The 57,301-nt window shown below is 67.0% G+C and carries 51 protein-coding genes (1 of these 51 running past the window's edge); 27 read left to right on the forward strand and 24 right to left on the reverse strand.

Annotated elements, in window-relative coordinates:
* Positions 1 to 1,563 carry the 3' portion of an exo-alpha-sialidase gene (locus tag C563_RS0104895; RefSeq protein ID WP_018760921.1) on the forward strand. 1,392 nt of this gene lie to the left of the window's left edge, so 1,563 of the gene's 2,955 nt are visible here — the last part of the coding sequence; the start codon falls outside the window, past its left edge; it ends in the stop codon at positions 1,561 to 1,563.
* 80 nt (positions 1,564 to 1,643) lie between these two features.
* On the opposite strand, the gene C563_RS0104900 is transcribed toward C563_RS0104895, so the two are convergent.
* Positions 1,644 to 2,348 (reverse strand): ABC transporter ATP-binding protein, encoded by a 705-nt coding sequence (locus tag C563_RS0104900; protein ID WP_018760922.1) that lies wholly within the window; start codon positions 2,346 to 2,348, stop codon positions 1,644 to 1,646.
* 26 nt (positions 2,349 to 2,374) lie between these two features.
* Positions 2,375 to 3,478, reverse strand: coding sequence for an ABC transporter permease (locus C563_RS0104905; protein WP_018760923.1), 1,104 nt, complete (start codon positions 3,476 to 3,478; stop codon positions 2,375 to 2,377).
* A gap of 166 nt (positions 3,479 to 3,644) precedes the next feature.
* Here C563_RS0104905 and C563_RS0104910 point away from each other — a divergent pair, with 166 nt between their 5' ends.
* The 3 genes from C563_RS0104910 to C563_RS0104920 all read left to right on the forward strand — a co-directional run bounded on the left by C563_RS0104910 (position 3,645) and on the right by C563_RS0104920 (position 7,351).
* Positions 3,645 to 4,997, forward strand: a complete 1,353-nt coding sequence (locus C563_RS0104910; RefSeq protein WP_018760924.1) for a sensor histidine kinase — start codon at positions 3,645 to 3,647, stop codon at positions 4,995 to 4,997.
* Positions 4,990 to 5,649, forward strand: a complete 660-nt coding sequence (locus C563_RS0104915) for a response regulator transcription factor (protein WP_018760925.1) — start codon at positions 4,990 to 4,992, stop codon at positions 5,647 to 5,649. Before C563_RS0104910 ends, C563_RS0104915 begins: the two co-directional genes overlap by 8 nt.
* An 88-nt stretch (positions 5,650 to 5,737) precedes the next feature.
* Positions 5,738 to 7,351, forward strand: a complete 1,614-nt coding sequence (locus tag C563_RS0104920) for an AMP-binding protein (protein ID WP_018760926.1) — start codon at positions 5,738 to 5,740, stop codon at positions 7,349 to 7,351.
* A gap of 167 nt (positions 7,352 to 7,518) precedes the next feature.
* Here C563_RS0104920 and C563_RS0104925 read toward each other — a convergent pair whose 3' ends face one another.
* Both C563_RS0104925 and C563_RS0104930 read right to left on the reverse strand, forming a co-directional pair.
* A complete protein-coding gene (locus C563_RS0104925) occupies positions 7,519 to 7,821 on the reverse strand; it encodes an antibiotic biosynthesis monooxygenase family protein (RefSeq protein ID WP_018760927.1) in 303 nt (100 codons plus the stop codon).
* The gene (locus C563_RS0104930; protein ID WP_018760928.1) at positions 7,818 to 8,357 is read right to left on the reverse strand and encodes a GNAT family N-acetyltransferase; all 540 of its coding nucleotides are present in this window, start codon (positions 8,355 to 8,357) and stop codon (positions 7,818 to 7,820) included. Before C563_RS0104930 ends, C563_RS0104925 begins: the two co-directional genes overlap by 4 nt.
* Before the next feature lie 149 nt (positions 8,358 to 8,506).
* Between C563_RS0104930 and C563_RS0104935 the strand changes: the two genes are divergently transcribed.
* Positions 8,507 to 8,899, forward strand: coding sequence for a nuclear transport factor 2 family protein (locus C563_RS0104935; protein WP_018760929.1), 393 nt, complete (start codon positions 8,507 to 8,509; stop codon positions 8,897 to 8,899).
* A gap of 73 nt (positions 8,900 to 8,972) precedes the next feature.
* On the opposite strand, the gene katG is transcribed toward C563_RS0104935, so the two are convergent.
* Positions 8,973 to 11,267, reverse strand: coding sequence for a catalase/peroxidase HPI (gene katG / locus C563_RS0104940; protein WP_018760930.1), 2,295 nt, complete (start codon positions 11,265 to 11,267; stop codon positions 8,973 to 8,975).
* Between the two features lie 346 nt (positions 11,268 to 11,613).
* On the opposite strand from katG, the gene C563_RS0104945 reads away from it, so the two are divergent.
* The 5 genes from C563_RS0104945 (at position 11,614) to C563_RS0104970 (ending at position 19,351) form a co-directional block, all read left to right on the forward strand.
* A complete protein-coding gene (locus C563_RS0104945; protein WP_018760931.1) occupies positions 11,614 to 11,811 on the forward strand; it encodes a hypothetical protein in 198 nt (65 codons plus the stop codon).
* Between the two features lie 266 nt (positions 11,812 to 12,077).
* Positions 12,078 to 13,169, forward strand: coding sequence for an SDR family oxidoreductase (locus C563_RS0104950; protein WP_018760932.1), 1,092 nt, complete (start codon positions 12,078 to 12,080; stop codon positions 13,167 to 13,169).
* Positions 13,170 to 13,319: 150 nt separating this feature from the next.
* A complete protein-coding gene (locus tag C563_RS0104955; protein WP_018760933.1) occupies positions 13,320 to 15,068 on the forward strand; it encodes an ABC transporter ATP-binding protein in 1,749 nt (582 codons plus the stop codon).
* Entirely contained in the window at positions 15,065 to 17,122 is a 2,058-nt protein-coding gene (locus C563_RS0104960) for an ABC transporter ATP-binding protein (RefSeq protein WP_018760934.1), read from the forward strand. The genes C563_RS0104955 and C563_RS0104960 overlap by 4 nt, the downstream gene beginning before the upstream one ends.
* A gap of 147 nt (positions 17,123 to 17,269) precedes the next feature.
* Positions 17,270 to 19,351, forward strand: a complete 2,082-nt coding sequence (locus tag C563_RS0104970; protein ID WP_196803311.1) for a GNAT family N-acetyltransferase — start codon at positions 17,270 to 17,272, stop codon at positions 19,349 to 19,351.
* A gap of 600 nt (positions 19,352 to 19,951) precedes the next feature.
* Here the strand turns inward: C563_RS0104970 and C563_RS0104975 are convergent.
* From C563_RS0104975 to C563_RS0105000, 6 genes are all read right to left on the reverse strand, one after another.
* Complete coding sequence (locus tag C563_RS0104975; protein WP_018760937.1) at positions 19,952 to 21,328, reverse strand: DUF3100 domain-containing protein; 1,377 nt, start codon at positions 21,326 to 21,328, stop codon at positions 19,952 to 19,954.
* Positions 21,325 to 22,551 carry an amidohydrolase gene (locus C563_RS0104980; RefSeq protein ID WP_018760938.1) on the reverse strand — a complete coding sequence of 409 codons (1,227 nt, stop codon included), beginning with the start codon at positions 22,549 to 22,551 and terminating at the stop codon, positions 21,325 to 21,327. The genes C563_RS0104975 and C563_RS0104980 overlap by 4 nt, the downstream gene beginning before the upstream one ends.
* Before the next feature lie 7 nt (positions 22,552 to 22,558).
* Positions 22,559 to 24,106: an aldehyde dehydrogenase family protein gene (locus tag C563_RS0104985; protein ID WP_018760939.1), complete on the reverse strand. Its 1,548-nt coding sequence runs from the start codon at positions 24,104 to 24,106 to the stop codon at positions 22,559 to 22,561.
* 38 nt (positions 24,107 to 24,144) lie between these two features.
* Complete coding sequence (locus C563_RS0104990) at positions 24,145 to 25,056, reverse strand: NAD(P)-dependent oxidoreductase (protein WP_018760940.1); 912 nt, start codon at positions 25,054 to 25,056, stop codon at positions 24,145 to 24,147.
* A 61-nt stretch (positions 25,057 to 25,117) separates the two neighbouring features.
* The gene (locus tag C563_RS0104995) at positions 25,118 to 25,981 is read right to left on the reverse strand and encodes a MurR/RpiR family transcriptional regulator (protein WP_051083420.1); all 864 of its coding nucleotides are present in this window, start codon (positions 25,979 to 25,981) and stop codon (positions 25,118 to 25,120) included.
* 214 nt (positions 25,982 to 26,195) lie between these two features.
* Positions 26,196 to 26,654: a hypothetical protein gene (locus tag C563_RS0105000; RefSeq protein WP_018760942.1), complete on the reverse strand. Its 459-nt coding sequence runs from the start codon at positions 26,652 to 26,654 to the stop codon at positions 26,196 to 26,198.
* Between the two features lie 228 nt (positions 26,655 to 26,882).
* On the opposite strand from C563_RS0105000, the gene C563_RS0105005 reads away from it, so the two are divergent.
* Together C563_RS0105005 and C563_RS0105010 are read left to right on the forward strand one after the other, a co-directional pair.
* Entirely contained in the window at positions 26,883 to 28,520 is a 1,638-nt protein-coding gene (locus C563_RS0105005) for an HNH endonuclease signature motif containing protein (RefSeq protein ID WP_155845099.1), read from the forward strand.
* A gap of 349 nt (positions 28,521 to 28,869) precedes the next feature.
* Positions 28,870 to 29,910 carry a metallophosphoesterase gene (locus C563_RS0105010; RefSeq protein WP_018760944.1) on the forward strand — a complete coding sequence of 347 codons (1,041 nt, stop codon included), beginning with the start codon at positions 28,870 to 28,872 and terminating at the stop codon, positions 29,908 to 29,910.
* A 75-nt stretch (positions 29,911 to 29,985) separates the two neighbouring features.
* Here the strand turns inward: C563_RS0105010 and C563_RS0105015 are convergent, their stop codons facing one another.
* On the reverse strand, positions 29,986 to 30,459 hold the full coding sequence (locus C563_RS0105015) for a GNAT family N-acetyltransferase (RefSeq protein WP_018760945.1): 474 nt from the start codon (positions 30,457 to 30,459) through the stop codon (positions 29,986 to 29,988).
* A 189-nt stretch (positions 30,460 to 30,648) separates the two neighbouring features.
* Between C563_RS0105015 and C563_RS0105020 the strand changes: the two genes are divergently transcribed.
* On the forward strand, positions 30,649 to 31,626 hold the full coding sequence (locus C563_RS0105020) for a patatin-like phospholipase family protein (protein ID WP_018760946.1): 978 nt from the start codon (positions 30,649 to 30,651) through the stop codon (positions 31,624 to 31,626).
* A gap of 73 nt (positions 31,627 to 31,699) precedes the next feature.
* On the opposite strand, the gene C563_RS0105025 is transcribed toward C563_RS0105020, so the two are convergent.
* Positions 31,700 to 32,224 carry a flavodoxin domain-containing protein gene (locus C563_RS0105025; RefSeq protein WP_018760947.1) on the reverse strand — a complete coding sequence of 175 codons (525 nt, stop codon included), beginning with the start codon at positions 32,222 to 32,224 and terminating at the stop codon, positions 31,700 to 31,702.
* A 97-nt stretch (positions 32,225 to 32,321) separates the two neighbouring features.
* Between C563_RS0105025 and C563_RS22380 the strand changes: the two genes are divergently transcribed.
* Positions 32,322 to 32,666 (forward strand): hypothetical protein, encoded by a 345-nt coding sequence (locus C563_RS22380; RefSeq protein WP_155845100.1) that lies wholly within the window; start codon positions 32,322 to 32,324, stop codon positions 32,664 to 32,666.
* 57 nt (positions 32,667 to 32,723) lie between these two features.
* On the opposite strand, the gene C563_RS0105030 is transcribed toward C563_RS22380, so the two are convergent.
* Positions 32,724 to 33,083, reverse strand: a complete 360-nt coding sequence (locus C563_RS0105030; RefSeq protein WP_018760948.1) for a VOC family protein — start codon at positions 33,081 to 33,083, stop codon at positions 32,724 to 32,726.
* A 47-nt stretch (positions 33,084 to 33,130) separates the two neighbouring features.
* On the opposite strand from C563_RS0105030, the gene C563_RS0105035 reads away from it, so the two are divergent.
* On the forward strand, positions 33,131 to 33,436 hold the full coding sequence (locus C563_RS0105035) for a hypothetical protein (RefSeq protein WP_018760949.1): 306 nt from the start codon (positions 33,131 to 33,133) through the stop codon (positions 33,434 to 33,436).
* Here the strand turns inward: C563_RS0105035 and C563_RS0105040 are convergent.
* Positions 33,433 to 34,167, reverse strand: a complete 735-nt coding sequence (locus tag C563_RS0105040; protein ID WP_155845101.1) for an EAL domain-containing protein — start codon at positions 34,165 to 34,167, stop codon at positions 33,433 to 33,435. The two genes, C563_RS0105035 and C563_RS0105040, sit on opposite strands and share 4 nt — an antisense overlap.
* Before the next feature lie 176 nt (positions 34,168 to 34,343).
* On the opposite strand from C563_RS0105040, the gene C563_RS0105045 reads away from it, so the two are divergent.
* From C563_RS0105045 to C563_RS0105055, 3 genes are all read left to right on the forward strand, one after another.
* Entirely contained in the window at positions 34,344 to 34,658 is a 315-nt protein-coding gene (locus tag C563_RS0105045; protein ID WP_018760951.1) for an ArsR/SmtB family transcription factor, read from the forward strand.
* The gene (locus tag C563_RS0105050; RefSeq protein ID WP_018760952.1) at positions 34,655 to 35,062 is read left to right on the forward strand and encodes an SRPBCC family protein; all 408 of its coding nucleotides are present in this window, start codon (positions 34,655 to 34,657) and stop codon (positions 35,060 to 35,062) included. The genes C563_RS0105045 and C563_RS0105050 overlap by 4 nt, the downstream gene beginning before the upstream one ends.
* Positions 35,063 to 35,163: 101 nt before the next feature.
* Entirely contained in the window at positions 35,164 to 37,107 is a 1,944-nt protein-coding gene (locus C563_RS0105055; RefSeq protein ID WP_018760953.1) for an ATP-binding protein, read from the forward strand.
* A gap of 74 nt (positions 37,108 to 37,181) precedes the next feature.
* Here the strand turns inward: C563_RS0105055 and C563_RS0105060 are convergent, their stop codons facing one another.
* The 9 genes from C563_RS0105060 to C563_RS20885 form a co-directional block, all read right to left on the reverse strand.
* Positions 37,182 to 37,859 carry a response regulator gene (locus tag C563_RS0105060; RefSeq protein WP_018760954.1) on the reverse strand — a complete coding sequence of 226 codons (678 nt, stop codon included), beginning with the start codon at positions 37,857 to 37,859 and terminating at the stop codon, positions 37,182 to 37,184.
* The gene (locus tag C563_RS0105065) at positions 37,856 to 40,621 is read right to left on the reverse strand and encodes a DUF4118 domain-containing protein (RefSeq protein WP_018760955.1); all 2,766 of its coding nucleotides are present in this window, start codon (positions 40,619 to 40,621) and stop codon (positions 37,856 to 37,858) included. Before C563_RS0105065 ends, C563_RS0105060 begins: the two co-directional genes overlap by 4 nt.
* Positions 40,622 to 40,651: 30 nt before the next feature.
* Positions 40,652 to 41,263, reverse strand: a complete 612-nt coding sequence (kdpC, locus tag C563_RS0105070) for a K(+)-transporting ATPase subunit C (RefSeq protein WP_018760956.1) — start codon at positions 41,261 to 41,263, stop codon at positions 40,652 to 40,654.
* An 8-nt stretch (positions 41,264 to 41,271) separates the two neighbouring features.
* The gene (gene kdpB / locus C563_RS0105075) at positions 41,272 to 43,407 is read right to left on the reverse strand and encodes a potassium-transporting ATPase subunit KdpB (RefSeq protein WP_018760957.1); all 2,136 of its coding nucleotides are present in this window, start codon (positions 43,405 to 43,407) and stop codon (positions 41,272 to 41,274) included.
* On the reverse strand, positions 43,404 to 45,071 hold the full coding sequence (gene kdpA, locus C563_RS0105080; RefSeq protein ID WP_018760958.1) for a potassium-transporting ATPase subunit KdpA: 1,668 nt from the start codon (positions 45,069 to 45,071) through the stop codon (positions 43,404 to 43,406). The genes kdpB and kdpA overlap by 4 nt, the downstream gene beginning before the upstream one ends.
* A gap of 7 nt (positions 45,072 to 45,078) precedes the next feature.
* Complete coding sequence (locus C563_RS22065) at positions 45,079 to 45,177, reverse strand: potassium-transporting ATPase subunit F (RefSeq protein ID WP_018760959.1); 99 nt, start codon at positions 45,175 to 45,177, stop codon at positions 45,079 to 45,081.
* A 276-nt stretch (positions 45,178 to 45,453) separates the two neighbouring features.
* The gene (locus C563_RS22385; protein WP_155845102.1) at positions 45,454 to 45,615 is read right to left on the reverse strand and encodes a hypothetical protein; all 162 of its coding nucleotides are present in this window, start codon (positions 45,613 to 45,615) and stop codon (positions 45,454 to 45,456) included.
* Between the two features lie 107 nt (positions 45,616 to 45,722).
* Positions 45,723 to 47,543: a DUF5671 domain-containing protein gene (locus tag C563_RS0105095; protein ID WP_231369840.1), complete on the reverse strand. Its 1,821-nt coding sequence runs from the start codon at positions 47,541 to 47,543 to the stop codon at positions 45,723 to 45,725.
* Positions 47,480 to 47,944: a hypothetical protein gene (locus C563_RS20885; protein ID WP_018760962.1), complete on the reverse strand. Its 465-nt coding sequence runs from the start codon at positions 47,942 to 47,944 to the stop codon at positions 47,480 to 47,482. Before C563_RS20885 ends, C563_RS0105095 begins: the two co-directional genes overlap by 64 nt.
* 160 nt (positions 47,945 to 48,104) lie before the next feature.
* Here C563_RS20885 and C563_RS0105105 point away from each other — a divergent pair, with 160 nt between their 5' ends.
* From C563_RS0105105 to fdxA, 9 genes are all read left to right on the forward strand, one after another.
* Complete coding sequence (locus C563_RS0105105) at positions 48,105 to 48,710, forward strand: helix-turn-helix domain-containing protein (RefSeq protein ID WP_018760963.1); 606 nt, start codon at positions 48,105 to 48,107, stop codon at positions 48,708 to 48,710.
* 162 nt (positions 48,711 to 48,872) lie between these two features.
* The gene (locus C563_RS0105110) at positions 48,873 to 50,204 is read left to right on the forward strand and encodes an MFS transporter (RefSeq protein ID WP_018760964.1); all 1,332 of its coding nucleotides are present in this window, start codon (positions 48,873 to 48,875) and stop codon (positions 50,202 to 50,204) included.
* An 11-nt stretch (positions 50,205 to 50,215) separates the two neighbouring features.
* Positions 50,216 to 51,613 (forward strand): FAD-dependent oxidoreductase, encoded by a 1,398-nt coding sequence (locus tag C563_RS0105115; RefSeq protein ID WP_018760965.1) that lies wholly within the window; start codon positions 50,216 to 50,218, stop codon positions 51,611 to 51,613.
* Positions 51,614 to 51,615: 2 nt separating this feature from the next.
* Entirely contained in the window at positions 51,616 to 52,869 is a 1,254-nt protein-coding gene (locus C563_RS0105120; RefSeq protein ID WP_018760966.1) for a CoA transferase, read from the forward strand.
* Positions 52,866 to 53,699, forward strand: coding sequence for an enoyl-CoA hydratase-related protein (locus C563_RS0105125; RefSeq protein WP_018760967.1), 834 nt, complete (start codon positions 52,866 to 52,868; stop codon positions 53,697 to 53,699). The genes C563_RS0105120 and C563_RS0105125 overlap by 4 nt, the downstream gene beginning before the upstream one ends.
* 13 nt (positions 53,700 to 53,712) lie before the next feature.
* On the forward strand, positions 53,713 to 54,666 hold the full coding sequence (locus C563_RS0105130; RefSeq protein WP_231369841.1) for a dihydrodipicolinate synthase family protein: 954 nt from the start codon (positions 53,713 to 53,715) through the stop codon (positions 54,664 to 54,666).
* Positions 54,666 to 55,466 (forward strand): SDR family oxidoreductase, encoded by an 801-nt coding sequence (locus C563_RS0105135; protein WP_018760969.1) that lies wholly within the window; start codon positions 54,666 to 54,668, stop codon positions 55,464 to 55,466. Before C563_RS0105130 ends, C563_RS0105135 begins: the two co-directional genes overlap by 1 nt.
* A gap of 22 nt (positions 55,467 to 55,488) precedes the next feature.
* Positions 55,489 to 56,961, forward strand: a complete 1,473-nt coding sequence (locus C563_RS0105140; RefSeq protein WP_018760970.1) for an aldehyde dehydrogenase family protein — start codon at positions 55,489 to 55,491, stop codon at positions 56,959 to 56,961.
* Between the two features lie 4 nt (positions 56,962 to 56,965).
* Positions 56,966 to 57,286, forward strand: coding sequence for a ferredoxin (gene fdxA / locus C563_RS0105145; RefSeq protein WP_026264379.1), 321 nt, complete (start codon positions 56,966 to 56,968; stop codon positions 57,284 to 57,286).
* Positions 57,287 to 57,301: the final 15 nt, after the last annotated feature.

Genomic DNA, 57,301 nt, shown 5'->3' on the forward strand with positions numbered 1-57,301 from the left:
GGCTGGTCCGCCACCACGGTGCCCGTGCCCGACGTCGCCCCCGGCGCCTCGGTTGCCGTCAACGTCGCCCTGACTGCGGCGGCCACGGCCAGCGGGCCGCAGAACCTCAACGCAGCGCTAACGACGGCGGACGGCCGGGTCTCGCAGTCCACGTTCACCGCCACCGTGCCGGTGGCGCCGCAGGTGGCCCTCAGCATCACGGGAGCTGCACCCGCCCGGGACGTGGCGGCCAACCCCTACAAAGCCGGCGACGTGCTGGGGTACACCTTCACCGTCAAAAGCACGGCGAACGTGACGGCCAACTCGGTGCCGGTCTCGGGGAACTTCGATGCAGGTTTCCTGCCGCCGTCGGCGCCCAACTGCCGGTACAACAACCTGGCCGCCGGCGCCTCCTACAACTGCACCACTGCCAAGCACACGCTCACCGCGCAGGACATCGACCGCGGCTACTTCGTCCCCGAGGCAACTTTCAGCATCACGGCCAGCGCGACGCCGACGCTCACCAAGACCGTTGCCTTCAGCGGGGCCGCGGTGCCGCTGCGGGACGGGCTGGTGTCCGCCGGCATCGCAGGCAGCCGCAACGACGCCGGCCGCGACCTCGCCACCCAGCCGTACACGGCAGGCGAAGCGTTCCCGTACAAATTTGATGTGACCAACAGCAGTCCGCTGGTGGAAAAGGTGGTCCCCACCGCCGGCAACTTCAGCCCGTTCCTTCCCGAGGGGCCGGGCAACTGCCGTTACAGCGTCCTCCCCGCCGGACAGGGGTACACATGTGCCACGCCCCGCCACACCGTGACGGCCGCCGAAGCGGACCAGGGATTCTTTGTCCCGGACTCCACCTGGGAGGTCAGTGCCGCCGGCCAGACCACCCGGACCTACGCGGTGAACGGCGGCGAAACCGACGTGAAAGTCCGGGACGCCAGGCTTGACGGCACCGTTGCGGCCGAGTGGACGGACCGGGACGGCGACCGCTATGCCTCCGCAGGCGACGCCATCACGTACACCTACTCCTTGGGCAACGCCGGAAACGTCTCCCTGGACAATGTGGACGCCCCGGATGCCGGCATCGCGGCACCGCACCTGGCGGCGGGCGGCACCCTGGCGGCAACCCGGACGTACAGCCTGACCGCCGCGGACGTCGCGGCCGGGAAGCTTGGACCGGTCACGTTCGCTGCCACGGCAAGCAACGGTGCCAAAGGCGTGTCCGCCACGGTGACCGGCGGTGCCATCCAGTTGAATGTGCAGCCTGCCCAGCCGGACCTGGTTCCCGCGCTTGCGGTGCAGGACCTGGACGGACAGGTGGCACCGTTCGACCTCGGCACCGCGGACAAATACCGCAACGGCCAAAAAGTGGTCCTCGCGGGGCTCGACTACGGCCAGTGGTATTACGTGTACCTGAACAAGCGCAGCTACCGGATCGGCTGGATCTTCCCCACCACGGACAACACGGTGGAATTCATCCTGCCCGCCGGCGTGCAAAACGGCCGCGATGACGTGGTGGTGCTGGACAAGGACGGCAAGCAGGTCTCGTTCGACCGGCTCCAGGTGACCCCGAAAGGTTAGCCCGGCTGCCCAGCGGACAGCATCGATGAGGATGGCCCCGGCGGTGATCCCGCCGGGGCCATCCGGGGTGAGGCCCGTGTTCAGGCTCCCGCCAGCACAGGCGCGGTGAGCCTGCCGTCGCGCATGGTGGCCACCAGGTCCGTCAGCGGCACGAACTCGGTGTCGTGGGTGACCATCACAGTGGCAACCCCGAACTCGGTGGTCACCTGGCGCAGCAGCCCGATGATCGAGGCGCTGCGTTCGTGGTCCAGGGCGGCGGTTGGCTCGTCCACCAGCAGCAGTTTGGGATTGCCCATGAGTGCCCGGGCAATGTTCACCCGCTGGCGCTGGCCACCGGAGAGCTGGTGCGGCAGTTTTCGGGCGCTGCCACCGAGCCCGACGACGTCCAGCAGTTCCGCAGCCTTCGCCCGGGCCGCCTTGGCGGACCTGCCCCGCAGGTGGTCGCTGATGATGAGTTGCTCGGCGGCCGTGAGCGATGCCAGCAGGTTGGGCTGTTGGAAGATGATGCCCACCTTGTCCCGGCGCAGGGCGGTGAGTTCCTTGTCCTTGAGGCCGGCTGTGCCCGTGCCGTCAATGAGGACCTGCCCGCGGGTGGGGCGGACCAGGGTGGCGGCGGTGGCCAGGAGGCTGGACTTGCCCGAGCCGGACGGGCCCACCAGCGAGACCAGCTGACCGGCCCGGGCCGTGAGGCTGACCCGGTCCAGGGCCGTGGTGGTCCCGCCGCCATCGGGGTATTCGAGGGTGACGTCGACCAGGCTCAGGGGAGCAGGGGTGGGGGAGGACATGATGGCGTTCCTTTCGTAAGGGTGGATCAGTTGCCGCCGAGCGCCAGCAGCGCATCGACCTTGGTGACGCGGCGGACCGCCAGTGCGGCGCCGGCCAGGCCCAGGGCAACAATCCCGACGACGGGAAGCACCGTGGTGCCGGCGTTCAGCAGGAACGGGGCAGCCTGGGCCGCCAGCGCACCGGCGGCGACGCCCACTGCTCCACCGATGGCGGCCCCGGCCACGAGGACGATCGCGGCCTGGGTCATGGCGTCCTTAAGGATGTAGGAGCCGGAGGCGCCCATGGCCTTCAGGACGGCGATGTCGCGGGTGCGCTGGATGGTCCAGACCGTCAGGAAGGCAACGATCACCAACGACGAGATCCCGTACAGGAAGGCCTGCATCAGGGTCAGGGACCCGTTCTCGCTCTTGAAGGAGCCCAGGGCCTGGAATGATCCGGTCCGGGATTCGCTGACCGTGCCTGCGGCCGCATTGGCCTCGGCCCCGTCCACCGCGGCCCCGGGCACGGAAGTGACGGCGATGACCGTGGCCAGCTGGTCGCCGTCGGACACGTGCGCCACCTTTGCCCATGCGGGCAACGCAGTCCACACCACGCTGGTGTGCGCGTACCACTGGTCCGGCACCACGGCGGCTACGCCCAACTCGATGCCGCCAACAGAGATCTTGTCGCCCTGGCCTGCGGACAGCGCTTCCGCCGTCGAGGCGCCCAGCACCGCGGTCCCGGCGGATACCTCCACCGGTGCCAGCGGGCTGCCCGGCGAGACCCCGAACACGGCGACGTTGGCGGTCCCCGCGCCGCCGGCCGCCTGCGCTCGGGTCTGGGTGATGCCCAGCGGTTCGGCGGACTGGACGCCGGGCTGGTTCCTCCACCGGGCCACCTGCCCGGCCGTCACGGAGCTTTCCGTGTAGGACGACTTGGGCGTGCGGGCCCCGGGAGCGCCGAACGCGATGACGTCCACCGGCCGGGCGGCGGACGCACCGAGCTTGCCGATTGCCGACGTCGACTGCTCGGCGAGTCCCGCCGTCAGGCCGGACAGCATGACCAGCAGGAGGGTAATCAGGGCTACGACGCCGCCCATCATGGCGAACCGGCCTTTGGCGAAGCGGATATCGCGGATTGCCAGGAACACGTTGTTTCTTCTCTCAGCAGGGGTGGATTCTCTTGTCCTTCCACTGTCCCGGCGGAAGCCTGCGGCGGCATCGCGGGGACGGTTGATCCGCGGGAATGGAAAGGTTGAGCCCGCAGTCAACCTTTTGGTTGATCCCGTCCCGGCGGGCCCGGCATAAGCTGATGAAATGCCTGCCACGCTCCTGCCGCCGTCACCGCAAAACCCCGGCGGCGCCCCGGCCAAGGGGCCGCTGGCCGCCCTGGAAAATGCGTCATCGGCCGCGATCCTCCGGGTCCTGCGCGTCACCTTGCACGCTGGGTTCGCCGTCCTGTTGGCCGTCGCCCTGGTCCGGTTGTTCCTTGACGGCGGTCCGCTGCGCTGGCTGTGGGCGGCAGCCGCAGTCGTCCTGGCCGTCATCTACCTGGCGGGGACCGTCCTGGAAAAGCGGCACGCCGAAGCCAGGATCGGCTTCAACCCCCGCCGCTACGGCCTCCTGTGGCTGGGCCTGGTCACGGCCCTGTGGGCGGTGCTGCTTGCCGGGAGTGCGGACTTCGCCTGGCTGGCCTTCCCCATCTTCTTCCTGCATCTGCACCTGCTGCCGCGGCGCGCGGCGCTGCTGACGATCGCCCTGATGACCGCGGCGGTGATCGTCTCCCAGTGGGCAGCGAGCGGCGCGCCGGTCCCGCATGCGGCCGCCGTGGTGGGGCCCGTGCTGGGCGCGGTGTTCTCCGTGATCACCGGCCTCGCCTACGCGGCCCTCTACCGGGAGGCAGAGAACCAGCGGCGTGCGGCGGACGAACTGCGGCGCACGCGCGAGGAATTGTCCCGGTCCCAGCACCAGTCCGGGGTGCTGGCGGAGCGGGAGCGCCTGGCCCGGGAGATCCACGACACCTTGGCGCAGGGGCTGTCCAGCATCGTGCTCCTGGGGAGGGCCGCCGAACAGTCGCTGGCCGACGGTGACGAACCGACGGCGGCCGCCCGGCTGGCGCTGGTGCAGCAGGCCGCAGCGGACAACCTTGCCGAGGCGCGGAGCTTTGTGCGCGGGCTGTCGTCGCCGCACCTTGAGGGGACCACGCTGGTGGAGGCCCTGCGCCGGCTGTGCGGGACCACGGAGACCGGCGCCGCAGCCGCCGGGCTTGCGCTGCGGTGCTGGCTGGAGGTGGACGGTGATCCGCAGGATCTGCCCCAGCCCGTGCGCGTGGCCCTGCTGCGGGCGGCGCAGGCGAGCCTCGCCAATGTCCGCGACCACGCCCGGGCCGCGAACGCCGTCGTCACCCTTGCCTTCCTTGGCACGGAGGTGACCATGGACATTTACGACGACGGCACGGGCTTTGAGCCGTCCCGTGCGGCCGGTGCCCCGGACGCTGCGGACGGCAGCGGGTTCGGGCTGCGTTCGCTGCGGGAGCGCGTTGACGGCCTGAACGGCTCGCTGGCGGTGGAGTCCGCACCGGGGGAGGGAACGGTGGTGGCCATCCGGCTGCCGGTGGACAGTGCCGTTTCGGACGGTGCTGCCCCGCTGGAGGGAGGAAGCGGTGGGTGAGGTCCGGGTCCTGCTGGTGGACGACCATCCCGTGGTGCGTGCCGGCCTGCGGGCCATGCTGACGGGGTTCGACGGCATTTCCATTGCCGCTGAAGCCTCCGACGGCAGGGCTGCGCTGCACGAACTGGCGCGGCTGGCAGCGCTGGGCGGTATGCCGGACGTGGTGCTCATGGACCTGCAGATGGGGGAGGGGATGGACGGCGTCACCGCCACTGCCGAGATCCGGAAGCTCCACCCGGCTCCGCCGGTGCTCATCCTCACCACCTACGACACCGACGCGGACATCCTTGCCGCTGTCGAGGCCGGTGCCAGCGGGTACATGCTGAAGGACGCACCCCCGGAACAGCTGCGGCAGGCGGTGCTGCAGGCCGCGGCCGGCGGCACGGCCCTGGCGCCGCGGGCGGCAGCACTGCTGATGGACCGGATCAGCAACCCCGGAACCTCACTGACACCGCGGGAAGTCCAGCTGCTGGAACTGTTGGCCACCGGCCTGTCCAACCGGGCCATCGCCAGGCAGGTCTTCATCTCGGAGGCGACGGTCAAGACCCACCTGGTGCACATCTACGGCAAGCTCGGCGTGGACAACCGCACGGCCGCCATCGCCGCAGCCACCCAGCGGCGCATCATCCGGCCGCCGGGCGCCAGGGGCTGAGCTGCAGTAGGTTTATTCCACTGTGATGGCTGAGGCCACTGCTACCGTGGGCTGCCAGTCCCGTGCCACTCTGTTCAAAGGAGAACGAATGTCCCGTCCGGTTCCCGCCGTTGATGCCCTTCTTGCCACCTACGGCGCGGCCGATGCCTGCGCTGCGGAGCTCCTGTGCGACAGCCACGATCCGGGCGGCGTTGCCTTTACCGTGGTTGCTGCGGACCTCTCAGCGGAGGACATCACCTACGGGGAGCTCCGGGAGCGCTCGGAGCGGGGTGCGGCCGCCCTGGCGGAACTGGGGATCGGGCCCGGGGATGCCGTGGCCACCCTGATGGGAAAGTCGGCAGACCTGGTGGTCATGCTCCTGGCCATTTGGCGGCGCGGGGCAGTCCACGTCCCGCTGTTCACGGCCTTCGCGTGGCCCGCCATCGAACTTCGCCTCACAGCCTCCGGCGCCAAGGCTGTGATCACCGACCCCGACCAGCGGACGAAGATCCAGGAAACCGGGGCCGCCGTGGTGGTGGCCGGTGCGGAGGCCTCCCTTCCCGACGTGGCGCTCGGCCCGCTCCTGGCCAGGCAACAACCGGGCATCGCGGCCGAAGCCGTGGGCGGTGAAGGTGCCTTGGTGCTGATCTTCACGTCCGGAACCACCGGCGCCCCCAAGGGTGTGCCGGTGCCGCTCCGGGCGCTGGCCGCATTCCGCCAGTACGTCGAACTGGGCCTGGACGTCAGCGAGGAGGATGTGTTCTGGAATGCCGCGGACCCTGGCTGGGCCTACGGCCTGTACTACGGGATCCTGGGCCCGATGGCGGCGGGGCGGCGGAACCTCCTGCTGCGCCCGGGTTTCTCCCCGGAACTCAGCTTCAAGGTGTTGGAGGCGTTTTCCGTCACCAACTTTGCCGCTGCTCCCACGGTGTACCGCACCATGCGCGCGAAAGCCGGCGCCGGAACAGGTCCCTTCCACCTTCGGCGCGCCTCGTCCGCCGGCGAACCGTTGACCCCGGAGGTGATCAGCTGGGCCCGGGAAATGCTTGGGGTTCCGGTGCGGGACCACTATGGACAGACCGAACACGGGATGATGATCATCAACGTCTGGCACGACGACGTCAGGACGGAGCTGCGGCCAGGTTCCATGGGCCGGCCCCTGCCGGGGTGGAGCTGCGAGGTCCTCAAGGACAATGCTGACGAACCGGCCGCGTCTGGTGAGCTGGGCCGCGTTGCCGTAGACGTGGCGGGGAGTCCCATGATGTGGTTCCGGGGGTATCAGGACGCGCCGGAGAAGACGGCCGAGAGGTTCAGCGCGGACGGCAAGTGGTACCTGACCGGTGATGCGGGCATGGTGGACGAGGACGGCTTCTATTTCTTCTCTTCCCGGGATGACGACGTGATCATCATGGCCGGATACCGGATTGGTCCGTTCGAGGTGGAGAGCGTCCTGTCCACGCATCCGGCGGTGGCGGAAAGCGCCGTGGTGGGCGCCCCCGACGAACTGCGCGGAGAAGTCCTGGAAGCCTACGTTGTCCTGGCCGGCGGGACCACCGGAAGTGATGCCCTGGTTGCCGAACTCCAGGCCCTGGTCAAGACGCAATTCGCCGCCCACGCGTATCCGCGCCGTATCCACTTCGTCGAGGACCTGCCAAAGACGCCGTCCGGAAAGCTGCAGCGCTACATCCTGCGGCAGCAGCGGGCCGCTTCCTCCGGCAGCTAGCGCTCAAGGTTGGATCAAGATTGGCCAAAGAAGTCCGGGACACGGGTTGGTGCCGCACGCCGGCCGGTAATTCTTAAGTGCTTCCAGGCCAGTTCCCCGGCAGGAAGTACTGGAAGCCCCCGCGCTGGAGCGAGACTCGCGCGGGGGCTGTCCCAATGTTCCTGAGCTCAATGTCCTGCTGAGGACACCGCCACGAAGTGCTCCACCAACGGAAACGGCTCGTAGAAGTGGTGCAACAGCTGGCGCCACTGCTGGTACTCGGGGGATCCGCGGAAGCCGATGGTATGGTCCTCCAGGGTCTCCCACTCGACGAGGAGCAGGTAGGTGCCCGGCGACTCCACCGATCTGGAAAGCGACAACGCTCGGAAACCCGGCATTGAAGCGATGATCGCCCGGGCCTGGTTGAAGGCCGCCTCGAAATCCGTTTCGCGGCCCGGCAGCACCGGGAGCAGGGCGTGTTCGGTAATCACCTGGCAGGCCCTGCAGTTTTCCCGACGCCGATCCAGTACCGCCGCTTGCCGTTGCGGGTGTCCTCGTAGCGGCCGCCATTCTTTTCGATCGTTGCCCGTGACCCGGAGTTGTCCTCGTCGCAGGTCAGGAGAACCCGTTCGATTCCGAGCGCCCGGGCCACCGGGAGCGCATCAGCCAACGCCTTCGCAGCGTGCCCGCGGCGCCTTGCCGACGGCCGGACGCTGTAGCCAATGTGGCCGCCCTCGTTGAGGAGGAACTCATTGAGGTAGTGCCGGATGGCCAGCGAGCCGAGGACGGTGGTGCCCTCCACGATCCACAGGTAGGTGCACGGGACGTACCCGGGTTTGCGCACTGTTTCCGGTTTGGCGTCGTTGATGAGGGTGCCAACCAGTCGCTCAAAGACCCCGGGATCCTTGAGGTCTTCCGGCGCCCAGCCTTCAAGGCCTGCGCCATCAATATGGGCTCCGCCAAACTCCAGGAACGCCTCCAGCCACGAGGCGTGCAGGGTTGCGTCGGGGCTGGTGAGATGGGCCATTCAACGATCGTAGCCGAGCCGCAGGGGCGGGTGCGGTGGGCCCGGAGCAACGGGCCGGGCACGCCTGCATTCACCATGGACAACGGAACACGGCCGAACTTAAAATCGATCGCTGGGACCCCCGAGAAAGATGACGGAAAGGGTTCGAGATGGGAATTGAAGAAAACGCGGCAGTAGTGCGGCGCGGTTACGAAGCCTTCAATACGGGCGACGTGGAAACCCTCAAGGGCCTGTTCGCCCCTGATGCCGTCTACCGGGTTGGCGGCAATGGCGGCCTTGCAGGTGACAAGCATGGCCAGCAGGAAGTCATGGGCTATTTCGGCGAACTGTTTTCCCGGTCCGGCGGAACGGTCAAAGTTCAGTTGCGGGACGTGATCGCCGGTGAACACCACACCATTGGCCTGCAGACCGCTGAAGCGCAACGAAACGGGAAATCGATGAAGCAGGACGGCGTCCTGGTCTTCACCTTGAAGGACGGGAAAGTCACCGAGGTCAGCGAGTTCCAGGAGGACACCGCCACCGCCTCGGAGTTCTGGTCCTGAATCCGAGGCAGCCAGGGAAACTGCCATCGTTCCGGGCCGGCCGCACAGGTGGCCGGCCCGGAACGCGGGCCAATCAGTTCAGGTCGAAGCGGTCCAGCTCCATGACCTTCGCCCAGGCGGCAACAAAGTCATTGACGAACTTCTCCCCGGCGTCTTCGCTCGCATAAACCTCGGCCAGGGCGCGCAGCTGCGAGTTGGAACCGAAAACCAGGTCCACCGCGGTGGCGGTCCATTTCAGCTCACCGGTTGCGGCATCCGTGATCTCGTAGGCGTTTTCCTCCGATTCTGAGGCCTTCCACTTGGTGCCGGGCGAGAGCAGGTTGACGAAGAAGTCGTTGGTGAGCCGCTGTGGCCTGTCGGTCAGCACGCCGTGGCTGGAGCCGCCCACGTTGGTACCCAAGGCGCGCATGCCGCCTACCAAGGCCGTCATCTCCGGCGCGGAGAGGTCCAGCATGTACGCCTTGTCCAGCAGGAGCGTCTCCGGCTGGAGCTTTACGCCGGCACGCAGGTAGTTGCGGAAGCCGTCTGCCCTGGGCTGCAGGTATTGGAAGGATTCGACGTCGGTCTGCTCCTGGGTGGCGTCGGTGCGGCCGGGCCGGAACGGCACTTTGACGGGGAACCCGGCGTCGGCGGCTGCTTTTTCCACGGCCGCGGCGCCGCCGAGGACGATCAGGTCCGCGAGCGATACCTTCTTGCCGCCGCTTTGTGCCGCGTTGAACTCCTCCTGCACGCGCTCCAGCACGGGAAGGACGGTGGCCAGCTGCTCCGGTTCGCCGGCTTCCCAACTGCGCTGCGGTTCCAGCCGGATGCGGGCGCCGTTGGCGCCGCCGCGCTTATCGGTCTTCCGGAACGTCGCGGCCGAGGACCATGCCGTCCCGGCCAGCTGCGGAATGGTCGGGCCCGAATCCAGGAGCTTGGCCTTGAGCTGGGCGATGTCCTGCTCGGTGACCAGTTCATGGTCGACGGCGGGAACAGGATCCTGCCACAGCTGCGCCTCCGGAACCCACGGCCCGAGCATGTGCGGACCCACCGGGCCCATGTCCCGGTGCAGCAACTTGTACCAGGCCTTGGCGAACGCGAGGGCAAACTCGTCCGGGTTCGCCAGGAAGCGCCGGGCGATCTGCTCGTAGGCGGGGTCGAAACGAAGCGACAGGTCCGTGGTCAGCATGGTGGGGCGGTGCTTCTTGTGCGGATCGTGCGCATCCGGGATGATCTCCGGGGCATCTTTGGCAACCCACTGGTGGGCGCCGCCCGGGCTCTTGACCAGCTCCCACTCGTATTCGAACAGGATCTCGAGGAACCGGTTGCTCCACTGCGTGGGCTTGTCCGTCCAGGTGACTTCCAGTCCTGAGGTGATGGTGTCGCCACCCTTGCCGCTGCCGTAGGTGCTGAGCCAGCCCAGCCCCTGTGACTCCAGGTCGGCAGCTTCCGGCTCGGGGCCCACATGGGCGTCTGCGGGACCGGCGCCGTGCGTCTTTCCGAACGTGTGGCCCCCGGCGATCAGCGCGAACGTCTCCTCATCGTTCATCGCCATCCGCTTGAATGTCTCGCGGATGAACGCTGCCGCGGCCACGGGGTCCGGGTTGCCCCTGGGACCTTCGGGGTTGACGTAGATCAATCCCATCTCGGTGGAGCCCACGTCCTCGGCCATCGTCGCGTCACCGGTGTACCGCTCATCGCCCAGCCAGGCGTCCTCGGGGCCCCAGAAGATCTGCTCGGGCTCCCACACGTCCTCCCGGCCGAAGGCGAAGCCGAACGTCGTGAATCCCATGGACTCGAGCGCAACATTGCCGGCCAGGACCAGCAGGTCCGCCCAGGACACTTTCTGGCCGTACTTCTGCTTGACCGGCCACAGCAACCGCCGGGCCTTGTCCAGGTTGGCGTTGTCCGGCCAGCTGTTCAGCGGCGCGAACCGCTGGCCGCCGTCGCCTGCCCCGCCGCGGCCGTCATGGACGCGGTAGGTGCCGGCGGCGTGCCAGCTCATCCGGATCATCAGGCCGCCGTAATGGCCGAAGTCCGCCGGCCACCAATCCTGCGAGGTGGTCAGGACCTCCGTGATGTCCCGCTTGAGGGCCTCGACGTCGAGCTTTTCGAATTCCTTGCGGTAGCTGAACGAAGGTCCCAGCGGGTTGCTGGACCGTCCGTGGGCGTGGAGAACGGAAAGATCCAGCTGGTTGGGCCACCAGTCCTGGTTGGTCCGCGGCCGGTTTCCCTTGGGCTGGGGTGTATCGATGGCCGGGTTTTCACTCTCGCTGCCCTGGGCGGTGGCGCTTCCATGGGCTACCGGGCACCCGTCCCCGGCATTCTGCTCCGGGCTTTGCGCGCTTCCGGGAGCGGGTACCGGGGGATGGTCTGGGCGTTCGGTCATGTGCTTCTTCCTTCCGTTGGGCCGAGGCCGCGGTTGGACTCGGGCAGCCGGTGCAACCCTCCCATTGGAACATAGGGGCGCAGGGGGAGGCGCCCCCCATTTTGCGGGCTCATGGTCCCGTCCCGGAGTATCCGTAACAGTTGGTCAACCGGTTGGGAGATCTCCCCTTGCCCGTTCCATAATCGAAGTGCGGCCTTTTTCGTGCCGGTCCGGCGCAAGCCCGCATTTCGGAGCGGTGCCACGTATCCCGCGGTCCAAGACCTGCAAGGTGCGCCCGGATCCGAGACCACACCATCCGGTCCCACCTCTTGCGTGGAGACTTTTCACAATTTCAGGAAACAACTCCATGGACGGTTCAAGCTTTGTAGCCCTCTTCCTTGCGAGGAGCGACGATACTGCCACCAGCGCGTTGCCGCGCGCGCCCAAACGGGTCCGGGTGAAGAAACCCGGCTTGTCCCGCTGGTCCATCCTGCGCGGCCGGCTGGCGAGTGCGCTCCACCGGCTTGCCTGGGCGATCGAGCCTGACACCACGGGCACCTTCTAAGCCCTGCACCTCTGCCTGGCCCGAGGCCCCGGCAACCCGGCCCTGGCGCCGGTCATCGCGCTCGGCGAACGGGTCTGGCCCGATGCGCCCGGAACGGCTGCCGGCTAGGACGGAATATCTGCCGGAGGCTGCGGCTTGTCGCAAGAGGGCCGTCATCGGCACAAGCAGGCGGCCCAACCTCCCGGCGCGATGCAGCGCGGGCCTTCCGCCACAGCGGAAGGCCGCGTCGGCGCGCGGAGACTCCCGGCACCTAGAGAAGGAGCACCATGACCATCGGACCAGGAACAACGGCAGGCAACGGACGGACCGCCCTGGTGGTGGGTGCCACCGGCATCGCAGGGTCCGCCCTGGTGGATACCTTGGTGGGCGAAGGCTGGGCCGTCCTTGCCCTGTCCCGCAGGCCCGGAGCCGAGCGCCCCGGGGTCCGGTGGCTCTCCGCAGACCTGACCTCGGCGTCATCGCTGGCCGCTGTGCTTGGTCCGGAGAATCCGTCCCACGTGTACTTCACCGCCTGGTCGCGGCGGGCCACCGAGGAAGACAACATCGCCGTCAACGCGGGCATGGTGCGTGACCTCCTTGCCGCCCTCCGGGGAAAGGACGTGGCCCACGTCGCCATGATGACCGGGCTCAAGCATTACCTTGGACCGTTCGAGGCGTACGCCGCAGGGGAAATGCCGGACACGCCCTTCCACGAGGAGGAACCGCGCCTTCCGGTCCGGAACTTCTATTACGCCCAGGAGGATGAGCTCTGGGCGGCAGCGGCCCGGCAGGGATTCACCTGGTCCGTGCACCGTGCGCACACGGTGATCGGGCACGCGGTGGGCAACGCCATGAACATGGGCCTCACCCTGGCGGCGCAGGCCACCCTGTGCCGGGACAGCGGGGAGCCGTTTGTCTTCCCGGGCTCCGAGACGCAGTGGAACGGCCTGACCGACATGACGGACGCAGGGCTGCTTGCCGAACACATGCTGTGGGCTTCCACCACTCCGGCGGCGGCCAACGAGGCCTTCAACATCGTGAACGGCGATGTGTTCCGCTGGCGCTGGATGTGGCCGAAACTCGCCGCCTACTTCGGCGTGGAGTGGGAGGGTTACCAGGATGCGCCCCGTCCACTCGAGCAGTCCATGGCGGGGCGGGCGGACCAATGGCGGAAAATTGCCGCAGACCACAACCTCAGCGAACCGGAACTGGACCGGGTGGCGTCCTGGTGGCACACGGACGGCGACCTGGGGCGCGGCATCGAAGTGGTCACGGACATGGGCAAGAGCAGGGACGCCGGCTTCACGGGATACCGGCGGACGCTGGACTCCTTCACGGCACTGTTTGACCGTTACCGCGCCGACAATCTGATTCCCTAAGGGGGACGAAAGGGCTCATAAAACGGCCTGCCGTACGCCGTCAGTGAACCCTGAAACTTCCTCCACCCACGCCCGGTCAAGTCCCAGTTTCCGGACGTACACTGACTGTCGCACCACGTTTGTGGACACACCGTCAGGTTGGAGCCGCCCATGCTCTGGAAGCTACTCGTTGAATACCTCCGGCCGCACCGGCCGCTGCTGGCCGCCGTCGTGGTTTTCCAGCTGGCGCAGTCCATCGCGTCCCTGTACCTGCCCACGCTGAACGCGGACATCATTGACCAGGGCGTGGCCCGGGGCGATACCGGCTACATCCTGTCCACCGGCAGCTTCATGCTGCTGATCACGCTCGCGCAGATCGTGTGTGCCGTCATCGCCGTGTACTTTGGCGCCAAGGCGGCCATGGGCCTGGGCCGGGACCTGCGCGGCGCCATCTTCGAACGGGTGGGTGAGTTCTCCGAGCAGGAAGTCACCAAGTTCGGGGCGCCCAGCCTCATCACCCGCTCCACCAACGACGTCCAGCAGGTCCAGCAGCTGGTGCTGATGTCCGCCACGCTGATGGTTGCCGCGCCCATGCTCAGCATCGGCGGGGTGATCATGGCCATCCGCCAGGACGCCCAACTGTCGTGGCTCATTGCGGTGTGCGTCCCGGTGCTGCTGATCGCCGTCGGGCTCATTGTCACCCGGATGGTGCCGCTGTTCCGCAAGATGCAGGCCCGGATCGACACCGTGAACCGGGTCCTGCGCGAGCAACTCACCGGTATCCGGGTGGTGCGGGCGTTCGTGCGCGAGGACATGGAGACGGAACGGTTCGCCGGTGCCAACACGGACGTCACGGAGGTCGCGTTGCGTGCCGGCCGGCTGATGGCGCTCATGTTCCCCGTGGTGATGCTGGTCCTGAATATTTCCAGCGTGGCGGTGATCTGGTTCGGCTCGTTCCGGATCGAGGACGGGTCCATGCAGGTGGGCACCCTGATCGCGTTCCTGAGCTACCTGATGCAGATCCTGATGTCCGTCATGATGGCCACGTTCATGGCGGTAATGATCCCGCGCGCCTCGGTGTCCGCTGACCGCATCGGCGAGGTACTGGGCACCAGTTCCAGCGTCCTGCCGCCGGAGAACCCGGTCACCAGCGCGGCGTTCGCCGGCAAGCCGCGGCGCGGCGAGCTGGAAATGCGCGACGTCGGGTTCGCTTACCCGGGTGCCGACCAGCCCGTCCTTTCCGGGATCAGCTTCACCGCCCGTGCGGGGGAGACCACCGCAATTATTGGCAGCACGGGCTCGGGCAAGACCACCCTGGTGAACCTGATGCCGCGGCTGTTCGACGTTACTTCCGGGGCGGTGCTGATGGACGGCGTCAACGTCAGGGACCTGGATCCGGACCTGCTCTGGGGGCACATCGGCCTGGTGCCGCAGCGGCCGTACCTGTTCTCCGGGACGGTGCGCAGCAACCTGCTGTACGGCAACCCCGACGCCACAGAGGACGAGCTCTGGACCGCGCTGGAGATCGCCCAGGCGCGCGACTTCGTGGAGCAGATGGAGGAGGGCCTGGACGCGCCCATCTCGCAGGGTGGCACCAACGTCTCCGGCGGGCAGCGGCAGCGGCTGGCCATCGCCCGGGCCCTGGTGAAACGGCCCGAGCTCTACATCTTTGACGATTCGTTCTCGTCCCTGGACACCGGCACGGACGCCCGGCTGCGCCAGGCACTCAAGCGCAACACCGCGGGGGCCACCATGGTGATCATCGCCCAGCGCGTCTCCAGCATCGTGGAAGCGGACCAGATCCTGGTGCTCGACGACGGCAGGATCGTTTCGCACGGCACGCACCACGAGTTGCTGGAGACGTCGGAGACGTACCGCGAGATTGTCTCGTCCCAGCTGGCAGCGGAGGAGACGGTATGAGCACGCACCGCGCAGGAACCCGCCCCGCCGGAGCCGGCCCGGGCGGAGGTGTGCCCGCTGGAACCGCAGGTGGCGGCAAAGGCGGCCAGGACGCCGTCGTACGCATCCCGCGCCCGGCCGGCGGACCCGGACGTGGCGGACCGTTCGCCGGGATGAACGTGCCGGCGGAGAAGGCGATGAACTTCAGCGGCTCCGCCAAGCGGCTGCTGGCCACCCTGCGGCCGGAACGGCTGTGGCTGATGCTGGTGCTGGTCATGGCCGTGGCGGGCGTGGTGCTGCAGGTGATTGGTCCGCGGCTGCTGGGTGAGGGCACCAACCTGATCTTTTCCGGCGTGGTGTCCAAGCAGCTGCCGCCGGGCGTGACGCAGGCGCAGCTGATTGCGCAACTGAGGGCGGCGGGGGAGAACCAGAAGGCGGACATGCTCAGCGCCATGACGCTGACGCCTGGTGCAGGGATCGATTTTGCGGCGCTGGGCAGCGTGCTGACCTGGGCGCTGGTGCTGTACGTGCTGGCGTCGGCCTTCATGTGGGGGCAGGCGTATGTGCTCAACGGCGTGGTGCAGCGGACGGTGTTCGGGCTGCGCGAGAAGATCGAGGCGAAGATCAACCGGCTGCCGCTGCGTTATTTCGACTCAATCCAGCGCGGTGAGCTGCTGAGCCGGGTCACCAACGATGTGGACAACATCTCGCAGAGCCTGCAGCAGTCCATCAGCCAGGCGGTGACCTCCGTGCTGTCCGTGGTGGGCGTACTGGTGATGATGTTCATCCTCTCGCCCACGCTGGCGCTGATCGCCCTGGTGACCATTCCTTTGACGTTGGGGATCACAGCGCTGATTGCCAAGCGCTCGCAGAAGCTGTTCGTACAGCAGTGGAAGAACACGGGCGAGCTGAACGGCCAGATCGAGGAGACCTACACCGGGCATGCGCTGGTGAAGGTGTTCGGCCGGCAGCGCGAGGTGGGGGAGCGGTTCCGGCAGAAGAACGCGGAGCTGTATGAGGCGAGCTTCGGTGCCCAGTTCATTTCCGGGCTGATCATGCCGGCCATGACGTTCATCGGGAACCTGGTGTACGTGGGGATCGCGGTGGTGGGCGGCCTGCAGGTGGCGTCCGGTGCCATGCAGCTGGGCGATGTGCAGGCCTTCATCCAGTACTCGCGCCAGTTCACGCAGCCGCTGGCGCAGCTGGGGTCCATGGCCAACCTGCTGCAGTCCGGTGTGGCCTCTGCCGAGCGGGTGTTCGAGCTGCTGGATACGGAGGAGCAGTCTGCTGATCCCGTTGGTGCTTCTTTGCAGAGTCCGGATGGTGCCGGGCGCGGGCGGCTGGTGTTCGAAGATGTGTCCTTCTCCTACTCGCCGGACAAGCCGCTGATTTCCGGGTTGTCCTTGGTGGCGGAGCCGGGGCAAACGGTGGCAATTGTGGGGCCGACCGGGGCGGGCAAGACCACGCTAGTGAACCTGATGATGCGCTTCTACGAGCTGGACGCCGGGCGGATCACGCTGGATGGAGTGGACATCACCACCATGACCCGGGACGATCTGCGCTCGCGGATGGGAATGGTTTTGCAGGATACGTGGCTGTTCGGCGGGACCATCCGGGACAACATCGCGTACGGCCGGCCCACCGCTTCCTCGGACGAGATCCTGGAGGCGGCGCGGGCCACTTACGTGGACCGGTTCGTGAGGTCGCTGCCCGAGGGGTACGACACCGTGCTGGATGACGAGGGCGCGAACGTGTCCGCGGGCGAGAAGCAGCTGTTGACCATTGCCCGGGCGTTCCTGGCCCGGCCGTCGGTCCTGATCCTGGATGAGGCGACGTCCTCGGTGGATACCCGGACCGAGGTGCTGGTGCAGAAGGCCATGAGTGCCCTGCGGTCCGACCGTACGTCCTTCGTGATCGCGCACCGCCTGTCCACCATCCGCGACGCCGACCTCATCCTGGTGATGGAGGCCGGGCAGATCGTGGAGCAGGGGAACCACGCGTCACTGCTGGCCGCCGGCGGGGCATATGCGCGGCTGTACGAGGCCCAGTTCGCGGCGCCCGTGGCGGAGGTTTAGAAGGCTTAGTGAGGCTCGATTGCTTCGTCCCGTCATATTTAGAACGTGTCGTTTCAGGCGAATCAATACCGGGTGCAGCGGGCCAGGAAGGGGTTAGGGTGTGGCCCCTGTAGTTTGATATTAATGATCACTAGTTTTGGGGGAGCAGTGCCTGACGATTTTGGCCAGAGCGGAACATTGAGTGATTCACGCGCCCAAGACGAGCCGGTTACGAGCCCGGTGACAGTCAGATTGTGCCAACCAAACCAATGGATGAGTGTCGTTGCACTAGGGGATCAGTTCAAGCGATATTTGGGTCTGTATCCCGCCGGAGCGTTGCTCGAAGCCATTCGAGATGAGCGTGTCATTGGCGCCTTTCGAGGGGGCGAGTTACTCGGGTATGTGCTTTTCGACTTACCTCGATCCGATATTCGCTTAGTTCACCTTTGTGTCGCCACCGAAAGCAGGGGTCTCGGTATCGCACGAATGCTGGTTGATGACATCGAACGACGTCATCCGGATCGTGATGGTATCCGTTTGAAATGCCGGCGAGATTACGAAGCCCATAAGATTTGGCCGAAGTTGGGGTTTCAAGCACAGAGTCTTCCGAGGGGGCGCGGTAAACAGAAGGCCGACATGACGGCGTGGTGGCGCGGCTTTGGCAGCATGGACCTTTTCGCGGCGGCATTGGAGGACGAGGAGCGTATTCTCGCGGTCCTGGATACGAACGTGGTCCTCGACGTCCTTTTGGAAAGAAGCGACACCACCGCGCAGTATCTTGGGGCGCCCGGACTTGATAACGAAGTTGTTTTCTGTCTGACGCGCTCGGTCAAGAACGAGCTCGCAAATGTTTCGGACCCGGGGCACCGACGGAAGGTCATGGATCGCTTGGCCCAGTTCCAAATATTGACTGGCGAACTTGCGGTTTGCGACGAACTGACAACCGAGCTGGTGGCCTCAGTCGCTCACCGGGAGCTGGAGAAGGACCCTAGCCTTATGAACGATGCTCGGGTCGTAGCCGAGTGCATCGTGGCCGGCGCCTCTGTCATGCTTACAAATGACGAGAATGCCACCAAGCTCCTCCGTGGAATTGCCAACACCCACGGACTCGAGATGCTCCATCCCTCGCAGCTAATAGTTGTGATCGACGAGCTGAAGGGAGTCCGGCGTGACGCACCGGACAGGATTCAGAACACCTCTTTCCTAGTCTCCGCGGCAACCGCTGGCGTCGATAGAGAACTAGACCACATGGTGAGTTCCTACCTGGGCGAAACCAAAGTCGATTTCGTCAGGCTTCTCAGGTCGAAGGCCACGACCGACGTGCGGATCATTCGTACAGCCGATAGCCTGCTAGCCGATAGCCTGCTAGCCGATGGCCTGGTGGCTACACACACGCGTGAAGAAGTACTCGACGTGGAGCTTTTACGAGTAAGAAAGTCACCCCTGGGACCTACACTTTTGAAACAGTTGCTCTACCAATTACGACAGCAGGCTCTCAGTGCTGGGTCGGCGCGGATTGTCATTTCGGATCCCAGTCCCGGTGGCGGAGAAGCGGCTCACCAAATACTGGCCGGAGAGGGCGCTCGTCGGATCGAGGGGACATGGACGATTGAAGTCGTGGATGCACAGTTAGGTCTAGAGGACATCATCCGAGGCAGACTGGAGTCCTGGGAGCTTGAACCGTGGCTGGAGTCGGAGGTTATCACCTCCAGTGATTTTGCCCGATTGGAACGCGAGCTGTGGCCACTTAAGATTCGGAATTCTGCTCTCCACTGCTATGTGGTTCCCATCAGACAGAGCTATGCCAGTGAGCTCCTTGGTTACGATTCGCCTTTGTTGGATAGGGCAGACACGTTAGGTATCAGCCGACGTCATGTGTACTACAAGTCCCCAAACTTTCACCCGGAGGGCCCTGGGCGGATACTTTGGTACGTCAGTGGTAGAGGCGGTGGCGTGATTGTGGCATCGTCGCAGCTCTTGTCGACGCATCAAGCTTCCCCCCGAGCTCTTCATTCGCGATTTCGCAAGTATGGTGTTTGGACTCTACGTGACATCGAAGAGTCTGCACGGGGAGGATCAGCGGTCGCGCTGCGCTTCGGCGACACTGAAGTCTTCCGACACCACGTGAAGCGCGCAGAAGCCGAATTGATAACAACCAGATACGGAAACCAAATTGGAACTGTACCTACTGCCCGGAGAATTTCGGACGACGCCTTCCACGAGATCTACAGCAGAGGGATGAACCGCTGATGACGTCCGGAGATAGCCCATCAAAGGCCGTTTTGATGTCGATTAAAACACGATTCGTTAAATCCATTCTTGATGGTTCGAAGACGCACGAGTTGCGACGCAAGGTCCCGAAGGACGCCGCTGGCATGCGAGTCTTAATATACTCCTCGGGAGTGGACCGAGCTATCACTGTTCATGCCGACGTCTCCGAAGTGGCTATCGGAACACCAGAAGAAATCTGGCAAAGTCACGCAATGGTATTAGGAGTTACATATAGGGAGTTCTGTGAATATTTTGCGGGCGCGGACGTTGCATACGCACTACGGTTAGACAATGTGACTAAGAGCGTGCGACCGGTCACACTTGAACAGCTACGCAATGATTACGGGCTCGAACCACCGCAGAGTTGGCGTTATGTACCTTCCGGTTTGTACAAGGAACTCGTCATGAACTCATGATGAAGTTGTGACGGGCAAGAATCTGCTGCTACTTCAGGTCTACGCGACACTCATCTTTTAGGAATGGGGGAAAGAACTCCCAAAAACCAAAGCGGACGACGACGGGTGCCCACCCGCCGTCGTCCGCTCCGCCCAAGCCCCCCAAAAAAGGGGTACTAGAAGCTCAGTGCCACAACCCCAGCGCGAACTCTGCGATCACAGTGGACAGCAGGAACGACGCCGTGATGGCCACCAGCCCCACCGGGATGATCTTCCAGCCAATGTTCTTCAGCAGCGGAATGTCCTTGCCCAGGGACAGGCCGGCCAGGGTCAGCATCACGGTGGCGATGGAGAGGAAGTCCACGGTCTTGACCGCCGCGTTCAGCGCCTCGGCCCCGAAGAACCACGGGCTGGAGATGTACGCGCCGATCGTCGTGATGAACACGATCGCGGAGATCTTCCGGGTGACCTTGGCCAGCGCAATGCTCACCAGGACCAGCGCCAGCAGGACCCCATACCCCAGCACAATCGAGAGCGACAGCCCCTTCGCCGCAACAGAAGCAGTTCCAATACCTAGCACCGTCAGCACGGATAGGGAGAGCCACAGCGGCAGCTTCATCTCGGCCGAGGACTCCGCCACCCGCTCACGGAACAGCCGGTTCTCCTCAGCCTGGGCGGCCTCGCGCTCGGCGTCGGCAGCAGATACAGCGGGAGCACCAGCACCAGCACCAGCACCAACCACCTCACGGCTCGCTTGCTTCCGCGTCAGCACCCGGTAGAACTTGTCCGCCAGCGGCAGCGCAATGTAGATGCCCACATACACACCCAGCACCGTGGTGATCAGGTTGGACACGGCGGCCATGCCAAGGACAGCGTCCTGGTCGCCCGGGTACGCGGCGGTGATGCTCGCGACGGACGCAGCCATCATGGAACCGGACCCCACGCCGGCGCCCATGGCCAGCGCCAGCGGATCGAAGATCTTCCAGTTGGCCACCAGCGAGGTCAGCAGCGTGATGAAAACGGCACCGAACAGCGTCCCGAACACATACATGGCAAGCACGCCGCGGTACTGGTCCGAGTCCGGCCCGTACTTCTCGGACACCATGGCAAACGACGGCTCACGGTCCAGCGAGAACGTGGCACCCACCGTCGCCTTGCCCATCCGCAGCAGCACAGCCAGCGGCAGCGCCAGCACGATGGTGCCCAGCAGGTGGCCCACCTCCTGCAGCAGCAGCGCCGGGCCCGCCTTCAACAGGGTGGGCAGGCTGGGGCCGATGTTGAACGCCAGCCGCGCCACCAGCAACAGCACGGCCACGCCCACCAGCGCCGCCGCCACCCGCTGCAGGTCGATGCCCAGCGGCTTGAACTTCTGGATGGACACCAGCAGGCCCAGGATCAGGCCCCACACCATGGGGAAAATGATGATGGCGCCGATGCCCAGGTCGATCTTCGCCTGCCCGATGAACTGGACGGCGAGGGCAATCACGAACGCCAAAGCGGCAATGGGGATGGTCAGCCTGGTGCCGGCCTTATCGGTCCTGGCTGTTGTGACAGTGCTCATGATGCGCCTTCCTGGGTGAAAGTACGACGGCGGTACGCCGCTTGGGTGAAGCGTTGACGTTGGGAGGGGGTTGAGGCAGCCGCGGCAACTGTCCAGGCCAGCGCGGTGCCGGCCTCGAACATCACCCCGTACGCCTGCGGAGTGTCCGCCAGGGCGGCGAACGCGTGCGAATGGATGGGAACGTCCGCACCGGGAATGCTCAGCCACGGGTGCAGGGACGGGATGACCTGGGAGATGTTGCCCATGTCCGTGGAACCGCCGCTCAGGCCTGCCGCAGGGGAGGTGTCCTTGCCGAACGCGTCCATCGCCGCCGTCCAGTGCGCGGCGAGGTCGTCATCCTGGATCAGCGGCTCGTACAGCGGTTCGGTGTCCTCGAACACCAGCGTGGTGCCGGTGGCCAGCGCCGCCCCTTCGAAGCAGCGCCGCACCCGCACCAGCAGCGCCTCGAACTCGGGCAGGGTGAAGGCCCGGCACTCGAATTCCACCACGGCTTTCTCCGGAATGACGTTGGTGACGTGGCCGGCCTCCGCCACAAAGCAGGCGATCCGGTGGTCGGACGGGATCTGTTGGCGCAGCAGCCCGATCGCCACCTGGCTCAGCACCGCCGCATCGGCGGCGTTGACTCCCAGGTGCGGGGCCGCAGCCGCGTGAGCGGCCTTGCCGGTGAACGTCGCCTTGTAGCGGCCCACGGCCTGGGCGCTGGTCCCGGCTGGGTTGTAGGTGACCCCGTCCTGGACCGGGTGGACCATCAATGCCAGCCCCACGCCGTCGAACGCTCCCTGCTCCAGCATCAGCGCCTTGCCGCCGCCGTGCTCCTCCGCGGGGGTGCCGATGGCCTTGAGCGTGATGCCCAGCTCGTCCACGTACGGCTGCAGCGCAAGGGCCGCGGCCACCGACGCGCCGGCGATCAGGTTGTGCCCGCAGGCGTGCCCGATTCCCGGCAGCGCGTCGTATTCCACGCAGAGCGCCACGGTCAGGTCGCCGCTGCCGGCGGTCGCCGTGAAGGCGGTGGGCAGCCCGGCGCTGCCGTGCTCCACCTCGAAGCCGCCCTCAGCCAGCAGCGCGGTGATGGCCTCGGCAGACTTCACTTCCTCGAAGGAGAGTTCCTTGAAGCCGTGGATGTCCTTGGCCAGCGCCTCCACGCGGGGTTTCCAGCGTTCGACGCCGTCCGCCAGGGCAGTGCGCAACGCACCTGCGGCGGGGGTTGTGTCAGTCGTGTGCACGGGTCTCCTAGTAGGACAGTGACGGGAAGGGGGATCCGGCGCCGCGCGTTGGCACCCACACGGCCTTGGTCTGGGTGTACTCGTCCAGCACGCCCGGGCCGGAAGAACGTCCGTGGCCGGAATCGCCGAAACCGCCGAAGGGGACGGCCACATGGATGGTCTTGTAGGAGTTGATCCAGAACGTGCCGGCCTTGACCTCGCGGGCCACGTGGTGGGCGCGGGACACATCCGAGGTCCACACCGCCCCGGCCAGGCCAAAGCTGGTGTTGTTGGCGCGGGCGATGGCCTCGGCCTCGGTATCGAACGCGTCCGCCCCCACCACGGGGCCGAACACTTCGGTGGTTTCAAGCCGGTTCGCCGGGGTGACGCCGTCCAGCAGCGTGGGCATGACCCAGTGGCCGCCTTTCAGCGCCGAGCCGCTCAACGCCTCCGGCAACGCTGACCCGGTGAGGCGACGGCCGCCGTCGTCCATTCCCGCCTCGATCAGGCCGGTGACGGTGGCAAATTGCTGCGCGGTGATGATGGGGCCCACCTCGGTGTCTGCGCTGAGCGGATCACCCACCCGCAGCAGGGCGGCCTTGGCGGCGACCATCTCCACGAACTGGGCGTGCACTCTGCGCTCCACCAGGAGCCGGGACCCGGCCACGCAGGACTGGCCCGCACCCGAGAAGATGGCGGAGATGGCGCCGTCCGCGGCTCGGTCCAGGTCGGCGTCGGCGAAGACGATATTGGCGCTCTTGCCGCCGAGCTCCAGCAGGGCCGGGATACCCGCCTGGGCTGCGGCCACGGCGACACGGCGCCCGGTGGGGACCGAACCGATGAAGCTGACTTTGCCCACCCGCGGGTCGGTGGTGAGTGCCGCGCCCACGGTCTGGCCCAGGCCCGCGGCGACGTTGAAGACGCCCGCCGGCAGGCCCGCTTCATGGGCGATCTGGGCCAGCCGGACCGACGACGCCGGGGTGAATTCGCTGGGCTTGATGATCACCGCGTTGCCAGCGGCCAATGGGGCGGCAGAGTTCCAGCCGGCGGTGAACAGCGGTGCGTTCCAGGGCGTGATGGCGACGACGACGCCCCACGGCACGCGCTCGGTGTACGTGTGCCAGTTGCCCGGAACGGGGATGGTCTGCCCGGTGAGCTTGTCCGCCCACCCGGCGTAGTACCCGAACATTTCGGCCACCTTGGCCGCCTCTGCCCGGGCGTCCCGGATGGGCTTGCCGGTGGTGGCGGACTCGAGGATGGCCAGTTCCTCGGCGTGCTGCTCCACGGCGCGGCTGACGTTCCGGAGGATGGCGGCCCGCTCGAAGCCGTTCAGCGCGCCCCAAACCCGGGCGCCCGCCGTCGAACTTTCCACGATGGCGTTGGCGCCCTCGGCGCCGGGGTCCGCGTAGGTGGCGAAGGGCTCGCCGGTGGCGGCTGCCGTGAGCGTGATGCTGTCTCCGCTTCCGGTGGCGACGCGGCCGTCAACGAACGCGCCGAGGCCGCCCGGGAAGGCGGCGTCCAGGACCGACCTGGCGGTGGCCGTGGAGGAGGAGGTGGGTGCTGTGGTGATACTCAAATTCTTGTTTCCTTTGGGGGATGTTGTCGCTGCTGGCTCTAAGCGGCGGAGATGGAGGCCGGGGCGCCGGCCGGGGTGATGGCGGGGGCCACCGTTCGGGCGATCTCGGTGAAGTCAGCCCGCGGGCCAAGGACTGCAAGGGCGTCCTGCCACTGGTTGGCGACGGCGGCCAGAAGCGCGGGCTTCTCGCCGATTTGGGCGGCAACGTCCACGGCAAGGGCGGCGTCCCGGGCCATCAGGCCCATGGAGAAGCCGGAATCGTGCGTGCCGGTGAGGACCCAGTTGGGATACATGGCGGCCGAGACTTTGCTGCCGCCGGAGGCTCCGCTGATGCTGGCCGCTGCCGTGGCGGGGTCGATGCCGTAGGCCTTGGCCACGCCCAGCGCTTCGCCCACGGAGGCGAGGTTCGCGGCGGCCAGGACGTTATTGAGGAGCTTGACCACGTTGCCGCTGCCGGGTGCGCCGATGTGGCTGTAGTTGCCGCCGGTGAGCGCCAGCAGGACCGGCTCGGCAGCTTTCAGCGCGGCGTCCGTGGCACCCACGAAGGCGCTGAGCGTTCCCGTTGCGGCGCCGTCGCGGCCACCGGAAACGGGGGCGTCGATGAACGCCGCACCGGCGGCCTCCGCGAGCTGGGCCATGTGCTTGCTGGTGGCGGGCTCGGAGGTGGTGGTGTCAATGATGGCGACCGTTCCCGTGCTGGCCAGGAGCTGCGGCACGGTGGTTTCGACGATGCCGGCAGCGGGCAGTGAGAGGACTGCGTAGGGTGTTCCGGCCAGGCTGGACAGGGTGTCCGTGGTGCCGATGCCGGTTTCTTCGGCTGCTTGGCGGGCGGCTTCCGAGGGGTCGAAGCCGGTGACGTCCCAGCCCGCCTTGTGCAGGGTGGCGGCCATGGCTCCGCCCATGGCGCCGAGGCCGATGACGGCGACGCGGTTGTTTTGTGGCTCGTTCATAGAGGTACTCCTGGGTGGCTGTTGGTGGTTCTGCGTGCGCGGTTCTGTCTTTGCGGCGCAGCTAGTCGAGGTAGATGTCCAGGTCTTTCCAGAGCTGCTGGGTGCGGCGGATGGTGGCCCGGCTGCGCTCCGGATGTGCTGCCTCCATGCCGGCCAGCAGGCCGTAGACCAGTGAGTTTGCGGCGGTGACGGACTGGAAAAAGGAGATGCCTTCGGAAGCCACCACCAGGAGGTGGTCCGCGGCGGTGGCCAGGCGGCCGCGGCGCAGGTCGCTGATGGCAACAACCGTTGCGCCCGCCTCTTTCGCGGCTTCGGCGGCAATGATGATCTGCTTGACGGAGCGCCACATGTTGATCACCACCAGGACATCACCGGGCCCAAGGCTGTTGGTGCTGGACGCCAGGTGGGGGCCGGCACGGTTTTCCAGGCTGATCGGGTAACCCATGGTGGAACCCAGGTGGGCCATGACGCTGGCGGGGCCGGCAAAGGAGCCGATACCGACGACGGTGATGGACTTCGCTGACGCCAGCGCGGCGATGGCCGCCTCGGCTTCCTCGGGGGTGTTCGAGTCCAGCGTCAGGCGGAGGTTTTCGATGTCGTGGGTGATGGCTTCGTACAGCGGGCTGCGGGTTTCGCCGTGCTCGGTCAGGGTGTCCTCGGTGGAGATCATCACCAGGTAGCGGGACCGGAGTTCCCGCTGCAGGTCAGGCCAGCCGCGGTAGCCCAGGTGTTGTGCCGTGCGGACCACGGAGGAGCTGTTCACGTCCGCGCGCTGGGCAATCTCGGCGATGTCCGCGTAGGAGGACAGCTGCGGGTTGCGGCGGATGACCTCCACCACGCGGCTCTGGGCCTTGGTCAGCGCAACGTCCGGCAGGGCATCACCAAGCCACGCGTGGGAGCTGATGCCGGAGCCGTTGCCGTCAATGTCGGCGGCGCGCCCGGGTGCCGGCTCTGCTGCTGACACTGCTGCCGGCTGGGTTGCCTGCCCTGGTGCCTGCTCTTCTGCCTGCTCTGTGGAAGCGCTGGGGTTCACGCTGGTGCCCGTCCTGTAACGCAGATCACTCTGCAAGTTCAATTGCATCTAATGTACTCTGCAATTTCGTTTGCGAACAGTGTTTTGCGTTTCAGGGATGTAAAACCTAGCCTGCTGCGGCCCTTTCAACCGACAAGAGCCTCGCGTAGTTCAAGCACATGCTCGCGCCCTCGTTGGCCGGAACCCTGTTCCCGTCCACGCTTACGTGGTCCCCGCGGGTCAAGACCGAGCCGTCCGGCAAAACCGCAGCCTCCCCGTCCAGGCTGGTGCCCGCCGGAAAGATCAAGGTCCAGTCGGTGCCGTCCTTCCCGAGCAGGATGAGGCAGCCGGCGCCATCCCTGGACACCTGTCCCGCCACCGTGGCTTCCACCCGCGGCCCTGACGGTGCACTCTCGACCGTGAGTGCCTTGGTGCCCCCATCCGAGACGAGCAGCTTGGTGGTGAGCTCCTGCTGGACCGCGGGAGCGGGACTCGCGGCAGCCGGTTGCGCGGGATCCTGCGCTGAACAGGCCGCCAGCGCGAAAAGGGCTGCAACGGCCGTGCCGACGGTAATGGTGTGCTTCATTTCTGTTCCCCCTACAGAAAGCTGAAATCCCAGCCTACGGCCCGGAACCCGTACCCGCAGGCTCCCTTCAGCACCTTGGCGAGGCGTACGACGGCGGGTGGGCACCCGCCGTCGTACGTCTCCGTGCTGCGCGGCTGCTTTGGTACCTCGCGGGCTGTCTGTTCCAGCCGGGGTGCAGGTTGTTGGCGTCACCCCAAAATGTCAGACCCTGCTGCGAAGATTTTGGTTATGGAAGCCGGTGTGGTGGCAGGTGCGGGAGGCAGGGCGGCAATCGCCTCTGCGGTCGCCTCTGTGGCCGGGCTGGTCCATGAATTGGAGCGGGTCGTGGCCGGAGGCAGCCCGGCTGGCGCAGGGCCCGATCCGTTGCGGGAGCTGTCCGAAGCCTCCCTTGAGGGACTGGAAGTGCTGGCCCGGATTGAGGCGGCAACAGCCGCGGCCAAGGTCCGGATGATCGCCCTCCACGCGGAGGCGGCAACCCTGTTGGAGGCACCCCCGGCCGGCGCTTACAGGGAATCAGCCCAGGAAATGACAATGGTGGCGGAGATCGCCTGCGTACTCACCATCGGCGAACGCGCCGCATCGGCCCTGCTGGGGCAGGCCCATGCGCTGACCACCACGTTGCCGGCGGCTCTGGATGCGTTGCAGGCGGGCACGATTTCATGGCAGCACGCCCGCGCCGTGGTCGACGAAACCACAGGGCTCGATCCCGCACGTGCTGCGGCTTTGGTGGCCCACTTCTTCGACCCCGAGGATCCGAACCCTGCCCGCGGCGCCGCGCCCGGAGACCTGGTGCCGTCGCGCTTCCGGCGGAAGGTCCGGGCCTGGCGGGAGCGCACCTTTCCGGAGTCGCTGGAAGAGCGGCACGCAATTGGCGTGGCGGACCGGCGAATGGAATACCGGCCGGACGTGGACGGCATGGCGTGGCTTTCCCTGTACCTTCCCGGCGATACGGCCTGCGCGGTGTGGAATAAGGCGTCCGCTGTGGCCCGCGGGTTGCAGGGCCCTGGGGAGGGCCGCACCCTGACCCAGTTGCGTGCAGATGTCGCGGCCGCACTCCTGATGGGTGCCAGGGCTGGTGGCGCGGCTGTTGCCGGCTCGAACCCCGCGGCCGGCTCGAACCCCGGGGCTGCGGGAGACGCCTCGAACCGCGACGCCTCGAACCCCGGTGCCGCCGGCGACGTCGGCCACGATGCCGGCCGCTCGTTCGATGCCGGCAACGGCCCCCATACCGAGGACGGCAACCCTTACGCCGTTGACCTGAGCAGGATTCCCACACCAAGAGCAGACGTCCTGGTCACAGTGCCCGTCTTTTCCCTTCTGGGTCTCACGGATGAACCGGCCGACCTGGACGGGTTTGGTCCCATTCCGGCGTCCATGGCTCGCAGGCTTGTGGCAGACGGGGCTGGTTCGTTCTACCGGGTGCTGGTGGACCCGCGGGACGGGGCGCCGCTGGAAATCGGACGCACCAGCTACCGGCTGCCGGAAAGCATGAAGCGGTGGATCCGGATGCGTGACGGCAGGTGCACTTTCCCCGGCTGCAGCAACCACACCCAGGACAACGAAACAGACCACCTCACCGCCTGGCAACACGGTGGAACCACTGGAATCAGCAACCTCGGGCAGCTGTGTCCCAAGCACCACCGCCTGAAACACAGCTCCACGTGGACGCCTACTCCGGCCACCATGAACGAGCCACCCGGATGGACTTCCCCTGCCGGCCGTCACTATCCGGCCGAACAACCTGACTGGCAGAAACCGCAATGGCCGCCCGGATTCCCGGCAGCCGAATGGATCGTTCCGCCGGGCTGCCCGCCGGGTGGGGCCAGCCCCTTCGAGGAAATCATCGTGGCGTACCTCGCCTCGTGACGCCACGGCACAAAGTTAGAACTCTGCTGCGGCGAAACCGGCGTGCCAATGCAGTGAAGGCGGACGATGCAACGAAGGGGACGACGGCTGATGCGTGCCGGCCGTCGGGGGTCGTCGGGGCGGTGCCTGGCGGTGGTCTGTCCGGGTGTCCGCCGTCGTCCGGGCGTGTCGGTGTCCATCCTTGTGCGCGCCGTCATCCGTTCCGTGCCCAGCGATGTCCCAACCCGTTCATCCCTACGCAACCACCACGTCCACCACCGTTCGTTCGGGCGGACAAGCCTTGGCAGGCACCCACTGCCCGGCGGCTCGCGATACGCAGGGCGGAAGGCCCACCGTCCAAGGAGTACCCGTGTTCGTAAGATCCACCCTGGCCACGCTTGCCGTCCTCGCCACCCTCGCCGGAGCAGCCGCAGCTCCCGCTCAGGCTGCCGACAACACAAGCGACAGCAGCCAGGCCTTCACCTTCGGCGTCATCGGCGACATTCCCTATGGGGCGGCTGAGATCGCAAAGTTCCCGTCACACATCCAGGACCTCAACGCTGACAAGGACCTGAAGTTTGTAGCACACGTGGGCGATATCAAGAACGGCTCCTCCGTCTGCTCCAACGAGTACTTCTCCTACATCCGCTCCCAGTTCGACACCTTCACCCACCCGCTGGTCTACACGCCGGGCGACAACGAATGGGTGGACTGCCACCGAACCAACAACGGCGCCTACAACCCGCTGGAGCGCTTGGACAAGATCAGGGAGGTGTTCTTCAACGAACCTGGCAAGACGCTCGGCGCCACCATGCCCGTCAAGAGCCAGGCGAACCTGGGGCTGCCCGAGGACGTCCGCTTCACCAAGAACCGGGTGGCTTTCTCCGTTCTGAACGTCCAAGGCAGCAACAACTCACTGCTCCCGTGGACTGGGCTGGGCAAGACCGCTCCCACGCCGGAACAGCTCGCCGAGGTGGAACACCGCACGGACGCCGTCCTGGCCCAGATCCACCAGACCTTCGCCGATGCCAAGCGCAGCAACGACCGGGCCGTGGTACTCATGCAGCAGGCGGACATGTTCGATCCCGCGCTGCTCGCCGACGCCGCCGCCGACCCCAACACCGTGTCCGGCTTCCGGGAGATCGTGCAGGCGATCGTGGACGAAACGAACCGCTTCGACGCCCCTGTCTACCTCGTCAACGGCGACAGCCACGTCTTCGCCCAGAACAAGCCCCTTGCCGCCGGCTCGCCCTGGCTGGATATCTACGGTGCGCCGGCCGCGGACAACCTGCAGCGCATCACCGTGGACGGCGCCAATAACGCCGTCGACTACCTCCGCGTCACCGTGTCAGGCAACAACGCCAAAGGCGCAGACGTCCTGAGCTGGGAAAAGGTCCCGTACAGCGGGTAGCACCACACTGAAGCGGACGACGGCGGGCGCCCACCCGCCGTCGTCCGCTTTCCCGTGTGCCGGAAACCGGCCGTCCTAGAGCCGGAGCTCCATGAACACGCTGTGGGGATCCAGCACATAGCCGGCGAATGGTGCGCACTCGGTGAATCCGTGGCGGGCATTGAGGCGTCGGGCCGGGGCGAAGTAGTCCTCGGTCCCGGTTTCCAGGTAGACGCGCTCCAGGTTCCGGGACCGCGCGTCGGCGAGGATGTGCCGAAGCATGAGGCTGGCGACGCCTCGTCCCCGAGCCGATGCGGTGGTGCGCATGGACTTGATCTCGCCCTTCCCGGCTGCGCCCGGCGTGGACTCTAGGAGCTTGAGCGCCCCGCACCCCAGCAGTGCACCCTGCTCGCGCGCGGTCCAGAGCGTGATGGATGGGGCGGAGAGCGCAGAGTGGTCCAGCGCGTGGACGCTTCCGGCCGGCGACGTGGCGTACATGTCGGCCAGGTGCTCGCTCAGGAGCCGGTGGACGTCGTCGCGCTCGGGGCTGTCCCGCTCTATGGAAACCATTACTTCAAAGGTACCGGTTGCCTGCGGCGCCGCGGTGTGCGACTATTCGGGGGATCGTGATCCGAACGCAGGAGGTGAGACCCATGAATGCAGTATCCGCAATGGGTGCTCCCTCGCAGTCCACGATCGCGCGGCTGAACTAGCCGCCACCGGGAGCGCCGCACAGGCTATTCGCGAAAGGCGACTCCCATGAATACAACACCTTCCTCCCAACCACGCCCCTCCGACGGTCCACTTCCCGGCCGCGCACTGGTCCTCGGCGGGGGCGGATCAACAGGCAATGCCTGGCTGATTGGCGTCCTGGCCGGCCTCGCCGATGCCGGACTGGACCTCACCCGGGCCGACCGGGTCATCGGTACCTCCGCCGGATCCACGGCCGCAGCCCAAATCGCCGGGGCGCCCCCGGCTGAACTATATGCCGCCATCCTGGACGCGCCGCTGCCGCCACAACGCCGCCCTCCAGCCGGCCACGCCCCTGCCAGGCCGGTGTCCGACCACCTGGAGCGGACCGGCAGGATCATTGCCGCCGCCGAGGATGCGGCCGACATGCGCCGCCGGATGGGTGCGGTTGCCCTGGAAATGGCGGCTGCCCGGAACCCTTCAACGGCGACCGCTCCGGTGCAGGACAGTTCTCCCCAAGAGAGTTCAGCCCAGGGCGGTTCCCTCCGGGAGCAGTGGCGCGCAACAGTTGCAACGCGGCTCCCCACGCTCGAATGGCCGCAGCACGAGCTGCTGATGACCGCGGTTGATGCCCACAGTGGCGAACCGGTGGTGTTCCACCGGCACAGCGGCGTGGACCTGGTGGACGCCGTGGCCGCCAGCTGCGCCAGCGGCTTCGCGTACGGGATCGGGAACAGCAGCTATATCGACGGCGGCTACCGGCGCAACGAGAACGCCGACCTGGCGGCCGGGTGCGGGCGGGTGCTGGTCCTCTCGCCCTTCGGGGGCAGGACACGGATGCCGCTGGAGTGGAACATGCAGCTCGCAGCGCAGGCCGATGAGCTGCGGGCCGCCGGCAGCGTGGTGGAAACGGTCTTCCCGGACGCCGGCTCGGAACACCTGTTCGGTGCCAACGCCATGGACCTGCGGCTGCGCCCCGCAGCCGCCCAGGCTGGCTACACCCAAGGTAGGGCCCTTGCCGGGCGGCTTGCCGCCTTCTGGAGCTGACGCCGCCGGGGACGCGTTCGACCCCGGGTACGCCTTCGACGGCGGGTGGGCGCCCGGCGTCGAACGTGCCCCGCTACAGCGTGGCCAGGAAATCCTCCGCGAACCTCTTCACGCCGTCCCATTCGGTGTAGACGTAGTCCCGGGACGTATCGGTGTCCAGGGAGCCCTTGTCGCCGGCGATCTTCTTCATGATGAGGCGCTTGATGAACCCGTAGTGCGTGTACAGCAGGGCGCCCCCGAACAGCGCCACATGGGCCGGCCGCCAACCGGTTTGCTCCTCGAACTCCCGGACGTAGCTCTCGGCGTTTTCGGCATCCCCGTGCGCGGCCAGGCTGACGGAGAACAGGGCGGATGGGAGCCGCTCCAGGGTTTCCCGGTTCTTCCGGACAAAGTCCTGGACGTACTCCTCGTGCTTGCCCATGTGCACCGATGCCCCCACCAGGACCGCGTCACACCCGGGCGGGATCGAGTCGCCTGCCTGCTTGATGTCCGCAACGCGGGCCTGGTGCCCATGCGCCTGGATGACGTCCCCAATGAACTCGGCGATCCTGGCCGTCTGGCCCTCGGTGGTCCCGTACGGGATGTAGATGCTGCCCATCGTTGGCCTCCTGGCGGTGTCCGGATCGGGTCCTGTATTACCTTGCCGAATTCCCGGTCCGTGGCGTAGGGCCCAACGTCCCGGAAGTTTTTGGCGCATGAGCCTTTGGCACTTCTCAGAGGGGATGACAAAAGGAGCGAAGAATGTCGGAGGCGGTCAAAATTATGAAGTCGCCATAACTGGCGAGGTCACGTCATTGGTCCCGATTCTGCCGCCAATCCAAGCCCCAGGCCGGGCAGGACGGCGGGACTGGCTAAAAAAGCAAAAGAGCGTATGGTGGCCGTTAACGCGAGAGAAGGGCGTGGTTCCGGTGTCTGGAAAATCAAAAGGCGGAGCGGCCAAAAAGGTCGGCAAGTCGATCCTTGAGAAACGTGCCGAAAAAAAGGCGAAAACCGAAAGCAGTGAGCTTCACGTTATAAAGCAGCGCAAGAACCACCGTTGACCGGGCTGCCGGCCAGGACTCCTAGCCCGGCTGGCTGCCTGTAGGCCGCCAGGGACGCTACTCCGGACCCTTGTCGATGACGCAGAACCGGTTGCCGTCCGGATCCTCAAGCACCACGAAGTCCGGGTCCTCCGGGTACATATCCCAGTCCACGCGCTTGGCGCCGAGGGAGACCAGCCGCTCCACCTCCGCGGCCTGATCGTCCGCGTACAGGTCCAGATGGATCCGCGGGTAAGCCTGGACAGATGTTTCGCTGAGCATGAGGGACAGGTGGGCGCCGGGGCCCGACGACGGTTCGAGGGTCACCCAGGTGTCGTCACCAGGTTCCCGGGGGACATAGCCGAGGGCTTCATGCCAGAAGGTGGTAGCGGCGGCGACGTCGTTGACGCCGAGGACGATGGTGCCGATGGTCAACATCCGCCCAGCCTAAACCGGCCGGGGCAGGTCCGGCTAGACTCGCCTGCATGGGGGAAAACAACACATCCGGGGAAGAACGACCATCCAAACGCGCCAAACTGCCCGCCGTCGTCGTGCCCTGCCTCGGTCTGGCGGCAGTGCTGGCCGGCTGCCTCGTCGCGTACCTTAATCGCGACTTCACGGGCTGGGTTGCCTACGCTCCCTTGAGCAACCAGCCTTTCAGCGCCAACGGGGCTGCGTTCATCACGCAAGGCACGCAGGCGGGCCTGGCTGTTGCCGGCGTGGGACTGCTGGTGCTCTCTTTCTGGGCAGGCATGGTTGCGGGCCGTCGGGCTGGCTCCGTCCGCCGCTAGCAGGGGAAGACCGCCAGGCCCTGCACGCCGCCAGCGGTGGCAACGGGGACATGGATCTCGGGAAGTTGCTCGAACGCCGGTTTGGCGAACCAATAGCCCTGGAGCAGGCGGACACCGGCTGCCTGCAAAACCCGGTATTCCGCCTCCGTTTCGATGCCCTCGGCGAGCACGGTGATGTTGAGGTCCCCGGCGATGGCCACGATGCCGGCGACCACTGCCTGCCGTGCGGGACTGCCGTCGATGCCGCGGATGAGCTTCATGTCGATCTTGATCAGGTCCGGCTGGAAGTCGACCAAGAGTCCCAGGCCTGCATGGCCGGCCCCGAAGTCGTCGATCGCCGTGATGAAGCCGTGCTTGCGGTATTCGGTGATGATGTTGGTCAGGTGGGCGGTGTCTGTGACTTCTTCGTTCTCCGTGAACTCGAACATGATCGAGGACAACGGGAAGTCGGCTTTCGCAGCCGCAAGCAGTGTCGCGCGGAGGCAGGCGGCCGGTTCATAGACCGCGTTGGGCATGAAGTTGATGGAGAGCATCAGGTTCTCGCCGGCCGGGAAGAGGCGCGCCGCCAGTTCGATGGCCTTGACGCGGCAGTCCTGGTCGAAGCGGTACTTCTGCTCCGGGGAGACCCTCCGCAGGACCTCGTACGCGCCTTCGCCCGCCACGCCCCGGACCAGCGCCTCATAGCCCCACACCCTGCCGGCAACAGCGTCATAGATCGGCTGGAAAGCCATGCTGAAGTCGATATCAAGCCGTGAAGATGTGGTGCAGCCGTCGCATGCCAAAGTTGGGGTCCTCTCGAATGGTTACTCAAGAGTAGGACACAGCCGGGCAGGTGCGCGGGATAATCCTTTCGCTGTTCACCCAACATCAGATGATACGTCGGATAATTCCGACATATACTGCCATTGTGCTTCCTGATGTTTTTACCGCCGTCTCCAACCCGGCGCGGCGCGTCATCCTCGACGAGCTCCGGGACGGGCCCCGAACAGCGGGTGAACTCACGGGGCTGCTGGACCTCAGCCGCCCCGCCGCCTCCGAGCACCTGGCAGTCCTGCGCGAGGCAGGTCTTGTCCGGGAAGAACGCCAGGGCAGGAACAGGGTGTACCACCTGCAGCCTGCCGCCCTCGCCGAGATCGGCGGCTGGGTGAAGCACTTTGAGCACTACTGGAACCAGCGGCTGGATGCGCTGGCCGACCTTCTGGACGAGGAGAAACCGTCATGACAGATAACGCCATCCGGCTCGAACGCCGCTTCCCGCATCCCGCAGCGGCGGTCTGGGCCGCACTCACCACGCCCGAACTGCTGGCACGGTGGTGGGCGCCGGGCAACATCGCACCCGCCGTGGGCCACCGCTTCACCATGGACATGGACTCCTGGGGCCGGCAGCAGTGCGAGGTACTCGCCGTGGACCCGGGCACGTCCATCAGCTTCCTCTTCGCCGAAGGACAGCTGGACACCACCATCACCTGGCGGCTGGAACCCATTGACGGCGGCACGATCCTCCACTTCGAGCACGCCGGCTTCCGCCTCGATACCCCCATGGGCCGCCATGCGATCGAAGGCATGGGCAACGGCTGGCCGGGCCTGCTGGCAAGGATTGACGGGCTGCTCGCCGAGGTCTCCTGAGATCGGCGCATACCTGCTACGCTCCACGTAGTTGGTCCGTCGATGAGCCTTCAGGCGGCCACCAGCCACCGGCAGCTTCACGTGTAAGCGGGGTATCCAGCATGGCCGTCGCGGAAATCCAGGTGGACCAGCGCGTGATCGGAATCGACTCCCGGCGGTTCGCCTCGGTGGAGAAGGCGCTGGTGGAGCTGATCACCAACAGCGACGACAGCTACGCGCGCCTGGAAAGGGCCGGCGGCCAGGTCACCGGCAGGATCGTGGTGGGCTATGAGCGCCACCACGCCGGCGCGGTCCTGACGGTCAGCGACCAGGCGCAAGGAATGTCCTTCGAGCAGGCCGGCCGGATCCTTAGCTACGGCGGCGCACACAGCCCCCTGGCCCGCGGCGAGGGCGCCGGTCGCGGGTACTTCGGGCGCGGACTGAAACAGGCCATCTTCGGCCTGGGCCACGGCTGGATCGAAACCATCCAGGGCGGCAGGTTCACCCGCATCGACGTCTTCCGTGGCGAAAACGGCGGCTACCTCTACGACGACGACGGCGCCGACCGCGAGGCCTTCCCTGCGGATTACGCCCGGCTGGGAATAGACGACGGCGGGATCCCCGCAGAGGGACGGAACGGCACCAAGGTGACCATCGTCGTCGACAATCCCCGTGCCACGATCACGCAGCAGGCGACCCTGCTGCAGCTGCTCGCGGACAACATCTACCTGCGCGACGTGCTGGGCCGCCGCAACGTGGAACTGGTGCGCGGGACTGCGGGCACCGACGGCTACAGCAGGGACGCCATCCGCTTCGAAGAACCCCCGGCCGCCACGCTCATCGGCCCGGACCGTCCCGGAACCTTCACCGTTGACAGCGTGGATTATGCCTTCACCGTCACGCTCAAGCGGGCCAACGGCGTTGAACTGGCCATGAAGGGCGACGAGCGCACCGCCGGCCTGGTGGTGGAATCCGGTATGGCCGTCCTGGACTGCCAGATGTTCGACTACGAAAACCAGGTAGGCACGGAGTACCTTTTTGGCACTGTCAGGTGCCCGTCGCTGACCGAAATGCTGGGCCGGGGCAAAGCAATCATCAGCGACGAACGCGAGGGGCTGAACCCCAAAGATCCGTTCGTTGCCGCCTTCTCCGCCGCCGTGAGCCGGATGATCGCCGGGGCCGTGCAGGCAGAGAAGGAAAAACTCACCCACCTGGAACGCGCCACCACCTCCGGACGCACTGCCGAAATGATCGAACGCCTGCTGCAGCACATGAGCGCTGCCGCCGTCCTGGACCTGGGCCTGGACACCGGACGAGTCCGCGACGCCGGGACCGGGGAACCGGCGTCAGCGGCGCTGCGGTTCACCACGCCGTTCTACTACCGCCCGCCAGGGCATCCGTTCCACGTGGCCCTGCTGCTGGATCCCGGCCAGCTCCCCGCCGGCGGGCTTCTGGAATTCGATGTTGACCTGCCGCCATCGATCCGACTGGTCCCGGTCCCGGTGTCCATTCCCGTTTCCGGTGTGCAGGACACAACCCGGCTTGAATGGACGGCTACCGGGGACCGGCCCGGAGACCAAGGGGAAATCACCGTGCGTGCCGGGGACTACTGGGCGCTCAGCGAAATCGTCATCGCCGAACACGCCTCACGTCGAAGCGCGGACCAGCCGCCGCACCCTGCAGTCCCCGGTTACGGCACCCCGCCGGGCGCGCGCCACCAGGCCCACCGTCCCGGCCGGGACCATGGCGTTGACCTCTTCACCGGCTACGACTTCCGCAACCTCCACAACACCACCGACCGGGCCGTTTACAGCGAGGCGGAGCACAAAGTCATCATCAACACCGCCGCGCCCACCGTGCAGCTGTACGTCGATGGCCGCGGCCGGTTCCGTGACTCCGCCCGGCTGTTGCTGGCCGAGTTGTTCCTCGACGTGATCGCGGAGGAACTGGCGCGGCGCCGGGTGGAGCAGAACGGCCACGCCGGCGACCTTGACGCCTTCCGGAAAGCCAAGCGCAGCATCATCGGCCGCTACGGCAGTGAGGTCCACCGGACGTTCCTGGGGTGACACCGCGTAGGTCGGGTGGCACCACGCAGCTCGGGTGGCACCACGTAGGTCGGGTGGCACCCCCCAGCGCCGCTTCAGGGCTGGAACCGGTAGCCGATGCCCGCCTCGGTCAGCAGGTGGCGGGGGTTTCCGGTGTCCGGCTCGAGTTTGCGGCGCAGCTGTGCCATAAAGACGCGCAGGTAGTTTGAGTCCTTGGCATAGGCCGGGCCCCACACATCGGTCAGGAGCTGCCGGTGGGTGATCAACTTTTCCGGATTCCGCACCAGGATCTCCAGGATCTTCCACTCGATGGGCGTCAGCCGGACATCCGCTCCCTCCCGGCTCACCCGGTGCTTGGCCAGGTCCACCGTGAAGTTCTCCGTGACCACCACCGGCTCCGGTGGCTGCAGGTCCGCGGACCGGCGCAGCAGCGCCCGCAGCCGGGCCAGCAGTTCGTCCGGTCCGAACGGCTTGGTCAGGTAGTCGTCGGCGCCGGCATCCAGGGCTTCAACCTTGTCCTCCGAGGTATGCCGGGCCGAGAGCACCAGGACCGGGACACGGCTCCATTCCCGCAGTTCCTTGATCACGGTGACGCCGTCGATGTCCGGCAGCCCAAGGTCCAGGATCACCAAGGCCAACGGATTCTGGGTGGCTGCCAGCAGCGCTGACCTCCCGTCAACGGCAGTGGTGACAGCATAGCCGCTGGTTTCGAGGGCAAGCTTCAGGATCCGCAGCAGGTGCGGGTCATCATCCACTACCAGGACGCCCGTCACTGCTGATCCGCCGTTGATGCCTGGAACGGGGCCTGGTGGATCCGCCGGGCCAGGAACGACTGGGGCACCACTGGCGCCTGTCCGTGGGGTCCGTCGTCGGGAAAGCCGGTGGAAAGCGGCAGCCTGATCACCATGGTCAGTCCTCCACCCGGGGTCTCCTCCGCGGTCAGCGTGCCGCCCATCGCCTCGGTAAATCCCTTGGCCACGGCCAGGCCCAGGCCCACGCCGGTGGTCTGCGGAATGTCATCCAGCCGCTGGAACGGACGGAACATCTCCACCACTCTCTCTGCCGGAACGCCTTGGCCGTGGTCGATGATACTGATCTCTCCGGCCGGCTGCCCCTTCAGCGTTGTGTTGCTCAGGCCGCCGGCGCCGCCCACCACGGCAATATCGGAACCCGGCGCGTACTTGACCGCGTTCTCCACCACATTGGCGATCACCCGCTCCAGCATCCCGGGGTCCGCCTCGATCTCAGGCATATTCGGCGGCAGTTCCACCCGAACCCTGCCCGCGGGGACGGACCGGAGGGCGCTGGGGATGACCTCGGACCAGCGCACGGGCCGCAGGAGTGGCTCGGCCCCGGGGGAGCTGAGCCGGGACATATCCAGCAGGTTCCCCACCAGCAGGTCCAGCCTGTCGGAACATTCATCAATGGTCTGCAACAGCTCGTGCTCCTGCTCCGGGGCGTAGTGCCGGTCCTTCTGCAACAACATGCCCACCGAAAGCTTGATGCCGGCCAGGGGAGTGCGGAGGTCGTGGGAAACCGCGCGGAGGATGGACGTGCGCATGGTGTTGCCCTCGGCCAGGCGCAACACTTCACGGCGGCTGTCCGCCAGTTGCTGCCGCTCCAGTTGGGCGGCAAGGTGGACGCCGAACGCCGCCAGCAGGCGCCGGTCTCCCGCGGGAAGCGCACGGCCGAACAACACCAGCCGTGTGGCGGGATCAATGTTCTCCGTCGTTTCGGTGCCAAAATCCGCGGCCCCGGAATTCCCGGCGCCGGAACCTCGAGCGCCACCATCCCCGGTGCCAGAACCCCCGCTGCCAGAACCTCGGGTGCCAGCATTCCCGCTGCCAAAATCCGGGATTCCGGTCTCGCCCGGTCCTGGCACCTCGCCGGCGCCGGCAACCAGCCGCCAGCCCGCCGTCGTCCGCTCATTGCCGTCCGGGCCGCTGCCGTACAAAGCTGCCCCGCGGACGCTGAAGACGTCGAGGGCCTGCTGGAGCAGGTCCTTCACGCCATCCTCGGACCGGACGGCGCCGCGGGTGAGGTCGGAGAGCGTGGTGGCCTCGGCGCGGGCGCGTGAGGCCTCCTTGGAGCGCCGCGCGGAGAGGTCCACCACCACGGCGACGGCGGCGGAAACCCCGACGAAGACCAGCAGGGAGAAGAAATTGTGGGGATCGCTGATGGTCAGGGTGCCCACGGGAGGCGTCGAGAAGTAGTTGACCAGCAGGCTGCTCCACAGGGCGGCGAGCACCGCCGGCCACAGACCGCCCACCAGGGCCACCGTGACCGATCCGGTCAGCTGCACCAGGATGGCGGTGGACACACCGGGGTCCGGGTCCAATGCCAGCAGGAGCTGCAGGACCACCGGCAGCACCGCGGCGAGGATGAAGCCCACCGTGACGCGGACTCGGCCCAGGTCCCGTTCTCGCCGTGGACCGGCTCCCCGGCCGCCCAGGGGATGGGACACCATGTGCACGTCGATGTCCCCGGAATCGCGGACCACCCGCGTGCCGATGCCCCCGCCCAACAGGCCGCCCACCGTGCCCGCGAACTTGCCCCGCCGTGAAATGCCCACCACGATCTGTGTGGCGTTGACGCTGCGCGCAAAATCGAGCAGGGCCGCGGCCGGATCCTCACCGGCCACAATGTGGTAACTGCCGCCCAGGTCCTGGATTAAGCGGCGCTGGGCTTCCAGGGACTGCGGGGACTCATGGACCACCCCGTCCGCCGCACGGACATGGACCGCCAGCAGATCCCCGCCGTTGACCCGGTTAAGGATCCTGGCCCCGCGCCGGATCAGGATCTCGCCCTCCGGTCCGCCGGTCAGGCCAATCACCACCCGCTCCCGCGCCGGCCAGGTCGCCTGGATGTCGTTGTCCGCCCGGTACCGGGCCAGGCCTTCATCAACCCTGTCCGCCAGCCACAACAGGGCCAGTTCCCGCAACGCGGTCAGGTTTCCCAGCCGGAAATAGTTGGCCAGGGCGGCGTCTACCTTGTCCGGGGCGTAGATCTTTCCTTCACCCAGGCGCTGGCGCAGCAGTTCGGGGGAGATGTCCACCAGGTGGATCTGGTCTGCGCGGCGCACCACCTCGTCGGGCACCGTCTCGGCCTGCCGGACCTCCGTGATGGTGCCCACCACGTCGCCCAGCGAGGCCAGGTGCTGGATGTTGACGGTGGAGAGGACGTTGATGCCCGCGTCGAGGAGCTCGTCAACGTCCTCCCAGCGTTTACCGTGCCGGCTTCCCGGAACATTTGAGTGGGCATATTCGTCCACCACCGCAGTGGCCGGGGCGCGGTGCAGGACCCCGTCCAGGTCCATTTCCTCGAATTCGGTGCCGCGGTAGGGCAGCCGCCGGGGCGGGATGGTTTCCAGGCCTGCCATGAGGGCGCGGGTTTCGGCCCGGCCGTGGTCAAGGGCGAACGCGATAACCACGTCCTCGCCCCGGTTGGCCAGCCGGTGGGCCTCCTCGAGCATCTCGTAGGTCTTGCCGACCCCGGGCGCCGCCCCGAGGAAGATCCGCAGCGTTCCACGTGCCATGCCGTTATTCTTCCACTCCGGCAACGCCGCTCAGGACCGCGGCGGTCCGGCCGCCGCCACGTCGAGGTTGAGCGCCGTGACGTTGACGGTGGGCTGGCCCAGGAACGCTGCAAGGCCACTGCTGGTGTTCTTGTCCACCAGGGCCTGGACCGCCTCGGTGCCCAACTGGTGGGCGGCGGCAACCCGCGGTACCTGGAGCCGGGCGTACTCGGGGGAGATGCCGGGATCCAGCCCCGACCCGCTGGCGGTGACGGCGTCCGCGGGGACGTCGGACGGCTGCACGCCCTCGGCCTCCGCCACGGCGGCACGGTTGGCGTTGACGGCATCGGTCAGCTTGGCATCGTTCGGGCCCAGGTTGGAGGCCGACGACGACGCCGGGTCCCAGCCGACGGCGGAGGGACGGGCGTGGAACCAGGCGGGGTCCTGCGTGCCGTCGTCGTCCTTCACCTGGGCGATCAGCGCCGATGCCGCGGGCGCGCCGGCACCGTCGCGGAGGATGGAGCCATTCGCCTGGTACGGGGCAACCAGCTGCCCGACGCCAAAGACGGCGGCCGGGTAGGCGAGGCCAAGCACCACGGTGGCGAGGAACAGGAAACGGATGGCCGTTCCCGACTGTCGGAGATAACCGGTGAGCGCATTCATGGGGATTCCTAGCCGATGCCGGGGATGAGGGAGATGAGGAGGTCGATGATTTTGATGCCGATAAACGGGGCAATAAGGCCGCCGAGTCCGTACACCAGCAGGTTCCGGCCCAGGGCCTGGCTGGCCGAGATGGCGCGGTACTTGACCCCGCGCAGCGCGAGCGGCACCAAGGCGATGATGATCAACGCGTTGAAGATCACGGCCGACAGGATGGCGGAGGACGGCGTGGCCAGGCCCATGATGTTCAGCAGCCCAAGCCCGGGGAACGTCGCCGTGAACAGCGCCGGGACGATCGCGAAGTACTTGGCGACGTCGTTGGCCACCGAGAAGGTGGTGAGCGCGCCGCGGGTGATCAGCAGTTGCTTGCCGATTCCCACGATGTTGATCAGCTTGGTGGGGTCCGAATCGAGGTCCACCATATTCGCGGCTTCCTTGGCTGCCGGCGTGCCGGAGTTCATGGCCACGCCCACGTCCGCCGCCGCCAGCGCAGGGGCATCGTTGGTGCCATCCCCGGTCATCGCCACCAGGCGGCCCGCGGCCTGTTCCTTCTTGATCACCGCCAGCTTGTCCTCCGGGGTGGCCTCGGCCAGGTAGTCGTCCACCCCGGCCTCGGCGGCGATCGCCTTGGCGGTGACCGGATTGTCGCCGGTGACCATCACGGTCCGGATCCCCATTTTGCGCAGCTCCGCGAACCTGGCCTGCATGCCCGGTTTCACCACGTCCGCCAAGTGGATGGTCCCCAGGACCCGTGCGCCGGCGGCATCGGCCGTGGCAACCAGCAGGGGAGTGCCACCCTGCGACGAAATATCCTGCACCTGGCGTTCCACCTCCCCGGGCATGCGGGCGCCCAGATCGGCGGCGAAGCTGCCAACGGTGGAGGCCGCGCCCTTCCTGATCATCCGGCCGCCAAGGTCCAGCCCGCTCATGCGCGTCGTGGCCGAAAAAGGGACCACCGCCAACGGCTCTGCGCCCGATTCCAGGGCGGCCAGGTCCGGGCCCAGCACGCCGTGTTCGGCCGCGAGGTCCACAATGGACCGGCCTTCCGGGGTTTCGTCCGCCAGGCTGGAGAGCCGCGCGGCTTCAATCAGTTCGGCCCGGTCCACGCCCGCTGCCGGGTGGAAGTGGACGGCACGGCGGTTGCCGAACGTGATGGTTCCTGTCTTGTCCAGCAGCAAGGACGTGATGTCACCTGCCGTCTCCACGGCACGCCCGGACGTGGCCAGGACGTTGTGCTGGACCAGCCGGTCCATGCCCGCGATGCCGATGGCCGGGACCAGCGCGCCGATGGTGGTGGGGATCAGGCACACCAGCAGTGCCACCAGGACAATGGGCGACGGCGCTGCGCCGGCGAGGGCGGCAAACGGGGCCAGCGTGATGGTGACGACCAGGAAGACGATGGTCAGCGACACCAGCAGCACGTGCAGCGCGATCTCATTGGGTGTCTTCTGCCGGACAGCGCCCTCGACGAGCTGGATCATCCTGTCGATGAAGGTCTGGCCCGGTTCGGCCGTGATCCTGACCACGATCCGGTCGGAGAGCACGCGGGTTCCGCCGGTGACCGAGGAACGGTCCCCGCCTGATTCCCTGATCACCGGCGCGGATTCACCGGTGATGGTGGATTCGTCCACGCTGGCCAGGCCTTCGATGATCTCGCCGTCGGAGGGGATCACATCACCGGCCTCGCACACCACCACGTCGTTCAGGCGCAGTTCCGTGCCCGGTACTTCCTTGGTGGTTCCGTCCGGCAGCCTCAGCCGGGCCTGGACTCCCTTGCGGCCGGCGCGGAGGCTGTCAGCCTGCGCCTTGCCGCGGCCCTCGGCGATGGCTTCGGAGAGGGTTCCGAACAGGACCGTGAGCCAGAGCCACGCGGTGACGGTGATGCCGAAGACGGACGGCCGGAACACGGAGATACCCGTGCAGAGCGCGGCCCCCACCAGGACGGTGAACATGACCGGCGAGTGGAACATCTGCCCCGGGGCCAGCTTGCGGACCGCGAGCGGCAGGGCCGCTGCAACCACGGCCGGCGTGAGTTTGGCGGGTGCCTTGGTGTGGTGCTTGTGCGCGCCGGGGGTGCCGAGCGGATTTCCGTCGGCAAAGGTTTGGGTTTCCGCCCCGGGGGCGGTGTCCATGGTGGACCGGGTCATTTCAGGAGTCCTTCTGCGAGGGGTCCCAGGGCGAGTGCGGGGAAGTAGCTCAGGGCGGTCAGGATGACCGTCACGCCCAGCAGCAGTGTGCCGAACAGCGGGCCGTGGGTGGGGACGGTGCCGGTGGATGCGGGAATCCGGGCCTGCCGGGCCAGGGAACCTGCCAGGGCAAGAACCAGGACGATGGGCAGGAACCGGCCCAGCAGCATGGCCGCGCCAAGCATCGTCGAAAGATAGGGGCCGGAAGTGGTGATGCCGCCGAATGCTGAACCGTTGTTGTTGGCACCGGAGGTGAAGGCGTAGAGGACCTCGCTGAACTGGTGCGGTCCCGTGGCCGGAGCATTGGCCATGGCATCCGGGAGCAGGACGGTGATCCCGGCCAGGGTGAGCACCAGCAGCGGTGTCACCAGGATGTACAGGGCCGCGAGCTTCATCTGGGTGGGGCCGATCTTCTTGCCCAGGTATTCGGGGGTGCGGCCCACCATGAGGCCGCCGATGAACACGGAAATGATGGACAGGATGAGCAACCCGTAGAGCCCTGACCCTGTGCCGCCCGGCGCCACTTCGCCGAGCATCATGTTGACCATTGCCACGCCACCGGCCAAGGGCGGCAAGGAATCGTGGGCTACATTCACCGCGCCCGTGGAGGTGAGGGTGGTGGAGGCGGCGAAGATCGCGCTCGACGCCGGGCCGAAGCGGCTCTCGAACCCTTCGCCGATTCCGCCGGCGGCGGCCGTCGCGGTCCCCTGCGCGGTGGCTACTGCCCAGCCGGTCAGCGCGGTGGATGCCAGCCACAGCGTGGCCATGACGCCGGCTATCGTGTGCCCCTGCTTCTGGTCGCCCACCATCCTGCCGAAGGCATACGGCAGCGCCGAGGGAATCAGCAGGATCAGGAACACCTGGAAGAGGCTGACCAGCGCGTTCGGGTTTTCGAACGGGTGGGCCGAGTTGGCGTTGAAGTAGCCGCCGCCGTTGGTACCGAGGACTTTGATGGCTTCCTGGGATGCCACCGGGCCGCCCGGGACAACCTGTGAGACTCCGGTGGCGCTGTTGGTGACGTCCGTGGGTGCGAAGTTCTGCACCACACCGCCGAGAACCATCACCAGGGCGGCGAGGGTAGCCAGTGGCAGCAGGATCCGGAATGACGTCCTGGCCAGGTCCACCCAGAAGTTCCCCAGCCTGTCCGTCCTGGTTCGGGCTATGCCGCGGATGAGGGCGACGGCCACCACGATGCCCACTGCTGCCGAGAGGAAGTTCTGGACGGCGAGCAAGAGCATCTGGACTGCAATGCCGATTGTGGATTCGGGTGCATAGGTTTGCCAGTTGGTGTTGGTGACGAAGGAGATGGCGGTATTCATGGCCACCCACGGGTCCACTCCGGGCAGCGCCGGGCTGCCGGGAAACAGGCCTTGTGCCCGTTGGAGGGCGAACACCGCCAGTATGGAGACGGCGGAGAACACCAGGACGCTGCGGAGGTATGTTGGCCACGCCTGTTCGCTGCCGGCGTCCACGCCGGCGAGCCGGTAGAACAGCCGTTCCGGGCGGCTCGAAGCGGTGCCGTCGAAGACGCGCGCGAGGTAGAGGCCCAGTGGTTTGTGGACTGCGGCAAGGGCCAGCACCAGGGCCGCCACCTGGATGAGGAAGGAAGGAGCGTTAAAGGCCACCGGCCGTTCACCACTTCCCGGGCTTGATCAGGGCGGCGAGCAGGTAGCCGAACAGGCCAAGCCCTGCCAGCAGCAGGATCAGCCACATGAGTGCGTCCCCGTTCACTGCCAGTCCTCCGCCTTCTCCTGGCGGGCCGCGGCGGTCAGCAGGTGACCGATCCACATGACGAATCCCATGCAGGCGGCGAAGATTCCAATTACAGCCACGTCGGCCATCAGGTTCCTTTCACTGTTGCCCCGGAAGCGGGGCCTGGTTCCAGTGAATAGCCCGCTGTGGCGATGTAAGGCGGGCCTAACGGATCCTTAACGGCAGGGCCGTGAATCTTAACGCGGATTTAATGCGCGCGGACGCCCCGGAAGGAAGGCGGGGTGGCGCAGGGGCTCAGGGCCAGTCGGCGCGGGTGAACCGGACCTGGCTGTGCAGCGTGAGGAGGAGGTCGGATGACCATTCGGGGACGGTAGTATCTGCGTCTACCTCAGGCACGGACGCCTGCTTCGCATCCTGGTTTGCGGTGCCTCGAGGATCTTCAACTGAGCTTTTCACGCGTCCCCCTCGACAAGCCTGTATGCACACCCTAGGAGCCCTCCAATGGCATGGGAAGAGGGTTAGTCCACAGCCGGGATAAACTGCGCAAATCTTGAGGATCTCCGCTACTGGGAACCCGGAACGGCGGCCCTGCGCCGAGGTTCCCCACTCATCGGCGCCCGCGAATCGGCGCCCGCCAGCGGGATGATTTCCATCCTGCCGGCGGGGCCGGCAAGCACCAGGACGTGCCGTGCCGCCACGCTGCCCAGCATTTCCGCCGCCTCCGCCGTGAGCTCCTCCAGGGAGGGCGGAAGGGCGGACGACGGCGTGGGGCCGGGACCGCCGTCGTCCGCCCGCAGCCAGGTGGTCACCTTGGCTCCGCCAATGGCGGCAGCGATGCCGCGGGCCAGGGCCTCGGGGTCTACGGTGCCCGGCGGATAGCCGCAAACCAGGGTGATGTGCTCGATCACCCGCTTGCCCGCCGGGGCCGCGGCGGCGAGCAGTGTCCGGTCATGCCGCCACAATGCAAAGTGGTATCCCGCCACGAGCCCGGCCGCCACCAGGAGGCCCAAGGGGGCGCGGATCCGGTCCAGGACGCTCCCGGCCGTGATGTCACTGAGCAGGAACTCGAAGAGCCGGTAGCCGATCACCAGCAGCGTGACCAGGGCAACGACGGCACTGACTCCGAAGAACGCCACCAGGTAGACGCGCCGCCCGGGCGGGATCTGGTCCGCCGTCCGGGGCTGGTGCCGCGGTTTCCACGCCAGCCACCAGACCGGGCCGCCCACTGCCAGCGAGCTGATGCCGCCAAGGAGCAGGGTGCGGGTGGCGCCGCCCGCCAGCGGCGAGACGGCGGCAGCCAGCAGTGCGTTGACCACCACGCCTACCCCGGAGGCTGCTGCCGCCAGGGCAACGGCGGATGTCACCAGGAGGCTGGCACGCCGGGTCGGGGTGGAACGCCGGACGGAGGCCGTGCGGTGGTAGCGCCAGATCACGGCTCCGATGACGGCAGCCGCGATGGCCGGGGCCAGCGGCTCCAGGAGGACGGTCAGGGGATCGGTCCGGTCAAAGGCCAGCCGCAGCACGACGAACACGGCCACGCCCAGGCCACCCAGGGCGGTGATGCCGGCAACGAAGATGCCGACGGCGATGATGGCAACGTCCACCAGGCCGGTCCGGAAACGCCGGCCGCCCTCGTGGAACCAGTGCCACCACCACACCAGTGCTCCGCCGGCCGCCCACAGCAGTGAACGCAGGACATCGAACCACCAGGGTTCAAAGGACGCTGCTGCCGTGAAACCGCGGATGGCAATGTCCAGCAGCGCGCTCAACGCCGCAATCGCCGCGCCGGCGCCCAGCACCAAGCCAAAAACGGAGCCGACGACGGCCCGCACGTCCTCGAGGTGGGACGAGGGCTTGCGGGGGTGCTTCCACATCCACCGGTGCCACACCCAGATGGCCGCCCAGACCAGTCCGTTGGCCAGCGGGGACGGCCACTGGCTGTCCCTCGCACCGATGAAGGAGGAGGCGAGGTCCAGCAGGGAGGTGGTGGCGATGATGAGCGAGACGGCGTACATCCCGGTCAGGTAGAAGCCCCAGCCCGCGGCGGTGCGCTCGGCTTCGTCGTCGAGGCGCCGCCACACGAGCCACCACAGCAGCAGGGCCAGCGGCCCGCCGATCAGGGTGAAGGCGAGGGAGAGGGCAAGCCCGGCCACATCACCGGAAACCAGAGTGGTTGCCGTCCGGAAGAGCCGCTCGAGGAGTCCGCCCAGGCCCGAGGCGGCAATGACCACCACGGCAAAAAGCAGGCCGTACATGATCAGCCGGCGGAGGGTTGCCAAGCCTCCGGCCGGGACGGGGGCAACGATTCCTGCCGGGGTGCTCACGGCTTCGCCGGAACTGCCGTGCAGGCCATCAGGGGATACGGCGCCTGGTCGATCATCCATTGTCCATTCACCTTCAGGAGCGAGAAGGCGTCCTCCATTTCATACTCGGACGGACCGAACGGGCCGCCCCGGGGGGACTGGACGATCGAAACCCGTACGGTGGCCGAATCGGTCCGCTCCGTCGTCGAAATCAACACGATGCGGGCCGGACGGGGTTCGCCGGAATAGGAGCCGTAGCACCTGCTCCGGGCACCCGGCGTGAGGAAGGTTTCCGCGGTGGGTATGTCGCCGTCGATCACGGCCCTGCTGTACCGCTGGACCACTCCGGCGGGGCTGGCCTGGTCAAGTGGGGCCGGCTCACCGCGGGTGAACACCACTGCCAGCGCAACCACCACCAGCACGGCCACCACACCCACCAGCGCGAGGAGGATCCGGTCCGGTCTTCGTGCTGCGTCGTCCATGGCACGAGTATGGATCCGTGCAGCCGCTTTCACCTGTGCCTTTAGGCCCGTTCCCTTGAGGGTTCAGGGCCAATATTCAACATAATTAAGAAAGAGCGTTGACTGGGCAGAAATCTTCACTATAGTTGTGTGAGTTAGCTCACCGAGTGAAAGACAATCGATGACCACCGAGAGTAGCACCACCGCACCTCCAGCCACCAGCGAACTGCTGGCCACGGTTGGAAACAAGGTGCGGGCCATGCGCAAGGAGAAGGGCATGACCCTCGCCAAGCTCTCGGACATCACCGGACTCAGCCAGGCGATCGTCAGCCAGATCGAACGCGGCATGGCCAACCCGTCCTTCACGACCCTTGCCCAGCTGGCCCATGGACTCGACATTCCCGTGGGAAGGTTCTTCATTGGCCAGGAACAATCAAAATCCCCCGTCGTGCGCAGGTCGGCACGGCGCAACCTGAAAAACGTCACCCGCGAATCCGTGGGCGAAGCAGTCCATGAACTGCTCACCCCGGACCGCGACGGCACCATCGAAGCGCAATGGATCAGTACGCCCCCAGGGCACGACACCAGCGCGACACCTTTTACCCACAGCGGGGAAGAGTTCTGCTACATCATTTCGGGCCGCAAGGACGTCTACTTGGACGGCGTCTGCTACAGCCTGGAAGAGGGCGACTCCATCACCTACCCGGCAGAGACCCCGCACTGGTACAAGAACAGCTACGAAGAGGTATGCGTAGCCATCTGGGTGAACGCACCACACAAGTGGTAGGCATACCGGTCCCCGCCGGCGCCGACGTCCACCCTTAACTGCCCGGACCCCCACGTGGCCCCGGACAATCCTTGCCACCTTCGCAGCATGCGCCTCCTCCAACAGGCGCCGCTGCGTCATACCCTCCTGCGCCGTTCCCGGCGCCAGCGTAAGGACACTTCCATGCTCGACATCCAAGCTACGGACAACGCAGTCCCGTCACCCCGTTCCACCATCTCATCCCCCCGCAACCGCGAAAAGTTCACGCCCGAAGTCCGCAAGGGACTCCTGGGCCTTGGCCTGGGCAACGCCCTGGAATGGTACGACTGGATGGTCTTCGGCCTCCTGTCCGCCTTCATCGGCCCCAACTTCTTTCCCAATGACGAGCCGCTCTCGGCCACCCTGAACGCACTGGCCGTGTTCGCCGTCGGATTCGCCTTCCGGCCGCTGGGCGGCATCCTGCTCGGCACGCTGGCAGACCGCATCGGCCGCCGCCGCGTGATGCTGCTGTCCATCATGCTGATGGCCGGCACCACCCTGGTCATCGCCATCACGCCCAGCTACGCCACCATCGGCGCCTGGTCCGGCATCATCCTGGTTGCCTGCCGCATCCTGCAGGGCATCTCCACAGGCATCGAGGCGCCGCTCTCCACCTCCCACGCGGTGGAACTCGCCCCGGAAGGCCGCGAAGGCTACGTGGCCGGCATCATGTCCTTCTACGTCAACATCGGCATCCTGCTCGCGTCCCTGGTCAGCTTCGTCTGCAGCCTGGTGATCGGCGGCGCGGCCATGGGGGTGTGGGGCTGGCGTGTCCCGTTCATCATCGGCGCCGTGTTCGGCTTCGTGGTGCTCTACCTCCGCCGTTCCCTGCCTGAAACCCTCAAGGAAGAAGAGCGCGCCGCCAACACCGCCAAGACCGTATGGTCCGGAGTCGGCAAGCACTGGCTCTCCGTCCTGGCCATCGTGTTCGTGGTCGGCGCTGCCCAGGCCTACAACTACGCCTGGAACGTGGGCCTGCCCAGCGCAGCACGCAGCGGTTTCAAGGAAGATCCCACCGCGGTCTTCGCCCTCACCACCATCCTGGGCGCCATCCTGGTGGTGGGCAGCTGGATCATCGGCAAGCTCGCCGACGGCCGGTCCATGTCCCGGTGGTTCCTGGTGACGCGGGTCCTGGCCATTCCCTCCGTCTTCCTGATGCTCCTGTACGTCCAGCCCGGCATCGGCGGTTTCGCGGCCGTGCTGCTCGGCGGCTCGATCGTGCTGGTCCTCAACATGACCCTCTACAACGTGGTCAGCTCGTCCCTGATGCCCAAGAACATCCGCGGCACCGGCGTGGCCCTGGGCTATGGCATCGGTGTGGCCGTCTTCGGCGGCACCGCCTCCTACCTCCTGGTGTGGTTGCAGTCCCTGAACCTCACCTGGGTGTTCCCGGTCTACGTGGCCGCCCTCTCCGTCCTCAGCATCGTTTTCTACCTCGCCGCCCGCCGCTCCAACGGCATCTTCGTCGGAAAGTAAGGATTTCCCCCATGAACAACCCACCTACCTTTGCCGCGCCCAAAACCGGGTCCCTGGAACTGTCCACCACTACCGCGGACCTCACCGCCCCGGTGATCTCCCGCTCCGACGTCCTGGTGGTAGGCGGTGGTCCCGCCGGCGTCGCCGCCGCCGTCACCGCGGCCCGCTCCGGGGCCAAGGTCACCCTCCTGGAGCGCTACTCCTCACTGGGCGGCCTCGCCTCCGGCGGCATGGTGCTGGTGCTGGACGACATGATCAACGGCCAGGACATCACGGTCACCGGGATCGTCTCCGAGTACGTGGAGCGGCTCCAGAAACTGGGCCTGGCCATCGTCCCGCCGGCCGAAGACCGCCGCACCTCAGAGGAACTCTGGAACAAGTGGGGCCGCTACGGCACCTTCGACTTCCACTCCCACACCACCCCCAAGCCCATCTGCTATGCCGCCGCATTCGACCCTGACGGCTGGAAGCGCGTCTCCAACGACCTGGTCCGCGAAGCCGGTGTGGACCTGCGGCTTCACTCCTGGTTCTCCCGCCCCATCGTGGACAACGGCGTGATCAAGGGCGTGGTCTGCGAAACCAAGCTTGGCCCGCAGGCCTTCACGGCGGACGTGGTCATCGACACCACCGGAGACATCGACGTCGCCTCCCGCGCCGGCGCCGCCTACGCCAAGGACAACTACCTCACCACCCTGGTGTTCCGGCTGGGCAACGTGGACACCGCGGCCGCGGAGGCCTTCGAACAGGCCAACCCCAAGGAAGCCCGCGCCATCAACCGCAAGATCAAGCGCCTCCTCGGCGGCGCCTGGGAACTGTGGTGGCTCAAGACCCCCATCGAAGGCGTGGTCTGGTGCAACGCCCCGCACATGACCGGCTACGACGGCGTGGACCCGGCGGACATGACCGCCGCCGAATTCGCCGCCCGCGACAAGATCTCCGAAGCCGTGGACTACGTCCGTGCCAACCTCCCCGGATTCGAAAAGTGCTACATGCTGGACGTCGCCTCCCAGATGGGCGTCCGCCAGACCCGCCTGCTGCAAGGCGAATACGTCATGACCAAGGAGGACGTCACCTCCCGCCGGCATTTCCAGGACAGCGTGGCCCGCGGCCGGGACTACTACTACCCGTACCGCTCGCTGCTGCCCAAGGAAGTGGACCAGCTGCTGGTGGCCGGCCGCCACTACTCCGCCACCCCCGAGGCGCAGAAGATGTCGCGCGAAATTCCGCCGTGCATGGCCATGGGCCAGGCCGTCGGCGTCGCAGCAGCGCTCGCCGTCCAGTCCGGCATGCTGGTCCGCGACGTCGCGGCAGCCGACATCCAGCAGGGCATGCGCCGGCACGGCGCGGACCCCGGCGACGTCCCGTCGTCGAACGCCACCATCGATGCCGACGCGGCGGTGCCGGCATGAGCATGGCAACGGCTCAACGCCCGACGACGGCACCCGCCGCTGCCTCGCCCCTCACCGGGGGCGCGCGGCCGGCCACCCCGCTTCCGCTGGACGGCATCAAGATCGTGGACTTCACCCAGGTGTTCATGGGCCCCTCCTGCACCCAGTTGCTGGGCGACTACGGCGCCGACATCATCAAGGTGGAACGCCCCGGCGCCGGTGACATCTCCCGCAACTCGTTCCCGGACAAGGACGGCCAGGACAACCCGATCTTCCTGTCCATCAACCGGAACAAGCGGAGCGTCTCCATCGACACCCGCACCGAGGAGGGCCGCAATGTCCTGCACGCCATCATGGCGGACGCGGACGTGGTGGTCAGCAACTTCCGCTCCGGGGTCATGGAACGGATGGGCTTCGGCTACGAGGAGCTCAAGGCGGACAACCCCGGCATCATCTGGGCCTCCGGAACCGGGTTCGGCCCCGTAGGACCGTATTCGCACAAGGGCGGCCAGGACGCGATCGCGCAGGCGTACTCCGGCGTGATGTGGCGGCGGGAATCGGAGGACCAGAAACCGGCCATCTACCCCACCACCCTGTGCGACTACATCACCGGCATGCACTTGATGCAGGGCATCCTGCTGGCGCTGCGGACCCGGGAAACCACCGGAACCGGGCAAAAAGTGGAGGTGACCATGTACGACTCCATGCTGCACCTGCAGATGCAGGAGGCGTGCATGCAGCTCAACCGCGGTTACGAGGTCAACTGGGGCGCCATGCCCCTGAGCGGCGTCTTTGAAACCACCGACGGCGCCGTGTGCATGGTGGGCGGCTTCACCCCGGACCCGCTGGCACGGATCTCCGATGCCCTGGGCCTGGACGAGGACCTCACTGAACGCCCTGGATTCGCAACGCTGGAACAGCAGTTCAAGAACAAGCCCGCGCTGCAGGCGATCTTCCGCGAACACTTCGCCGCCAACACCACCGAGTACTGGACCGGCAAGCTGGAGGAACAGGGGCTGCTCAACGCTCCCGTCCACACCCTGGAACAGGCGCTCGCCGACGCCCAGACCGAGGCCAACGGGATGATCGTGGAGGCCGAACACCCTGGGGTGGGGACGGTGAAGATGCTGAACGCTCCCATCCGGCTCTCCGCCACCCCGCCGAGCGTCCGCCGGGCGGCGCCCCGCCTGGGCGAACACAATGTGGAAGTGCTGCTGGAGAACGGCTTCGACGAAGCCACCATCAAGCGGCTGCAGGAACTCGGGGTGCTCCGGTGACGGCGGTTGCAGCGGAGCCGCAGGCACCGGCGGAGGCCTCCGCCCCGGTTGACCAGGTCACCCTGGCCATCGAGGACCAGGTGGCCACCGTGGTGATCGACCGGCAGCACGTCCTCAACGCCGTGGACGGCACGGCCCAGGCCAGGCTCAACGCCATCTGGGAGCAGCTTGAGGCCGATCCGGACGTCCGCGCAGTGGTCATCACCGGCGCCGGCCCCCGGGCGTTCTGCGTGGGTGCGGACATGTCCGCATCCGCCGTGGACAAGACGGGCCTGGAATACTGGGCCGGCCTGGACCCCAACGGTTTCGGCGGCCTGAGCCTGCGGACCACGCTGGATATCCCCGTGATTGCCAAGGTGAACGGCTACGCACTGGGCGGCGGCATGGAAATTGTCCTGGGCGCGGACATCGTGGTGGCAGCGGACAGCGCAAAGTTCGGCTTGACGGAGCCGCGAGTCGGGCGGTTGGCGCTCGACGGCGGCATCCACCAGCTGGTCCGCCGCGTTCCCTACACCCAGGCGATGGGCCTGCTGCTCACCGGCCGGAAGGCTGACGCGGCAGAAATGCAGGCCATGGGCCTGGTCAACGAGGTGGTCCCGGCGGACGAGCTCGACGCCGCCGTGCAGCGCTGGGTGGACCAGGTCCTGGCCTGCGCTCCCACCTCGGTCCGGGCCGTGAAGCAGATGGTCACGCAGACCGGGCACCTCACCGCCAAGGAAGCCCGCGGCCTGCGGCTGCCGGCCCTGATGGCAGCCCTGGACAGCGAAGACTCCGCCGAAGGCGTCCGCGCCTTCCAGGAAAAGCGGAAACCGGCGTGGCCCGGCAGATAGGGAAAGCCGTCAGATGAACAACAAACCAAGGGAGAACCCGATGCGGGAGTCATTGACGCCGGGCGTGTGGGGCGTCGTTGCCACACCGTTCCAGGGCAGCACGCTGGACCTGGACCTGGACAGCCTCTCGGACCTCGTGGAACGCTACGAAACCATCGGCGCCACGGGCCTGACCGTCCTGGGCGTCTTCGGGGAGGCCGCCGCGCTGACCCCGGAGGAACGCCGCCAGGTCCTCGAAATCGCCGTCGAATGCACGGAACTGCCCCTGGTGGTGGGCGTAACAGCGTTGGCCACCAGGCCGGCCATCGAGGAAATCCGCGCCGCCCAGGAGATAGCCGGGCAGCGGCTGGCCGCTGTGATGGTGCAGGCCAACTCGGCGAAGCCCGAGGTGGTCAGCGCCCACCTGGACGCCATCCACCGCGCCACCGGAGCCAAGGTGGTGCTGCAGGATTATCCGCTGGCCAGCGGCGTCGCCATCTCCACCGCCGCCCTGGTTGATGTGGTCGCGGCAAGCCCCTGCGTCATCGCCATCAAGGCTGAGGCGCCGCCCACCAGTGTGGCCATCGCCGAGCTCCACGCCGGTACCGGGGTTTCGGTATTCGGCGGACTCGGCGGCCAGGGGCTGCTGGACGAGCTCCTGGCAGGCGCCGCCGGTGCCATGACCGGGTTCTCCTACCCCGAGGCCTTGATTGCCTGCGTCCGCGCCTGGCGGGAGCAGGGGTATGCGGCGGCCGCCGGGCAACTGGTGCCCTACCTGCCGCTGATCAACTTCGAGCAGCAGGCCAAGGTGGCCCTGGCCATCCGCAAGGAATGCCTGCGCGAGCGGGGCTGGATCAAGGACCCGGGCGTCCGTGCCCCGGCGGCCGGCTTTCCCGAGAACCTGCGGCATGCCATGGAGGTCCATCTCCGCGAAGCCGCCATGGCCCTGGACTTGAACCGGGCGCTCGCCCCGGCGGGGAGGAACTGATGGAGCTGGGAATTGCCGGCAAGACGGCGCTGGTGGCCGCCTCCACGGGGGGACTGGGACTCGCCGTGGCCCGCGCCCTCGCCGCGGAAGGCGCCAAGGTGGCCATCGTGGGCCGCCGCGGCGTCCGTGCCAAGGAGATCGTGGACGAGCTGCAGGAGGCGTTCGGCGGCCTGCCGGGCTTTGCGGCCATCGCCGTCGAGGCTGACCTCACCGGTGCCGAGGGTGTTGACGCCGCGGTGACGCAGGCCGAGGCCGGCCTGGGGCCGATCGACATCCTGGTCCTGAACGGCCCCGGCCCCCGGCCCGGAGCCGCCGCAACACTGGGCAGCGAGGACATCGCCGCGGCGTTCGACCTCCTGGTCAAGCCGCACCATGCCCTGGTCTCCCGCACCCTCCCGGCCATGCGGGAACGGCGGTGGGGGCGGATCCTTGCCATTGGCTCCAGCGGTGTCGCAGCACCGCTGCCCAACCTGGCCGTCTCCAATACCGGCCGCGCAGCCCTTGCCGGCTACCTCAAAACGCTCGCCGCCGAGGTAGCCCTGGACGGGGTCACCGTGAACCTGCTCCTGCCCGGCAGGATCGCCACGGACCGCGTCACCGAACTGGACCAGGCAGCGGCAAAGCGCCGCGGCACCACGCTGGAGGACATCCGGCTGGAATCCCGCAAAACCATCCCCGCCCGCCGTTACGGCGAGCCCGCCGAATTCGGTGCGGCCGCCGCCTTCCTCTGCAGCGCCCCGGCGTCGTACATCACCGGTGTGGCGCTGCGGTGCGACGGCGGCCTCATCCGCAGCCTCTAGCCCCAACTTCCAAAGGAATGCCATGACCTCCACCGCCCTGGACCCCAACACCACCGCACTGGATCGCAGCAAAACCGCCCAGCACCTCATCAACGGGCAATGGCTGGGAACCGCGGAAACCCGCCGCACCAACCCCGCACGCCCGGACGAACTGGCAGCACTCTCGCCCAGCGGCACCGCGGAGGACGTTGACGCCGCCATCACCGCCGCCGCGGCAGCGCAGCCTGCCTGGGCCGCCCTGCCGGCACCTTCCCGCGGGGCCATCCTGATCACTGCAGGCAACCTGCTGATCGAACGGCAGTCCGCGATCGCCGAGGACCTGGTCCGGGAGGAGGGCAAGACCCTGGCCGAGGCCAAAGGCGAGGTGAAGCGTGCCTCGGACGTGCTGCGTTTCTTTGGCTCGCTGGGCTGGGCCGCCACCGGAGAGGTGCTGCCCAGCGGACTGCCGGACACCACCATCACCACCCGGCGCGAACCGCTGGGCGTGGTTGGCCTGATCACCCCCTGGAACTTTCCCATCGCCATTCCGGCCTGGAAGACGGCGCCAGCCCTGATCAGCGGCAATGCCGTGGTGATCAAGCCCGCCGAACTCACCCCGCTGTCTGCCACCCACCTGGCCCGTGCCCTGCATGACGCAGGATTGCCGGCGGGCGTGTTCAACCTGGTGCACGGTAAAGGCCGGGTGGTGGGCGATGCGCTGGCCCGCGACCCGCGCATCGCCGGGATGTCCTTCACCGGGTCAACCAGCGTGGGCCTGGGACTGCAGGAGATCCTGAACGGCCGGCGTGCCCGCGTCCAGCTGGAGATGGGCGGCAAGAACGGCGTCCTGGTCCTGGACGACGCGGACCCAGCCAAGGCTGCACAGGTGGTTGCTGCCGGCGCGTTCGGCCTTACCGGCCAGGCTTGCACCGCCACGTCGAGGGTGTACGTCACCCCCGGTATCCGTGCGGCATTCCTCGACGCCTTGGTGGCGGAGGCGGCAAAGTACACCCCAGGAGACGGCCTGGAATCCGCCATGGGGGCCGTGGTGAGCGCCCAGCAGTTCGAGCAGGACCAGGCGGCGGTGCGCGGCGCCGTTGAGCGTGGCGCCACGCTCCTGCACGGAAAGTACGACGGCGATTCCTCCGAGGCGCTGTTCTTCCCTGCCGCCGTGCTCACTGGCCTTGACTTCGACGATCCTGCGGTGACGGAGGAGATCTTCGGCCCGGTGGTTGCAGTCCTTGAGGTCCCCGATTATGAGGCCGGCCTCGCAGGGATCAACGATTCCCGCTACGGCCTCACCGCCGGCATCTGCACGGACTCCCTGGCCTTGGCCACCGACTTCGCCGCCAGGGCCCAGGCAGGGGTCATCAAGGTCAACCGACCCACCGCCGGGCTGGACCTGAACGTGCCGTTCGGCGGGGTCAAGGATTCTTCCACCAACACGTTCCGCGAGCAGGGCAGGTCCGCCCTGGAGTTCTTTACCTGGGGCAAAACCGTCTACACGGGCGTGTAGTCCCATGACATACGTGATCGCCCAGCCGTGCGTGGATGTGAAGGACAAAGCGTGCATCCAGGAGTGCCCCGTGGACTGCATCTACGAGGGCGACCGGTCACTCTATATCCATCCGTTCGAATGCGTGGACTGCGGTGCGTGCGATCCGGTCTGCCCGGTGGAGGCCATCTACTATGCGGAGGACGTGCCGGACGAATGGGCAGACTACGTCCGCGCCAACGTGGAGTTCTTCCGTGAACTGGGCTCGCCACAGGGCGCCTCCGCACTGGGAAACTTGCATCGGGACCATCCCGTCGTTGCTGCCGAGCCCGTCCCGGCACGCTAGGGACCCAACCCTTTC

The organism is Arthrobacter sp. 135MFCol5.1 (genome assembly GCF_000374865.1).
In the GTDB taxonomy this organism is placed as follows: domain Bacteria; phylum Actinomycetota; class Actinomycetes; order Actinomycetales; family Micrococcaceae; genus Arthrobacter.

What these genes read in the sequence shown, in the direction of transcription:
- C563_RS0104945 (WP_018760931.1), top strand. Translation starts at nt 11,614, where the DNA reads ATGGACGGTTCAAGCTTTGTAGCCCTCTTCCTTGCGAGGAGCGACGAT.
- C563_RS0104910 (WP_018760924.1), top strand. Translation starts at nt 3,645, where the DNA reads ATGCCTGCCACGCTCCTGCCGCCGTCACCGCAAAACCCCGGCGGCGCC.
- C563_RS0104930 (WP_018760928.1), bottom strand. Translation starts at nt 8,357, where the DNA reads ATGGCCCATCTCACCAGCCCCGACGCAACCCTGCACGCCTCGTGGCTG.
- C563_RS0105105 (WP_018760963.1), top strand. Translation starts at nt 48,105, where the DNA reads ATGACCACCGAGAGTAGCACCACCGCACCTCCAGCCACCAGCGAACTG.
- C563_RS0104920 (WP_018760926.1), top strand. Translation starts at nt 5,738, where the DNA reads ATGTCCCGTCCGGTTCCCGCCGTTGATGCCCTTCTTGCCACCTACGGC.
- C563_RS0105020 (WP_018760946.1), top strand. Translation starts at nt 30,649, where the DNA reads ATGAATACAACACCTTCCTCCCAACCACGCCCCTCCGACGGTCCACTT.
- C563_RS0105110 (WP_018760964.1), top strand. Translation starts at nt 48,873, where the DNA reads ATGCTCGACATCCAAGCTACGGACAACGCAGTCCCGTCACCCCGTTCC.
- katG (WP_018760930.1), bottom strand. Translation starts at nt 11,267, where the DNA reads ATGACCGAACGCCCAGACCATCCCCCGGTACCCGCTCCCGGAAGCGCG.
- C563_RS0105095 (WP_231369840.1), bottom strand. Translation starts at nt 47,543, where the DNA reads ATGGATGATCGACCAGGCGCCGTATCCCCTGATGGCCTGCACGGCAGT.
- C563_RS0105140 (WP_018760970.1), top strand. Translation starts at nt 55,489, where the DNA reads ATGACCTCCACCGCCCTGGACCCCAACACCACCGCACTGGATCGCAGC.
- fdxA (WP_026264379.1), top strand. Translation starts at nt 56,966, where the DNA reads ATGACATACGTGATCGCCCAGCCGTGCGTGGATGTGAAGGACAAAGCG.
- kdpC (WP_018760956.1), bottom strand. Translation starts at nt 41,263, where the DNA reads ATGAATGCGCTCACCGGTTATCTCCGACAGTCGGGAACGGCCATCCGT.
- C563_RS0105115 (WP_018760965.1), top strand. Translation starts at nt 50,216, where the DNA reads ATGAACAACCCACCTACCTTTGCCGCGCCCAAAACCGGGTCCCTGGAA.
- C563_RS0105050 (WP_018760952.1), top strand. Translation starts at nt 34,655, where the DNA reads ATGACAGATAACGCCATCCGGCTCGAACGCCGCTTCCCGCATCCCGCA.
- C563_RS0105025 (WP_018760947.1), bottom strand. Translation starts at nt 32,224, where the DNA reads ATGGGCAGCATCTACATCCCGTACGGGACCACCGAGGGCCAGACGGCC.
- C563_RS0105055 (WP_018760953.1), top strand. Translation starts at nt 35,164, where the DNA reads ATGGCCGTCGCGGAAATCCAGGTGGACCAGCGCGTGATCGGAATCGAC.
- C563_RS20885 (WP_018760962.1), bottom strand. Translation starts at nt 47,944, where the DNA reads ATGGACGACGCAGCACGAAGACCGGACCGGATCCTCCTCGCGCTGGTG.
- C563_RS0104960 (WP_018760934.1), top strand. Translation starts at nt 15,065, where the DNA reads ATGAGCACGCACCGCGCAGGAACCCGCCCCGCCGGAGCCGGCCCGGGC.
- C563_RS0104990 (WP_018760940.1), bottom strand. Translation starts at nt 25,056, where the DNA reads ATGAACGAGCCACAAAACAACCGCGTCGCCGTCATCGGCCTCGGCGCC.
- C563_RS0104900 (WP_018760922.1), bottom strand. Translation starts at nt 2,348, where the DNA reads ATGTCCTCCCCCACCCCTGCTCCCCTGAGCCTGGTCGACGTCACCCTC.
- C563_RS0105135 (WP_018760969.1), top strand. Translation starts at nt 54,666, where the DNA reads ATGGAGCTGGGAATTGCCGGCAAGACGGCGCTGGTGGCCGCCTCCACG.
- C563_RS0105120 (WP_018760966.1), top strand. Translation starts at nt 51,616, where the DNA reads ATGGCAACGGCTCAACGCCCGACGACGGCACCCGCCGCTGCCTCGCCC.
- C563_RS0105000 (WP_018760942.1), bottom strand. Translation starts at nt 26,654, where the DNA reads ATGAAGCACACCATTACCGTCGGCACGGCCGTTGCAGCCCTTTTCGCG.
- C563_RS0105040 (WP_155845101.1), bottom strand. Translation starts at nt 34,167, where the DNA reads ATGGCTTTCCAGCCGATCTATGACGCTGTTGCCGGCAGGGTGTGGGGC.
- C563_RS0104975 (WP_018760937.1), bottom strand. Translation starts at nt 21,328, where the DNA reads ATGAGCACTGTCACAACAGCCAGGACCGATAAGGCCGGCACCAGGCTG.
- C563_RS0105005 (WP_155845099.1), top strand. Translation starts at nt 26,883, where the DNA reads ATGGAAGCCGGTGTGGTGGCAGGTGCGGGAGGCAGGGCGGCAATCGCC.
- C563_RS0105130 (WP_231369841.1), top strand. Translation starts at nt 53,713, where the DNA reads ATGAACAACAAACCAAGGGAGAACCCGATGCGGGAGTCATTGACGCCG.
- C563_RS0105035 (WP_018760949.1), top strand. Translation starts at nt 33,131, where the DNA reads ATGGGGGAAAACAACACATCCGGGGAAGAACGACCATCCAAACGCGCC.
- C563_RS0105065 (WP_018760955.1), bottom strand. Translation starts at nt 40,621, where the DNA reads ATGGCACGTGGAACGCTGCGGATCTTCCTCGGGGCGGCGCCCGGGGTC.
- C563_RS22380 (WP_155845100.1), top strand. Translation starts at nt 32,322, where the DNA reads ATGAGCCTTTGGCACTTCTCAGAGGGGATGACAAAAGGAGCGAAGAAT.
- C563_RS0104935 (WP_018760929.1), top strand. Translation starts at nt 8,507, where the DNA reads ATGGGAATTGAAGAAAACGCGGCAGTAGTGCGGCGCGGTTACGAAGCC.
- C563_RS0105015 (WP_018760945.1), bottom strand. Translation starts at nt 30,459, where the DNA reads ATGGTTTCCATAGAGCGGGACAGCCCCGAGCGCGACGACGTCCACCGG.
- C563_RS0104950 (WP_018760932.1), top strand. Translation starts at nt 12,078, where the DNA reads ATGACCATCGGACCAGGAACAACGGCAGGCAACGGACGGACCGCCCTG.
- C563_RS0105030 (WP_018760948.1), bottom strand. Translation starts at nt 33,083, where the DNA reads ATGTTGACCATCGGCACCATCGTCCTCGGCGTCAACGACGTCGCCGCC.
- C563_RS0104955 (WP_018760933.1), top strand. Translation starts at nt 13,320, where the DNA reads ATGCTCTGGAAGCTACTCGTTGAATACCTCCGGCCGCACCGGCCGCTG.
- kdpB (WP_018760957.1), bottom strand. Translation starts at nt 43,407, where the DNA reads ATGACCCGGTCCACCATGGACACCGCCCCCGGGGCGGAAACCCAAACC.